Consider the following 44,639-nt stretch of genomic DNA (forward strand, 5'->3'; position numbering starts at 1 on the left):
ACTGACCCACCCTCGCTACACCGGCACCGGCACCGCAACAACTGTTTGCAAAGTGCCCCCGCACCCACGCGCCGGAGGTCGGCCCGCCCGACTTCCCAGGTCACCGCACCGACCCACCCTCGCTACACCGGCACCGGCACCGCAACAACTGTTTGCAAAGTGCCCCCGCACCCACGCGCCGGAGGTCGGCCCGCCCGACTTCTCATGCAGCAGCCGGCCACCCACACCGAGCCAGCCCCGCGACAACTCTTTGCAAAGTGCCCCCGCACCCGCGCACCAGAAGTCCGCCCGCCCGGCCTCCCAGGTCACCGCACCGACCCACCCTCGCTACACCAGCGCACGCAACAACTGTTTGCAAAGTGTGGCTACGCCAGGCGACACCCGCGCACCAGAAGTCGGCCCGTCCGACTTCTCACGCGCCTCGAAGCCTCGTCCGAGGCTCGGGGTGCGCGGAAGGCTACCGGAGGACACCCCGCAGCCTCGGTCCCGGGCCCGGGCCATCGAGGGCACGCGGGCCAGCCGACAGGCCGGATGGGAGGGCCCGAAGAGGCCGGGAGCCGACCGCAGGCCGCCAAAGCGGCCGGGAGGCGGGAGGGGCGCCGCCGGCAGCAGCGAAACGGGAGCCCCGACCGTCAGACCGCCGGGGCCGTGGCGGCGAGGCTGTGGCCCTGCGGGTAGAGGAGCGCGGCCGGGGGCAGCGCGGCGGGGGCGCCGGCGTGGAGGACGGTCAGCGTGCCGTTGCCGGTGCGGGCCGGGTCGGCGATGCGGCGGAGTGCCTGGGCGGCGACGGCGTCGGCGGAGCCGTGCAGGATGAGGTCCGGCGCCGCGACGGGAGCGACCGCGGCGCGGATGCGGTCGGCCACCAGTTCGTAGTGGGTGCAGCCGAGCACGATGGCCGCCGTGCCCGCCGGCGTGCGGGCGGCCGCGTCGGCGATGGCCGCGTCGATGGCGGCGTCGTCGCCGTGTTCGACGGCGTCCGCCAGGCCGGGGCAGGCGACCTCGGTGACGGCGGCCGTCCCGGCGAAGTCACGGATGAGGCCGCGCTGGTAGGCACTGCCCGTGGTGGCCGGGGTGGCCCAGATGGCGACCGGGCCGCCGAGCGCGGCGGCCGGCTTGATGGCCGGGACGGTGCCGATGACGGGCAGCGCGGGCTCCAGTTCGGCGCGCAGGGTGGCGAGCGCGTGGACGGAGGCGGTGTTGCAGGCGATCACCAGGGCGTCCGGCCCGAGGGCGGCGGCCGCCCGCGCGCAGCCGAGGGCGAGCGCGGTGACCTCCTCGGGTGTCCGCGGGCCCCAGGGCATCGAGGCGGGGTTGGAGGAGAGCACCAGGTCGGCGTCGGGGCGGAGCCTCCGCAGGGCGGCAGCCGCGGCCAGCAGGCCGATTCCCGAGTCCATCAGTGCGATCTTCACAGGGCAAGACTTTAGTCGATGCCCCGCTGCGGGCCCCGGGTGCGGCAGACTGCCCGGGTGACCGTCCTGCTGTGGATCGCCGTGCTCTCCCTGCTGGTCTGGCTCTGGCTCGCGTGCTGCCACGGGTTGTTCTGGCGTACCGACGTGCGGCTTCCGCCGCGCCGTCCGCCCACCCGTTGGCCGCAGGTCGTGGTGGTGGTACCGGCCCGGGACGAGGCGGAGGTGCTGCCGCTCAGCCTGCCCGGCCTGCTGGCGCAGAAGTATCCGGGCCGGGCCCGGGTGGTGCTGGTGGACGACCACAGCTCGGACGGGACCGGAGCGCTGGCGCGTTCGCTCGCCACGCCCGGCGGGCTGGAGCTGACCGTGACCACCCCTCCCCCGCTGCCCGCCGGCTGGACGGGAAAGCTGTGGGCGCTGCGGCACGGGGTGGAGCTGGCCGGTCCGGACGCCGAGTACCTGCTGCTCACCGATGCGGACATCGCGCACGGACCGGACTCGCTGGCCGAGCTGGTGGCCGCCGCCGAGACCGGCCGGCTGGACCTGGTGTCGCAGATGGCCCGGCTCCGGGTGGAGACGGGGTGGGAGCGGTTGATCGTGCCCGCGTTCGTCTACTTCTTCGCCCAGCTGTACCCGTTCCGCCGCAGCAACCGGCCCGGGGCCCGGACGGCCGCGGCGGCGGGCGGCTGCTCGCTGGTGCGGCGGGAGGCCCTGGAGCGGGTGGGCGGGGTGGCGGCGATCCGGGGGGCGGTGATCGACGACGTGTCGCTGGCCCGCGCGGTGAAGGCGGCGGGCGGCCGGACCTGGCTGGGCCTGGCGGAGCAGGTGGACAGCGTCCGCCCGTACCCGCGGCTGGCCCAGCTCTGGCGGATGGTCTCGCGCAGCGCGTACGCGCAGCTGCGGCACTCCCCACTGCTGCTGGTCGGGACGGTGGCCGGCCTGGCGCTGGTGTACCTGGTGCCGCCGGTGGCGGCGGTCACGGGGGTGGTCACCGCGCACTGGGCGGTGGCGGCGACCGGCGGGGCGGCGTGGGCGCTGATGGCGGGGACGTTCGTGCCGATGCTGCGCTACTACCGCCGGCCGGCGCCGGCCGCGCTGCTGCTGCCCTTCACCGCGTTGCTCTACCTGCTGATGACGGTGGACTCGGCGGTACAGCACTGGCGCGGGCGCGGGGCCGCCTGGAAAGGCCGGACGTACTGAGCCCGAGTGGGCCACACTGTTCGAATGGACCGTCAGATGATCTCCCGCCTCGCCCACGCCCACCACCCGATCGCCGCGCCGATCACCGACGAGTCGGTGGCCCGGCTGCTGGCCAGGGCGACCGGGCGCACCGAGAGCGGCCGGGCCCTGGACCTCGGCTGCGGCGAGGGTGCCTGGCTGGTCCGCGCGTTGGCGGCGCGGCCGCACTGGCAGGCGGTCGGCGTCGACCTGGACGCGGCGGCGCTGACCCGGGCCCGGGAGACGGCCACGGCGCTCGGGGTGGAGCGGCGGATCGGCCTGCACCACCTGGACGCCCGCGAGTTCAAGGCCAAGGAGCCCTTCGACCTGGTGCTGAACGTCGGCGCGACGCACGCCTTCGGCGGCCTGCTGCCGACCCTGGCGGCCGCCCGCGAGTTGCTGGCCCCCGGCGGTCTGGTGCTGGTCGGCGAGGGTTTCTGGGAGCGCGAGCCCGCCCAGGCAGTGCTGGACGGCCTGGGCGCGACCCGGGACGACTTCGCCGATCTGGCGACCACCACCGACCGGGTGATGGCCGACGGCTGGACGCCGGTGTACGGGTACGTCAGCAGCCTGCAGGAGTGGGACGACTACGAGTTCTCCTGGACGGGGTCACTGTCGGCCTGGGCACTGGACCACCCGGACCACCCGGACGCGGCAGCCGCCCGCGAGGCCGCGGACCGGCACCGCACGGAGTGGCTGCACGGCTACCGGGGCACCCTGGGCTTCGTCACGTACCTGCTGCGCCGCGACTGAGCCGCGGTCGGGCCGAGGCACGCCGGCCCGGCCCCGCACACCCGCTCCCGCACACCCGCCCCCGCACACCCGGCCTCGGAAAGCCCAGCACCCCCACCCGACTCCCACCCCGCCCCTGACCGGCGGCCGGGGCGCGGGCCTACTTCTGCGTACGGGCGAGGAAGTCGTCGATCAGCGGGGCGATCTCCGGCAGCTTCTCCTCCAGCGCGAAGTGCCCGGTGTCGAACACGTGCAGCTCGGCGTCGGGCAGGTCGCGCAGGTAGGCCCGGGCGCCGGGCTCGGTGAAGAACGGGTCGCCCACGCCCCAGAGGATCAGCGTGGGCGGCCGGTTCGCGCGCAGCCACTCCTGCCAGACGGGGTAGAGCGCGACGTTGGAGTGGTAGTCGAGGGCGAGTTCGACCTGGATGTCCTTGCGGCCGGGCTGGTCGAGGAAGTGCTGGTCGAGGGTCCAGCCGTCGGGTGCGACGAGCTCCGGGTCGCCGGTGCCGCCCTCGTACTGGCTGCGGGTGACCTCCAGGGTGAGGATGGAGCGCGCCCGTTCGGCGGCGCCGTCGACACCGTGCTGATTGGCGATGAACTCCCGCGCCAGGTCGGAGAGTCCCTCCTCGTAGGCGTTGCCGTTCTGGACCACCAGGCCGGTGATCCACTCCGGGTGGCGGGTGGCCAGCCGCAGGCCGACGGGGGCACCGAAGTCGAAGACGTAGAGGGCGAACCGGTCCAGCCCGAGGGCCAGGCAGAAGCCCTCGACGACGTCGGCGAGGGTGTCGAAGCGGTAGGTGAAGTCACCGGGCGCGGGGCTGTCGCTGTGGCCGAAGCCCGGGTAGTCGGGGGCGATCAGGCGGTAGCGGGTGCCGAGCGCGTCGAGGAGCCGGCGGAACTGGTGGGAGGCGGAGGGGAATCCGTGCAGCAGCAGGAGGACGGGCGCGTCGCTCGGACCGGTCTCCCGATAGAAGACGCGCAGGCCGTCCACGTCGACGTGGCGGTGCCGGATGTGCGGGATCGTCAGCTCGCTCATGCTAACCATTAAACTCCCACGTACCGGTTAGATGCAATGCCCTCCGGCGATCACCGGCCCAGCAGCCGCAGCGCGGCCGGCTTGGTGAACTCGTACCGGGTCATCTGTTCGAGGTCCTTCAGCCAGCCCGTCACCCGGGCCGGGCGGGCCAGCACCCGGCCGTACAGCTCCTCGAAGGAGGAGGTGACGCTCTCCAGCGAGAACCGGCCGACGACCCACTCCCGCCCCCAGGAGCCCAGCCGGGCCCGGTGACCGGGGTCGTGCAGCAGTCCGCGGAGCTGGCCGGCCAACGCCTCCGGTGCACGCGAGCCGTCGCCGAAGCCGTACATGCAGCGCGAGGCGTGCGGCTCGACCAGCGGGCCCGGCTCGTGCACGGCCGTGTACCCGGCCGCGCCGTGGACCACCACCGGTTTGCCGAAGGCCAGGCCGCGCAGGGCTGAGCCCCCCATGCCGAGAACGACGTCGGCGGCCTGGTAGGCGGGCCTCGGATCGGCCAACTGGCCCGGTACCAGCACGGCTTGACGGCGCAGCTCGGCGTTGACGGCGGCCGCCGGGGTGCGAGTCCGCTCCAGGCTGGGCCCGGCACCGACGATCGCCAGCCGGACCTTCGGGTCGTCCAACCGCCGGACGGCGTCGACGGTCAGCTCCACACCGGCGTCCTTCTCCAGCGCGGGGACCAGCCGGGTGACGATGGCGAGCAGCAACTCGTCCTCGCCGATTCCGTGTTCACGGCGGAACGCAGTTCCGTCGACCTGGCCGGGCGCATCGCCGGCGGTGTTGACCGGCGGTTCGATCAGGCTGACGTCCCGGTGCCCGAAGGCCCGGCCGTCCCCCAGAGGGTGGTCGCCGGGGGTCCGTTCGGTGAAGGTGATCGAGTCGGGGTCAGTGCTGCTCGTGGCGCTGGTTGCGCTGCTGGTCCTGCTGGACCAGCCGGTCGAGGACGTCGGGCATCGCCTCGACGCCGCCGGCCTGGGTGGGCGAGGTGCGTTGCTCGCCCTGGACGACGACGGTGGGCAGCTCGTTGATCCCGTACCGGACGAACATCGCGGCGGCCTCGTCGACGGCCTGCTGCACGTCGGCGGAGCGGTAGGCGTCCCGGAACTGCTGCGGGTCGACGCCCTGGCGCAGCGCCCAGTCGGTGGCGGTGTCCTCGGTGGTGAGGTCCTGCTTGTCGGAGTGGATCGCACGGAAGGCGCTGGTCTGCAGGCGCTCGACCAGGTCGAGGCGCTCCAGCGTGTAGTAGAGGCGTGCGTGGCCGCGCTGCGCGGCCTCCTCGCGGCTGCGCGGCCAGATCGCGGGCACCCGGCGCAGGTCGGCGTCCTCGCGGTGCTTCTCGGTCCAGGCCTGGAGCGGCTTCTCCAGCTGCTGGGAGTGGCCGCAGTCGTACCAGAAGAACTCGACGGCCTCGGTGCGGGCGCTCGCGCGCGCCGCCTGGGACTGGTCGATCCGGGTGAACCGGGAACCCTCGGTGGCGGGTTGGCTCGTGGCTGCGCCGGCCTGGACGGGGGATGCGGCGATCCCGGCGGCGACGGCGAGCAGGACGGTGGACCTCAGCAGCGTCTTCACACCGGGCAGTCTGACGGTGACGGATCGTCATCGACGAGTCGGCCCGGGGAGGCCGGGCCGGGATTCGCCCGTTCGGCGCAGCCCGGCCCGGGACCGCCTGGTCCGTCACCGGTCCGTCACCGTCCTGTCGCCGCCCCGGGACCAGGCCCGATGACGGGACCAGGCCCGATGACGGGACCGCGGCCGGTAACGGGACCGGGCCCGGTGATGGCCCGATGCCGGGCCGGACGGACGCGCAGGCTCCTCACTCCGGGCGCGGGCTCCTCACTCCGGGCGCGGGGCGTGCTCCGGGCGCGGGGGTACCACGGCGGGCGCGGGCTCCGTCTTCGCGAGCGCGGGCGCTGCGGTCGCCGCGGACACTGCGGCCCCCACGGCTGCCGAGGGCGCGGGCGCCTCGGCGGCGGGCGCCGCCGCCTGCTGCGGGGCCGCGCCGGGCTTGGGAGTGGCGCCTTCGAAGAAGCGCAGCAGCTCGACCGGGAACGGCAGGACGAGGGTGGAGTTCTTCTCCGCCGCCACCTCGACCACGGTCTGGAGCAGGCGCAGCTGCAGCGCGGACGGCGTCCTGTCCATCATCTCCGCCGCCTGGGAGAGCTTCTCGGCCGCCTGGAACTCGCCGTCGGCCGTGATGATGCGGGCCCTGCGCTCGCGGTCGGCCTCGGCCTGGCGGGCCATCGAGCGCTTCATCGAGTCGGGCAGCGCGACGTCCTTGATCTCGACCCGGTCGATGTGGACGCCCCAGCCGACGGCCGGGCTCTCCAGCATCAGCTCCAGGCCGCGGTGCAGGTTCTCCCGGCCGGAGAGCAGGTCGTCCAGCTCGCTCTTGCCGATGATCGAGCGCAGCGAGGTCTGCGCGACCTGTGACATGGCGAAGGCGTAGTTCTGGACGTCGACGGTGGCCAGCACCGGGTCGACCACCCGGAAGTAGACCACCGCGTCGACCCGGACGGACACGTTGTCCCGGGTGATGCCCTCCTGCGCGGGCACCGGCATGGTGATCACCTGGACGTTCACCTTGCGCATCCGGTCGACGACCGGCACCAGCAGGGTCGGGCCGGGCTGGCGGACCCGTCCGCTCACCCGGCCCAGCCGGAACACCACTCCCCGCTCGTACTGCTGGACCACCCGCACTCCGGTGGCGAGCCAGAGGATTGCCAGGGCCGCGAGGCCCGCGAGTACCACCATGTCCGGTGACCTTTCCCCGTGCCGGCGCGTCCGGGCCGAGTCCCTGATGGCTCCGTCGTACGAGCGCGCCGCGGAGGCAGTATCCGCCCGCTCCGGCCGGTTGCCTACGGCGGGTGCGGGTCTTGGTGCACGGTCGGCACCGCGGTCGGCACCGTCACGCCCGTTCCCGGCCGGTGACCGCCGTGAACAGCGCCTGCCACCGGTCGGCGACCACGCCGAGCTCGGAGTGCGCCAGCGCGTGCTCGCGGGCGGCGGCGCCGAGTGCGGCGCGGTCGCCGGCCAGCACCTTGGCCAGGGCCTCGGCGAGCGCGAGCGGGTCGCCGGGGGCGGTCAGTGCGCCGGTGCGGCCGTCCTGGACCACCGAGCGGACCCAGCCGACGTCGGTGGCGACGGCGGGCAGGCCGGCCAGTGCGGCCTCGATCAGGACGCCGGGCACTCCCTCGCTGTCGCTGGTGAGCAGCAGTGCGTCGGCGGCGCGGTAGAGCGGTGCCGGGTCGGCGAGGGTCCCCAGGAAGTGGGCCCGGGCGGCGGCCGGGTGCTGTTCTAGGGCGGTGCGCAGCGGGCCGTCGCCGGCCACCGCGAGCCGGACGTCGGGGAGCCGGTCGAGGGCGTCGAGGGCGAGGTCGAGCCGCTTCTCGGGGGCGATCGCGCCGATCCAGGCGACCAGCAGGCCGTCGGCGGGCAGGCCGAGGGCGTGCCGGGCGGCCCGTCGGTCGGCGGGGCCGTCGGCGGGCGGGTAGCGGTCGGCGGCGCGGGCGTTGGGGATGGTGCGGACCTTCCCCGCGGGCAGCCGGAACCGGTCCTGGAGGACGGCGCGGGCCTCGTCGGCGAGCGCGGTGACGGCGGCGGCCCGGTGCAGCAGGACGCCGGTGCGCAGGCGGCGCAGCGGGCTCGCCGTCCAGTGCCGGGGGTCGCCGATGGAGACGTAGACGAACGGGGTGCGGGTGCCGGCCAGGGCGAGGGCGCAGGCCGGGAGGGTGGCGGAGCCGTGCGCGACGACGAGGTCGGCGGTGCGGGCGGCGGCGCGCAGGGCGCGCAGGGTGGCGGGGTGCAGCCGGCCGGGGCCGAGCACGGTGGTGGCCCGGGTGTCGGGTGCGTCCGGGTGGGCGTCGGGGTGCGGGGCGAGGGCGCGCAGTGCCGAGGCCTGGCCGCGGCGGCGCAGTTCCCTGTGGAGGTCCCGGGCGAGGCTCTGGGCGCCGCGGCGGCGCGGGTCTGTGATCAGGTGGAGGATGCGGGGGCGGGTTCCGGCCGTCTTCGCCGGCGTCGCGTCGGGCATGGGATCGACCTTGGCACAGGGCCCGGCGCGGTACAGCCCCTTCGCGCAACCCGGTGGTGGCCTGCGCGCCCGCGTGGGTACTCCCGGTGGGCGCCGTTCGATGCCGTCGCACGCTGATCGCGCCGGCTGTGCGCCCTGCCGCACGCCCTCGGCCGCCCCCGGCCGCCCCCGGGGCCGGGGACCGTCCTGGCCGATTCCCTGGCGGGCCGCGGTCGCCACCTGCGATGCTGATCCGCAATCAGGGCGCCGGCCGGCATGGGAGACCGGGCGCGCCCACGAGGGCGGGGGTTGGCCTGTGCATGTGCTCTATGTGATCGACAGCGTGAGCAGGGTCGGCGGGGCCGAGCAGGGTCTGGTGGCGATGGCCCCCCAACTGGTGCGGGCCGGCGTGAAGCTGGACGTGGCGTACCTCAAGGACTCGCCCGGCGGTTTCCAGCCGGAGCTGACCGCGGCCGGCGCCGACGTTTTCGGGGTGGGCCGGCCCACCCGGGGTCGGACGGCCGCCGCGTTGCACCGGCTGGTCCGGGAGCGTCGGCCGGACCTCGTCCACACCACGCTCTACGAGTCGGACGTGCTCGGCCGGGCCGCCGCGCTGTCGGCCCGCACCCCGGTGGTCTCCAGCCTGGTGAACTCGGCGTACGGCCCGGAGCACCTCGGCGCGCGCGGGCTCAGCCCGTGGAAGGTGCGGGCGGCGCAGGCGGTCGACGCCGCGACCGCCCAGGGCACCCGGCGCTTCCACGCGCTGACCCGGTACGTGGCCGGGACGATGGCGCAGCGGCTGCGGGTGTCGCGGGAGCGGATCGACGTCGTCCCGCGCGGGCGCGACCCGGAGCTGCTGGGTACCGTCACCCCGGAGCGGCGAGCCGCCGTACGGTCCGCGCTGGACCTGCCGCAGGACGTCCCGGTGGTGCTCGCGGCGGCGCGCCAGCAGTATCCAGAAGGGCCTGGACGTGCTGTTGGAGGCCTGGCCCGCGGTGCTGCGGGCCGAGCCGGACGCGGTGCTGCTGCTGGCCGGCAGCGAGGGCACCGAGACGGCGCGGCTGACGGCGCTCGCCGAGACGGCCGGCAGCGTGCGCCTCCTCGGGCCGCGCGACGACGTCTTCGACCTGATGGCCGCCGCCGACGCGTTCGCCGTGCCCTCCCGGTGGGAGGGGCTGGGCAGTGCGGCCATGGAGGCGATGGGCGTCGGCGTGCCGCTGGTCTGTGCGGACGTGCCCGCGCTGCGCGAGACGGTCGGTTCGGAGGACTACGCCCGGCTGGTGGCACCGGAGCGGCCGGCCGAACTGGCGGCGGCGCTCACCGACACGCTGGAGGACCGGGCGTCGGCCCGGGTGCGGGCGAAGGCGGCCCGGGCGCGGTTCCTGACCGCGTTCACACTGCACCACGTGTCGGCCCAGATGGTCGGGTTCTACGAGCGCTCGTTGCGGCTGCGCCAGGTCTGACGGGATCCGGCCACCGCGGTCCCGTCCGCCCCCGGTTCGCCGGGCCCCCAGTATCGCCAAAGCGGTTGCGCCGCACGTCGCGGCTCGGCAAGCATCGCCGGAAGGGGGCCGGGCGGGGGCGGCGGGCCGGGGGCAGGCGCGCCCCGCTCCGCCACGGGGGGCGCATCGTCACGGGGGGCGCATCGTCACGGGGCGGGTTGCGACATCAGCCGCGGGATTCCACCGCGCCGTACTCCCTGCACAGTTGGCAGCACCCGGACCGCCTCGCTCCCGAACGGGCCGCCCCCGGGCGGGAGTTCCACAGCACCACCGCACCACGAACGCGAGGGGATCCAACCGGCGGAACCGGCAGACCACTTCACCGTCCTGCGGCGGTACTGGCGGCTTCTCGTCGGCTGCACGCTCGCCGCACTCGTCGTCGGCTGGCTCCTGACCCCGGCCGGTGGCACCGTGGACAACGCCAAGTGGAAGTGCAAGGTCGCCATCACGCCGGCGCGGGGGCCGGTGGCACCGTGCGGGCCGACCAGGTGCTCTCGTACGCGCAGGGCTCGGACGTCGCGACGGCGGCGGCCAAGCAGCTCGGCACCGACGCCGCCGCGGTGATCGCCCGCCGCACGGTCACGGCCGACAGCGCGCAGATGCTGTCGATAGCGACCACCGGGCCGACCCAGCAGTCCTGTTCCGACCTGGCGGCCGCGTACTCGGCCGCGATCATCAAGGGCTTCAGCGACGAGTCCGCGAAGAGCGCCGCCGAGACCGTCAAGAAGCTCCAGGCCCAGGCCGACGCGCAGCAGCAGGCGCTGGACGACATCCAGCAGCAGTTCAACCGCTCGTCGGCCGGCGACCAGCCCAAGCTGACCGCCGCGCCCACCTCGCTGACCGCGACGCTCACCGCGATCAGCAAGCTGCAGAACGGCGCCCAGACCGACGCCATCCAGCAGTGGGGCAGCATCGACGCCCGCCAGGGCAGCACCAACCTGCTCTCCTCCCCCACCCGCAGCGTCCGGCTGGGCCTGGCGGTGGCCCTCGGGCTCGCCCTCGGTGTGGTCGCGGCGCTGATGCTCAGCCGGATGGACACCCGGCTGCGCACCCGCAACGCGGTCGAGGAGGCGTTCAACCTGCCGGTGATCGGCGAGGTGCCCCGACTCTCGCGCCGTCTGCGGCGGTTGCGCGAGCCGCTGGCGCGCGCCCGACCGTCCGACCCGGCCGCGGAGGCCTACCGGCCGCTGCGCTCGACCCTGCTGCTCACCGGCCCGAACGCGCTGGCGCTGCCGGTCCACGGGCAGGGTGAGCGGGAGCCCGCCGGGGCCGTCGCGCGCCGGCTCACCCGGCCCGCGCCGGTGGTGCTGGTCGCCTCCGGCAGCAGCGGCGACGGGCGGAGCACCACGGTCGCCAACCTGGCCGCCGCGCTCGCCGAGACCGGGCGCGAGGCCCTCGTCCTGGACTGCGACTTCCGCCACCCTCAGCTGCACGCCCACCTCGGTGTGGGGGGGGCGGCCCCGGCATGGCCGAGCTGCTCAGCGGCGAACAGCTGGGCGAGCTGGACGAGTTGATCCGGCCGACCAATGTCGAGGGGGTCTCGCTGATCACCGGCGGCAACACCACCGCCTATCCGGCCGCGCTGGTGCTGCGGGCCACCGAGGCGCTGCGCCGGGCACGCCGGTACGCGGACGTCATCCTGGTCGACACCTCGCCGCTGCTGCACGCCAACGACGCGTACGACCTGGTGCAGCATGCGGACGCGGTGCTGGTGACCGTGCGGAGCGGCAATGCGACGCCGGAACAGGCCGACCGGGTGTCGGAGTTGTGCTCCCGGACCGGGGTGCCGGTGGCCGGTGTGGTTCTGCTCGGCACGTACGGCCCGACCGGGCGGCGGCGCAGCACGGCGGGTGGCGGCGGTGCGACGGCGCTCGGCGGCCGCTCGGCGCAGACCGTCCTTCCGCGTCCGGGGGCGCCCGCGCTGGAGCACGGAGGCCAACGGGCGGCGGAGCGGGGGTCCGGCCGGCCGAACGACCGGCGGAGCGGACGGCGCCCAGCTGGGCACGGCGCGGCGCCACCGACGGCGGCACAGGCGGCGGCACCGACGGCCGCAGCGCGAACGGCACGCACGGCACGTACGGCACCAACGGCACGCACGGCACCCGCGGCACCAACGGCCACGGCATCCAGGCCTCCGGGGGCGACGGCGATCACGGCGAGCCCGCCCTGCTGCGCGAGGGGGAGGAGCGGTGAGCGGGCCGACCAAGGTCGCGGTGGCCGGCGAGGGCGGCCTGGTCGCCACCCGGGACGCCGACCTCGCCCGCCGGCTGCGCACCGCGCGCGACTACGGGAACCCGGGCGACTACGACACGCTCTTCCCCGGCCTGAACGCCCGGATGAGCGAGCTGCACGCCGCCGTCGGCCTCAACTGGCTGGCCGGGCTGCCCGAAAGGGTGGTCCACCGGGGCACACTCGTGGCCGAGTTCGCCGCGGGGACGGTCGGCCTGCCCGGACTGCGGCTCGCCCTGCCGGAGGAGGGCGACGTCTCCACCTTCAAGGACCTCACCCTCGTCCTGGACGCCGGCGCGTTCGGGCTCACCGCGCGCCAACTCGCCCACGCACTAGGGGCGGAGGGCATCGACTCGCGCCGCTAGTTCCACCCGCCGGTGCAGCGCCAGCGCGCCTACGCCCACCTCGGGCAGGCCGACAGCTGCCGCTGACCGACCGGCTGGCCGACTCGGTCCTCACCGTGCCGCTCTGGTCGCACATGGACGCACCCGTCGTCCGCCGGATCGCCGCGGCGGTGGGCCGGATCCAGCCGTACGCGGAACGCCTGCGCGCAGCCTGACCCGCGCCCCGCCGCGTTACGCGGTTCGGGTGAACGCGGTTGGACCGCGGGCACCCCCGGTCGGCAGGATGTCCGGCCGGGGCCCGCGGTCCCGTCCCACCCTCCCCCCGTACGGATTTGGAGTCACCCGGTGCTCAAGGGATTCCGCAGTTTCCTGCTGCGCGGAAACGTCGTCGACCTCGCGGTCGGCATCGTCATCGGCGCGGCCTTCACCGCCGTCGTCACCGGGTTCGTCACGGCCTTCCTCACCCCGCTGATCGGCGTCGCGACCGGCGCCGTCGGCGACTTCACCCAGAAGACCTTCGCGGTCGCGGGCACCAGCTTCCCGTACGGCGTGTTCGTGAACGCGCTGATCAGCTTCGTGCTGGTGGCCGCGGTGATCTACTTCATCGTGGTGGTGCCGGTCGGCAGGCTCCAGGCGAAGCTGGAGGGCGCCAAGCCGGCACCGGTGGCCAAGGCCGACTGCCCGGAGTGCCTGAGCACGATCCCGGCCGCGGCGGTGCGCTGCTCGTTCTGCACCTCCGAGGTGGCGGGCCGCCCGGGCTTCCCCGCCCAGGCCTCCCCCCGGCCGGCGCCGGTCCGCTGACCCGAAGGCCCGCAGGCCCGAAGGCCCGCCGACCCGCTGACCTCGGGCTTCGCGGCCCCGAAGACTCTCACGGGGACTTTATTCCCGAAACATTCACGAGCCCTCGCCGGTCCGCCGACGGGGGCTCGAATGCGCCAGCGCACGCCCTGCCCGCAAAAGTTTCTTCGTCGGTCCCCGAACCGTCCACCGCCCCGACACCGCAACGGCCTTCGCGGGCCCCGTCCGAGCCCCGTTCGAGACCGCACCCCGGCCCGAAGCTGGCCTGAACTCGACGCCGGAATGTCCGTTCTTACTACTTTCGAAACCTTTGTGCGAGCGAAGACTGTGTAAACACTCGAACTGCTCGGCCTCCCACTCTCCTCAGCAGGCGCATTGTGGGCTTACCGTATGCCCCATGACCTCGCCCCGCTCCTACGACGGAGTCGGCTACCCCTCTCCGTCCTTCTCCTCCGGCACGCCCATCTACGACTCCCTCGTCGCAGAACGCGGTGTCCCGCAGATCGCGCCCATCAACGTGCCGGCCGCCCTGCCGCCGGCACTGTCCTCCGGTTACGGATCCGGCCTCGGCCCGTCCTACGAGAACCGGTACGGCAGTGGGTACGACACCCCCGGCAGCAACCTCCCCGCGCTGCCCCCCGCCCGCCTCGCCCTGGGCCCCGGCCCGAGCAGCGGCCCCTCCGCCGGCCCCGCCACGACGTACATCCCGGCGCAGCCCGCGCCGGCGTACGCCTCCGCGCCCCAGCCGCCCGTCCCCGGTTACGGCGGCCCCCAGGCGTACCTGTCCGGCCAGCGCCCGCAGGCCCCCGCCCCCGGGTTCTCGCAGGCCACCGGCGGCGGCGCCTACCAGCCGTCCGGCGGCCAGAGCTTCGGCGGACAGAACACCTTCGTGGGTGCCGGCCAGGGCGGCCCGCAGTCCTTCGGCGCGCAGCCGCTGGGCGGCCCGGGCTCCTTCGGCGGCCCGCAGCAGTCCGCCGGCCAGCAGCCCGGCGGGCCGCAGAGTTTCGGCGGCCCGCAGTCGTTCGGCGGCCAGCAGCCCTTCGGCGGGTCCGGTCCGGCCGGCCCCGGCTTCCAGGGCCAGGGCGGCGACCAGTCCTTCGGCGGCGCCCAGCTGCGCCCGGCCTCCCCGGTCGCGCCGGTCCGCCCGATGCAGCCGCAGCGCCCGGGCCAGTACGCCGAGCCCGGCCAGTTCCAGCAGGGCTACCAGCCGCAGGGCCAGGGCTACTAGGTCGAGCCCGCCACCCCGGGCCGGCCCCACCCGGCCCGAACCCGCACCACCTGAGCACCACCCGGAGCCACCGCGCTCCGGGCGTACGGAGAAACGGGTCATCCACGGACCGTCCGGACCGCCACCTCACCTGGCGTCCGGGCGGTCCGTGCGCGTACGGGGCCCGGCAGCGCCCCGGGAACCGGATGCCGACGGCGTGACGGCTCCTGGCAGGATGGGGGAATGCTGCTCACCGGACTTCACGTCTACCCCGTCAAGTCGATGTACCGCCTGAGCCCCGAGAGCGCCCGGGTCGAACCCTGGGGCCTGCTCGGCGACCGCCGCTGGATGCTGGCCGACCCCACCGGACGCTTCGTCAGCCAGCGCGAGAACACCGCCCTCGGCCAGATCCGCACCGCGCTCGCCGACGACGGCACGCTCACCCTCACCGCTCCCGGCGGCTCCCGGATCGAGGTCCCGGCACCGGCCGTCGCGGCGGGCGACCCGCTCGCCGAGGTCGAGGTCTGGGGCGACCGCTTCAGCGCCGCCGAGGCCGCCAAGGAGGCCCACCTCTGGATCGCCGAGCACCTCGGCGACTACCGCCTGGTGCACCTGGACGACCCGCGCTCCCGCCCGGCCGACCCGGACTTCTCCTCGCCCGGCGACACCGTCTCGATGGCCGACGGGTTCCCGCTGCTGCTCGCCAGCACGGCTTCGCTCGACGAGCTCAACGCGCTGATCGCCGAGGACCACCCCGAGGATCACGAGGTGCTGCCGATGGAGCGGTTCCGGCCGAACGTGGTGGTCGACGGCGCCGAGCCGTGGGCCGAGGACGGCTGGCGCCGGATCCGGATCGGCGCGCTCACCTTCAAGGTGGTCAAGCCCTGCGGCCGGTGCGTGATCACCACCACCGACCAGGAGAGCGGTGAGAAGCGCGGCCCCGAGCCGTTGCGCACCCTGGCGCGGCACCACAAGCTGCTGAAGAAGGCCGCGTTCGGCCAGAACCTGATCCCGGAGCGCCCGGCCGGCACCGAGGGCGACGTGCTCGGCACGCTGCGGATCGGCGACGAGGTCGAGGTGCTGGAGGACGGCGCGCACTGGCCGGCCGGCGAACCGGTCTGAGCCACGGGCTCAAGCCGCCCGCCCCCGCCCGCCGGCGTGACGTCCGGAACCCGAACTGTGCGCGCTCGTTGAAGCATGTGGTGAAGACGAAACGGCCCCCGGCACCTCTCCGCGCCGCGCGGGCGGACCACGCGCGCGGGCGCGCTACGGTGGGCGGACGGCCCGCGCGCCCCCGCGCGTACGGCCCGTTGATCGCCGGCTCGACGAAGGTGGGGACGACAGACCGTCATGGCTGAGCACAGGGTCCGGGTCACCCAGGACAGCGCATCCCGCTGGCGGCGCCGCGCCGGCGAGTACGACACGCTCGCGGAGGCCCTCGCGGCCGCCGAACCGGGCGACACGGTGACCGTCCGGCCGGGCACCTTCCGGGAGAACCTGGTGCTGGACAAGGCGGTCACCGTCGTCCCGGCACAGGGCCCCGGCACCGTCCGGATCGATCCGCCGAGCGGTGTCCCGCTGACCGTCACGGCCGCCGCCACCGTCCGCGACCTGGTGATCGAGGGCAGTGACAGTTCCCTCCCGGCCGTGCTGGTCACCGGCCCGGAGGCCACGCCGGCGCTCAGCGGCTGCCGGGTGGAGACCCGCTCGGCCAGCGGTGTGGAGGTCACCGACGGCGCCCGGCCCACCCTGCGCGGCTGCGTGGTCACCAACCCGGCCGGTCTCGGCCTGCGGCTGCGCGGCGGGGGAACCGCCGCCGCCTTCGACGACTGCGAGGTCGCCGCCGCCGGGCAGGCCGGGATCGCCGTGCTCGGCGGCGCCACCGCCGCGCTCCAGCGCTGCCGCATCCACCACGCGACCGGCGCCGGCGTGCTGCTCACCGACCCGGGCAGCGCCGCCGAGCTGACCGGCTGCGAGATCTACGAGATCCGCGGCAGCGGTGTGCAGGCCGAGGCCCAGGCCGGCGGGCGGCTGGTCGACTGCGACATCCACCGGGTCACCGGCAACGGCCTGACCCTGGACGGCGAGGCCGAGCTGGTGCTGACCGGCTGCCGGGTGCACGACCTGCCGGAGAACGGCGCCGACCTGCGCGGCCGGGCCCGGCTCGGCCTGGTCAACAGCACCGTGCGGGACTTCGGGCGCGGCGCGCTCTCGGTGTGGGACCAGGGCACCGAGGCCACCGCCGAGTCCTGCGAGATCCACGGCTCGTCCGGCGAGTACCCGGCGCTCTGGGTCAGCGACGGCGCCCGGCTCACCCTCACCGACTGCTCGCTGCACGACCTGCCGGACGCGCTCTTCGTCCTGGACCGCGACTCCGCCGCCACCGCCGAGGGCTGCTCGTTCAGCCGGATCCGCAGCTCCGCCGTGTCCGTCAGCGGCGGCGCCGGGGTGACGCTCTCCCGCTGCCGCGTCCAGGAGGCCGGCACCGGGCTCTGGTTCCGCGACCACGGCAGCGGCGGGCTGCTCACCGACTGCGAGATCTCCGACGTGGCCACCGGCGTGATCGTCACCAAGGGCGCCGACCCGGTGGTGCGCGACTGCACCGTCCGGGCCAGCTCGGACGCCGGCGTGTACGTCTCGGCGCAGGGCCGCGGCACCTTCGAGGACTGCCGGGTCTCGCACGGCAAGGGCTTCGGCTTCCACATCATCGACGGCTGCCGCACCGTGTTGACCCGCTGCCGGGCCGAGCAGAACGAGCGGGCCGGCTTCGAGTTCTCCGAGCCCGGTCCCGTGGTGGAGGCCTGCACCTCGGACGATGTCGGCCCGGCCGCACCCGCGCCCGAACTTCCCGCCCCGAGGGCGGCCCAACTCGCCCCTGCCGCACCGCCGTTGGCCGCCCCGCTGGCCGCCCCGGCCCCGGCCCCGGCCCCCGGGCAGGCATCGGCGGCGATCGGGCCGATCCCCGACTGCCGGCCCGCCGACGAGGCACTGGCCGAACTCGACGCGCTGGTGGGCCTGGCCACCGTCAAGCAGGAGGTCCGGACGCTGATCGACCTGATCTCGGTCGGCCGGCGCCGCCGCCAGGCCGGGCTCAAGGCCCCCTCGCTCCGGCGGCACCTGGTCTTCACCGGCGCCCCCGGCACCGGCAAGACCACGGTGGCCCGGCTCTACGGCGAAATCCTGGCCTCGCTCGGGGTGTTGCAGCGCGGCCACCTCGTCGAGGTGGCCCGCGTGGACCTGGTCGGCGAACACATCGGCTCCACCGCGATCCGCACCGCCGCCGCCTTCGACCGGGCCCGCGGCGGGGTGCTCTTCATCGACGAGGCGTACGCACTGGCACCCGAGGACGGCGCCCGCGACTTCGGCCGGGAGGCGATCGACACCCTGGTCAAGCTGATGGAGGACCACCGGGACGAGGTGGTCGTCATCGTGGCCGGCTACACCGCCGAGATGGAACGCTTCCTCTCCGCCAACCCCGGTGTCTCGTCCCGCTTCTCACGGACCATCACCTTCTCCGACTACAGCGCGGACGAGTTGCTGGAGATCGCCCGCGCCCAGTGCGCCGAACACGAGTACGCGCTGGCCGAGGCCACCGAGGGCGCACTGCTCGACCACTTCGCCACCCTGGAGCGCGGCCCCAACTTCGGCAACGGGCGCACGGCCCGGCAGGTCTTCGAGACGATGGTCGAGCGGCACGCGATGCGCGTCGCCCACCTGGAGGACCCGTCCACCGAGGAGCTCCAGCTGCTCGTCCCCGCCGACCTCCCGACCGCCCGGCTGCCCTGACCGCCCGACCTCCGCCCTGGCCCGACCTGCGCCCGACCTGCGCCCGACCGGCCCCGACCGGCCCCGACCGGCGGGGCGGGGCTGCGCCGGGAACTCACCCCTGCCGGAAGGGCGTTGGGCTGACATGGACGTGCTTCTCACCGGCGCGGCCGGCGGGCTGCTGCTGCCCGCCGCCCTGGTCGTCGTGTTCTTCCTCGGCGCGGTCGCCCGCCGGCTGCTCGCGCACCCGCAGGCGGGTGGCGTGCGCCCGGGCTCACACATGGGCCCGCGGGCCGGCGGGGGCCGCGCGGGGGCCACCGCCACCGAGGAACTGCACGCGCTGCTCTACCCGGGCAAGCGTGCCCAGCTGGAACAGCGCCGGATCGAGCTGGTGCTGCGGGACGACGAACACGACGGCGCACCGAAGCGGACCGGCATCGACCTCGCGGGCGGCACGGCGCTCCTCCGCCTGGCGTCCGAGCAGCCCAAGTAGCGCGAGTAGCCCGGGCAGCGTGGGCGCTCCCGGCGTCAGCCCGACCAGGCGCCGCCGGCCAGGAAGGACTCCAGGCGGGCCCGGTACGGCGCGATGTCGATCCGCTCGCCGGCCAGCCAGTCGTCCGAGTAGTACTTGTCGAGGTAGCGGTCGCCCGGGTCGCAGATCAGGGTGACCACGCTGCCGCGCTCCCCCGCCTCCCGCATCTGCGCGACGATCTTCAGGGCGCTCCACAGGCCCGTCCCGGTGGAGGCGCCGGCCTTCTTGCCGAGCACGTCCTCCAGCACCCTCACGGCGGCGATCGAGGCGGCGTCCGGGACCTTCATCATCCGGTCGATCGCCCCGGGCACGAAGCTCGGCTCCATCCGGGGCCGGCCGATCCCCTCGATCCGCGAGCCGCTGTCGCAGACCGCCTCCGGGTCGTGCCGGACCCAGCCGTCGAAGAAGCAGGAGTTCTCCGGGTCGGCGACGCAGATCCGGGTGTCGTACTGCATGTAGTGGACGTACCGGGCGATGGTCGCCGAGGTGCCGCCCGTACCGGCGGTGGCGACGATCCAGGCCGGTTCGGGGTGCGGTTCCAGGCGCAGCTGGGCGAAAACCGACTCGGCGATGTTGTTGTTGCCGCGCCAGTCGGTGGCCCGCTCGGCGTAGGTGAACTGGTCCATGTAGTGCCCGCCGGTCTCCGCGGCGAGGCGGGCGGAGGCCTCGTACACCTCGTCCGAGCGGTCGACCAGGTGGCACTCGCCGCCGTGGAACTGGATCAGGTCGATCTTGGCCTGGCTGGTGGACTTGGCCATCACGGCGATGAACGGGACGCCGACGAGCTGCGCGAAGTACGCCTCGGAGACGGCCGTGGAGCCGCTGGACGCCTCGATCACCGGCTTGCCGGGACGGATCCAGCCGTTGCAGAGCCCGTACAGGAAGAGCGAGCGGGCCAGCCGGTGCTTCAGCGAGCCGGTGGGGTGGGTGGACTCGTCCTTGAGGTAGAGGTCGATGCCCCAGTCCGCGGGGAGCGGGAAGCGGAGCAGGTGGGTGTCGGCGGAGCGGTTGGCGTCCGCCTGGACCTTGCGGACCGCCTCCTTGAGCCAGCTGCGGTAGGCCGCGTCGGTGCGGTCCACGTCGTCGGTCCGCCCGGCGCCCGCGCGCTCGGCACTCAGCTGGGTGCCCATCGGTCACTCTCCTCGCTCGAACCCCCCGGTTTGCTCACTACGAGTGTACGAGAGTCACGATAAGTGACCGTTTACGGTGCCCCAGCTTCCGCTTATCGCGCCCGCCGGGCCGTCCGGCCACACCCGGCCTGCCCCCACCATCCCGGCCGCCTCAACGCACCGCCCCCTCAGCCCGCCGCCGCCTCAGCCCGCCGCCGCCTCAGCCCGCCGCCGCCTCAGCCCGCCGCCGCCTCAACGCACCGCCCCCTCAGCCCGCCGCCGCCTCAGCCCGCCGCCGCCTCAACGCACCGCCGCCTCAACCCACCGCCACCACCGACTGCGGGTCCGCCAGGTACGGCCGCCAGGCCAGCTCCGCCGCGCCGGCCAGCGCGCCGTGCGCCAGCTCCGCGCCGACGATCGGCACCCGCCCGCTGCGCCCCCACAGGCAGCGCTCGGCGACCACCGCGCGCAGCCGCTCGGGCGCGGCCTCCAGCAGGTCGAGGTGGAGCCCGCTGAGCACCACCCGGTCCGGGTTGAGGATGTTGGCGACACCGGCCAGGCCGAGGCCGAGCCGGTCGATGACGTGCTCGACCGCGGCCCGCGCGCGCTCGTCGGTGGCGGCGGCCCGGCAGAGCTCGCGGGCCTGGTCGAGCAGGGGACGGTCCGGGTCGGGGGTGAGTCCGGCCGCGGCGAAGAGGGCGTCCGGGTCGGTCTCCGAGTTGAGGCAGCCGCGGTTGCCGCACTGGCAGGGGCGGCCCTGCGGGTCGACGGTGAGGTGCCCGACCTCCAGGGCGAGTCCGGCGCTGCCGGTGTGCAGCCGGCCGTCGATGACCAGCGCGCCGCCGACGCCGCGGTGGCCGGAGGTGACCAGCAGCAGGTGGCGGGCGCCGCGGCCGGCGCCGTGCCGGTACTCGGCGAGGGCGCCCAGGTTGGCGTCGTTGGCGATGGCGGTGGGCAGCGGGTCGAGCGCGCGCGGTCCGTTGTCGGCGCGGCCGACCTCGACGTCGTACAGGTCGGCGACCGGTGTGCCGCTGGGCCAGGCGAAGTGCAGGGCGGCCAGCGCGGTGCCGTCCGGTTCGGTGACCGGGTTGGGCAGGGCGAGTGCGGCGCCGAGGCAGCGGCGGTTGCTGTTGCGGGCGAGTTCGGCGCCCGCCTCGGCGACGGCGCGCAGCATCCGGACCGGGTCGGTGGCGGCGGGCAGTGGCCGGTGGACGGGCGGTTCGAGCAGTCCGCCGAGTCCGGCGAGGGTGACGCTCAGCCCGTCGGCGTGGATCTGTCCCGCGATGACGACCGGGCCCTCCGGGTCGATGGCCAGCCGGTGCGAGGGCCGGCCGCGGCCGCCGCCGGCCGGGCGGGAGTCGACGGTGATGAGGCCGAGCGCCTCCAGCTCCGCGGTGACCGCGCCGGCGGTGGCCCGGGTGACGTCCAGCGCGCGGGTGAGCGCCGAGCGGGTCGGGGTCTGTCCGGTGTGGATGAGCGAGAGCGCGGGGCCGAGCAGCGTCCGGCCGCGGTCGGGGGCCGCACGACGGTGGGCGTCGCGCTGCGCGTCGCGGTCGGCCTCGGTGCCGGGGGTCGAGCCGGAGGGCCTCGGACTTGAAGGAGTGAGCTGCACGCCCCTATTGTGACTTTGTGCCGCTCCGAAACAAAATCCGTGACCATGTCCGCACCGACCGGCCGTCCCCCCAGTCTCGCAGCACACCCGCCGCCTCCGACACCCTCCGCCGTCCCAACGACCCCCAGCGGGGCCCGGCCGGCGCCTCCTGGGGTGCCGCGCGCCTCGCGCTGACCGCCTTCTTCGCCGTCGACGGCTTCCTCTTCGCCGCCTGGGTCGTCCGCATCCCGGACATCCGCAGCCAGGTCAGCGCCTCCCACAGCGCACTCGGGCTCGCCCTGCTCTGCGTCTCGGCCGGCGCCGTCGCCACCATGCCGGTGGTCGGCCGGCTCTGCCTCCGGTACGGCTCGCGGCCGGTCACCGTCGGCTCGCTCGCCCTGCTCAGCCTCGCCGTCCCGCTGCCCGCGCACGCCCACTCGGTGGCGGCGCTCGGCGGTGTCCTGCTGCTCTTCGGCGCGGGCTACGGCGGTGCCAACGTCGCCATGAACAGCGCCGCCGTCGACCTGGTGGCGCAGCTGCGGCGCCCGGTGATGCCGAGCTTCCACGCCGGGTACAGCCTCGGCGGCCTGCTCGGCGCGGGCGTCGGCGGGCTGCTCGCGACCGCCCTCACCACCGCCTGGGCGCTCGCCCTCGGCGGGCTGCTCGGGCTCGCCGTGACAGTGGCCGCGGGCGTCGTCCTGCTCCGCGGTCCCGCCGCACCGGTGGTCGCGCCGGAGCGGGCCGCCGTCTCCTCGTCCTCGGGGGGCGCGCCGGAGCGGGCCGCCACCTCGTCCCCGGGGGCGGCCCGGCTGCCGCAGGCCCGGCTGCTCGTCCTGCTGCTCGGCCTCACCGCCTGCTGCACCGCGTACGGCGAGGGCGCGGTCGCCGACTGGACGACCCTGCACCTCACCGACGACGTCCACGCCACGGCCGGCGCGGCCGCCGCCGGGTACGCCGCGTACGCCTTCGCGATGACCAGCGGCCGGATCGCCGGCACCTGGCTCTCCATCCGGTTCGGGCAGACCCGGCTGATGCTCCTCGGCGGCCTCACCGCCGCGGCCGGCATGCTGCTCGCCGCGCTCGCCCCCTCGGTGCCGCTCGCCGTCACCGGCTTCGTGCTGGTCGGCCTCGGCCTGGCCAACCTGTTCCCGCTCGCCATCGCCCGGGCCGGCGCCGCCGGCGGTCCGCAGGGCGTCGCCCTCGCCTCCACCCTCGGCTACGGCGGCATGCTGATCGGCCCGCCGGTGATCGGGTTCCTCGCCGACGCCGTCGGCCTCCCACTCGCCCTCACCACCGTCGCCCTGACCGCCACGCTGGCGGCCCTCCTCCCCCTCACCGTCCGCGCCCGCCACTGACGCCCCCTCAGCGACGGTTGTCAGGCCCCACCCGTACGCTGGCGCGGTGGACCGAGCCCTGTACCGCCTGACCGGCGAAGAAGACGAGGACCTCTGGGCATACGCCCGGGACGCCACCGGCCTGTTCCGTCCGCTTCCCGGCGGCCGGCGCCGGGTCCGGCTGCTCGGCTGCGCGCCGCAGGGCGGCCTGGAACGCGCCCTGCGGCACCTCGGCGGCAGGCGCGCCAACGCCGGCAACGCCCACCTCGACCTGCTGGACCACTCCGGCACGGAGCTGGGCACGTACTTCGTCAACTGGGTCACCGCCCGGGAGGTCCGTCCGTCCGCCCTCGGCCCGGAGCTGGTCGACCTGACGCTCGACCTGTGGTGCAACGACCTGCTGCCGCACTCCGCGTGGCCCTGGGAGCTCCGACGCACCGGCCGGCTGGACCGTCCCGGCCTCTGGCGCTCACTCGGCCCGGCCGGGCGCCACGCCTGGCTCTCCGTGGCCATGTGGTACCACGGCCGCCGCGGGCTGACCGACGCCCCGCCCGGCGCGGTGTACGAGATCGACGGCCGGCAGCTCGTCGACAAGGACAGCTTCTACTGCGCCGTCGGCGAGGCCGTGAACGGCCCCGGCGGGTACTTCGGCTGGAACCTCGACGCGTTGGACGACTGCCTGGGGGGCCGCTGGGGCGCCACCACCCCGTTCACGCTCCGCTGGCACCACTCCGACGTCGCCCGTGCCCGCCTCGCCCGGTTCCCCACCGTGCTGGAGATCCTCCGCCGGCACGGGGTCGAGGTCGTCCTGCTCTGACGGCGCCCCCGGCCCCGTGGAAGGATGCCGTCATGACGACCAGCGGGCGGATCCAGGTACTGCGGGCGGCCGAGCGCCCGGCGACGGCGTGGCTCAACGGGGGCGGGGTGACCAGGGAGGTGGCGGGCTTCCCTGCCGGGGCCGGGCTCGACGCCTTCGACTGGCGGGTCAGCCTCGCGGACGTGGCCTCCGAGGGGCCGTTCTCGGTGTTCGCCGGGATCGACCGGGTGATCACCCTGGTGGAGGGCGACGGCATGGCGCTGACCGTCGACGGGGCCGAGCACCGTGTCGACGAGCCCTTCCGCCCGTTCGCGTTCTCCGGTGACGCGTCCACCGGCTGCCGGCTGCTCGGCGGCCCGGTGGTCGACTTCAACGTCATGACGCGGCGCGGCCGCACCACCGCGGGCCTCGACCTCGCCACCGCGCCCCGGACCGTGGACGTCCCGGCCGGCGCCACCGTCCTCCTGCTCTGCCTCGCCGGCACCGCCGCGCTCGGCACGGACACCACCCTCGACCGCTTCGACGCCGCCCTGCTGGACGGTCCCGGCGGCCCGCACGAGCTGCGGCCCGACGGCGTGACCGCGGTCGTCACCTTCCGCACCGGTCACTGAGCCCGGCCGGACGCCACCGCGCGCCACCGTTCTCCACTGGCCACCGCGGCATGCCACCGCCCTCCACCGCATGCCGCTGCACAGGAGGTCGGCCGATCCGACTTCCTGTGCAGCGTTCATGCGTGGGCGGGGACGGTCAGCCGCAGTAGGCCGGCGTCGCGTGCGCCGGGTCGAGCGCGTTGGTGACCAGGTGCAGGGCGGTCGGCGAGAACGCGATCGCGACGTGCTCGGCGAGTGAGACCGGGCAGCGGTCCTGGAGGACGACGTTGTCCACGGCGGGGCCGCTGAGGAACTGCGTCCGGTACGGCGTGACCACCTCGTCGTACACGGTCGAGATCACCGTGTAGCGGACGCCCGGCACGGTGTCCGGCAGCGTGGCCATCTTCCGGTTGAACGCGGAGCCCACCGCCTGGTCCCGGCAGGCGTTGCAGGCGGTGTAGATCAGGTCGGCGACCCCGGGGAAGTACGGCGCCAGGTTGGTGATGCCGTCGAGCGTGGTGCCGTGGTTGGACGGAGCCAGGCCGACGACCTTGTCGACCTTGGCCGCGCCCCCGAGGAACTTCAGGTAGTAGTTCGGCAGCATGCCGCCCTGCGAGTGGCCGACGATGTCGACCTTGGCCGCACCGGTCGCCGCGCGCACCAGGTCCACGAACCGGCCCAGTTGGGCGGCCGACTCGTCGATCGGGCCGAGCCCGCCGACCGGCAGCAGCAGGCCGCTGCCGGAGGAGGTGATGCCGGGCACCATGCCGTAGTCCAGGGCGAAGACGCAGTAGCCCTTGCTCTTGAGCAGCGGCGAGAGGGCGAGCCAGTTCTCGTACCGGTTGGCGAAGGTGCCGTGCACCAGGACCACCGGGTCGGGGTGCGCGGCCGTCGGCCGGCAGCTCCAGTCGTTGGCGCCCGGCGGCGAGGCCACCGAGTCACCGTCCGGCGGGAGTTGGGCTCCCGCGAGCTGATCCGGCGAGGCCGCCGGGGCGGACGCGGTGGGGGTCGCGTCCGCCCCGGCGGCCGCATACGCGGCACCGGCCGGGCCGCCGACGAGCAGCGCACCGGCCAGCAGGGCCGAGCCGAGGGTGCCGAGCAGCCTGCGGCGCACCGGTCTTGCGGGGAAGCGGGAAAGTGGGGTTCCCAACTGTTGCCTCCACAGCGGAAGTTTGTTACCAACAGGTAACCCGAGTGCCTCCATCATGCGGTCGCCCCTCCGGCCCGGCCCTTGGGTGTCCCCCAGACCTGGACGGTGTTTTCTGTGACCGGTCACAATTCACCCGCTTGCGCCCCCGGTTGGCGGATCCCGGTGATCGGCGGAGTGCCCGCCGACCAGCAGCTGCTCGGCTCCGTACCGGAGTTGGTCGAGACCGTCATCGCCACCCTGGTGGAACGCGTACCGACCTACCGTCGCCTGCCGCGCGAACAGGTCGCCGGCGAACTCGCCCAGGTCACCGAACGGCGGATCCGCGCCCTCGCCCAGGCCGTCCGCACCGGACTGCCCGCCCCCGCGGCCGAGTTCGCCGCCGTCCGGGAGGCCGCCGCCCGCCGGGCCGAGGAGGGGCTGCCGCTCGACGCCGTCCTGCTCGCCCACCACCTCGGCATGGAGGTCTGCTGGGAACTGGTCACCCGGCAGGCCCGCGACGGCGACGCCGCCGACCTGCTCGTCCTCAACCGGCTCCTGCTCGACCAGCTCCGCCGGGCCACCTCCGCCGCCGGCGCCGGCTACGTCGAGGACCGCCGCGACCTCGCCGACGAACGGCACGCCGCCCGGCACGCCCTGCTCACGGCACTGCTCGAGGGCGCCCCCGCCGACGAGGCCGCCGAACGCGCCGGCCTCCGGCTCCCACCCGCGTACGCCGTGCTCTGCCTCGCCGTCGCCGACCACCCCGACGAACAGGCGCCCGGCGTCGACCGGACGGTGGCCGCCCGGCGCAAGCTGCGCCGGCTCCGGGCCGAACTCGACCACCGCACACGGCAGTCGGCGCTCACCTCGCTCACCGCCACCGGCGGCGTGGCACTCGTCCCGCTGGACCGCGGACCGGACGCCGTCCCCGCCGCCACCTGGCTGATGCTCGCCGACACCGTCCACCGGACGGCCCGCGCCACGGGCGCGGCCGTCCAGGCCGGCGCGGCGGCGGCCACCCCCGCCGGGGTGCCGGGCGCGGCCGCGCTCGCCCACGAGGTGCTGGAGGTCGCACGGGCCTTCGGCCGCCCGCCCGGCCTGCACCGGCTCGACGACGTGCTGCTGGAGTACCAGCTCAGCCGGCCCAGCCACGCGCGCTCCCGGCTCGCCTCCCTGATCGAGCCGCTGGCGGACTCCGGCGACCTGCTCGCGACCCTCCGCACCCACCTGGCCGGCGGCCTCAACCGCCGTCACACCGCCCGCACCCTTCACCTGCACCCGAACACCGTCGACTACCGGCTGCGTCGCGTCGCTGTCCTCACCGGCCTCGACCCCACCCGGCCCGCCGACCTCCTCCGCATCGCCGCCGCCATCGCCGCCCACGACGCCGAACGCACCCAGGAGCCGGCCTGACACCGGCCACCGCGCGCCTGCCGCCCCGACCTCGCGCCCCCGGGGCGCCCCGCCAGAGCCGCAGACCCTCCGGCCCGCCCACCGTCAGGGCCACACCGCCCGGCCCGCCGCCGCGCGCCCCCTCACGCCCCCGACTCGCCGGGCAGCCGCAAGTCCCAGCCCGCCAGGGCCCGCAACTGCTCCGCCGTGATGTCACCCGGGAGCGGGCTGGGCGGGTCGTTACGGAAGGGGGGCTGCCAGCCCTCCTCCTCGGTCCAGCGGCGGACGATCTTCGCGGGCGCGCCCGCGACGACACTGTGGTCGGGCACCTCGCCGCGGACCACCGAGCCGGCCGCGACCACCACGTTGCGGCCGAGCCGGGCGCCGGGCAGGATCACCGCGCCGGTCCCGATCCAGCTGCCGGAGCCGATCTCGACGGGCTCGTTGCGCGGCCACTGCTTGCCGATCGGCAGGTCGGTGGCCCGGTACTCGTGAGCCTGGTCCGATATGTAGACGCCGGGGCCGGTCCAGACGTCGTCGCCGAGGACGATCGACTGGTGGCCGACGATGTGGCTGTCGCGGCCGATCACACAGCCGCCGCCGATCCGGACGATCGGCTCGGGCCCGAGGTCGAGCCCGGGCAGGAAGCCGGCGCTGATCGTGACGCGCTCGCCGATGATCGAGAACGGGCCGATGGTGATCCACTGCTCGTTGAAGACCGCACCCAGCGGGAAGCTCAGCTTCGTCCCGGCCCCCAGTTCACCGAACCGGTACGGGCCGGGGCTCTCACTGGACACCGCACCGGCCCGCTGCACCCACTGCCAGCCCCGGTGGACGAGCCGCCCGACGGCGCGGCGACCGCCGGACCGGGCGGCGGAGAACAGGGAACGGGTGATCGACATGCGGCCACGTTACCGGCCCGTACGGCGCCGTCACCGGACAGGCGGCCAACATCACATCCGGCCCTCCCGCTGGACGTAACCACGTCCGAAATCCGCCGGAGACTGCCAGACTCGTACGCCATGGAGATCACCGAGCACATCGACGCGCTGCGCCGCGAGGGCACCCTGCTCGCCGACGCCGCCGCCCGGACCGACCTCAACGCGCCCGTTCCCACCTGCCCGGACTGGCGCCTGCGCGATCTGGTGCTGCACACCGGGCGGGTCCACCGCTGGGCCGCCGCCTACGTGCGGGACGGCCACCGGGAGCTGCTGGACGCCGACGGCGAGCGCGCGGTCATGGGTCCGGATCCGTCGGACGCCGGCCTGGTGGACTGGTTCCGCGGGGGCCACGCCGCCCTGGTCGAGGCGCTCGCCGGGGCACCGGCCGGACTGGACTGCTGGAGCTTCCTCCCCGCCCCGAGCCCGCTGGCGTTCTGGGCCCGCCGCCAGGCGCACGAGACGGCCGTGCACCGCTTCGACGCCGACGCGGCGGCCGGGGCCGAGGGTCCACGGGTGGCCGCCGGCCTGGCACTGGACGGGATCGACGAGCTGCTCCGCGGGTTCATGGCCCGCAGCCGGGCCCGGGTGCGCAGCGAGCAGCCGCGCACCCTCCTGGTGCAGCCCACCGACGGACCGGGTTCCTGGCTGCTGACCATCAGCCAGGAACCCCTCGTCGTCACCGTGCCGGGCGGCACCGCCGCCGACCGGGGGACGGGTGGGGAATCCGGCCCGGACCTCATGCTCACCGGCGCGGACCTCACGCTCACCGGCCCGGCCCGCGAGCTCTACCTGCTGCTCTGGAACCGGCTGCCGGCCGAGCGGGTGCGGCTCACCGGCGACCGGTCCCTGCTGGGCCTCTGGCGCGAGACGGCCGCCGTCAACTGGAGCTGAGCGCGCCGCGCCGCGGCCTCAGCGGGCCCAGGGCGCCGGGCGCTTCTCCAGGAAGGCCCGCATGCCCTGCTGCGCCTCGTCGGAGCCGAACAGCCGGGCCGACAGCTCGACCAGCTCGTCGGCGTCCCGCTCGAAGGAGCGCACCACCTCGGCGTTGGCCAGCCGCTTGGACTGCGCGAGCCCCTGCGGCGAGCCGAGCCGCAGCGCGTCCAGCAGGCCCTTGAGCGCGGTGCCGGTGGACTCCGCGGAGTCCGTGGCCTCGGTGATCAGGCCGATCCGGGCGGCCTCGGCGGCGTCGAAGACCTCGCCGGTCAGGTAGTACCGGGAGGCGGCGCGCGGGTCCAGCTTGGGGCGCAGCGGCAGCGAGATGACGGCCGGCGCGAGGCCGAGGCGGACCTCGGTGAACGCGAAGGTGGCGGCCGGTCCGGCCAGCGCCAGGTCGGCGGCGCCGACCAGGCCGAGGCCGCCGGCCCGGACGTGCCCCTCGATCACGGCGATCACCGGCTTCGCGCAGTCGACGATGGCCCGCTGGAGGTCGACGAGGCCGCGCGGGCCGACCGTCGGGTCCGCGCCGGTCGCCTCGGAGAGGTCCGCGCCCGCGCAGAACACCTTGCCGGTGTGGGTGAGCACCACGGCGCGGACCTCCGGGTCGGCCGCGGCGGCGGCCAGGCCGGCGGTGAGTTCGGCCATCAGCCGGGTGGAGAGCGCGTTGCGGTTGTGCGGCGAGTCGAGGGTCAGGGTGGTGACGGCGTCGGCGGTGGTGACGCGGACGAAGGGTACTTCGCGGGTCATCGGTGCGGGCCTGCTTTCCGGCTGAGGGTGGGTCGGATTGCCGTGGCGCCGGTCCTCCCGGGACGGCGCCCGGACGACTCTGACATGCCCACCCGCCGCTCGGCCAGAGCCACCCGCCGCGAGACCCGTCACCCCTTCGTGCCGAAAACCGGTGGTCGGCCCGCGGCCGGACACGGCAGCATCGGTGCCCATGACCTCCGACGCCGTCCTGCTGCTCGCTCCCCGGATCAACGACACCGGGCTCCAACTGCGCACCGCCGCCGGCCGCCGCGGCCTGCGCGCGCACACCGCGACGGCCTGGCGCGCCCCGGCGGAGCTGCTCGGCGCGCCCGTGCACGTCTACGGCGGCCCGCTGTTCGGCGACGCGGTCGGCGGCGCGTTCGGCCTGGCACTCCTCCAGCCGCCGGACGACTGGCCGGCCCGTCTGCCGCAGGAGCTGACCGGGCGGTCGATGTCGCTCACCACGCTGGCCGAGGCCCGCCGGCTGCGCCGCCCGATGTTCCTCAAGCCGCCGGGCGACAAGCTCTTCCCGGCCAAGGTCTACCCGGACGGGTCCGGTCTGCCCGGCCCGGACGCGCTGGACGACGACACCCTGGTGCTGGCCAGCGAGGTGGTGCGGTTCCACCGCGAGTACCGGCTGTTCGTGCTGGACGGCGAGGTGCGCACCGCCTCGCGCTACGCGGTGGACGGCGACCTGAGCATCGCGCCGATCGACGAGGACCCGTACCGGGCAGAGGTGGCCGCCTTCGCCGCGGACGTGCTGGCCGCCTCGGCCGGGATGCTGCCGAGCGCCGTCGTGGTCGACGTCGGCCCGTTGGACGGCGGCCGCTGGGCCGTGGTGGAGGCCAACACGGCCTGGGCGAGCGGTGGTTACGCCTGCGCGCCGGACGCCGTGCTGGACGTGGTGCTGCGGGCGGGCGGCCCGGCCGCCGTTCTCCCGGCCGCCGACCGCCCGTACTGCCGGGAGCTGCCCGAGGTGGTCCACTGACCGCGGCGGGCGGCGAAAAGGCGCTGGTGCGGTGATCGTCCGTCGGCCACCATGGTCGCCATGACCTCGCACTCCCAGCACCTGACCCACATCGCCGAGCCGCCCGGGGTCGCTCCCGGCACCGGCTACACCCAGGTCGTCACCGGCACCGGCCGCCTGGTGGCCGTCTCCGGCCAGGTCGCGTTCGACGAGCAGCGGCAACTGGTCGGGGCCGGCGACCCGAAGGCGCAGGCGCGTCAGGTCTTCGAGAACCTGAGCCGCTGCCTGGCCGCCGCCGGGGCCGGCTTCGGCGACGTCGTCAAGCTGACCTACTTCGTCACCGACATCGGGTTCATGCCCGCCATCCGCGAGGCGCGGGACGAGTACTTCGGCTCCACGCCGCTCCCGGCCAGCTCGGCGATGCAGGTCGCCGCGCTGTTCCTGCCGGAGGTGCTGATCGAGATCGAGGCCCTCGCCCTGGTTCCCGGGGAGGGCTAGGACGCCTCGACCGCGCCCCTCCGCCCGGCCCACTGGACGGCGGGGCGCACGGCCAGGCCGGCGGCGGCGAGCAGGGCTCCGAGGGCGGCCCAGCCGATCAGGCCGTACCCGATCACGGCGGTGGTGACCACCGCCGGACCGATCATCAGCGCGGCGGCCGAGCCGGCGTTGTAGACGCCCTGGTAGGCACCGTGGTCGCGTTCGCCGGCCAGGTCGTAGCTGAGCGCCCACCCGCCGGCCTGGCCGAGCACCTCGCCGAGCGCCTGCAGGGCGACGCCCGCGAGCACCACCACGGCGGCGACCGTGGCGGGCAGACCGTGGGCCAGGGCGATCACCAGGCAGGACGCCGCCAGGATCACCCCGGCCCGGCCGCAGGCCCGGGCGGCGCCGGCCCGTTCCTCGGTGCCCCGGGTGGCCCGGACCTGCAGGGCGATCACCAGCACGGTGTTGACGATCATGGTGGCGGCCACGGTGATCCGGGGCGCGTCGGTGTGCTGGACGACCCAGAGCGGCACGCCGACCTCCAGCATCGCGAACTGCAGGCCGAGCAGCGCGTTCAGCACCGTCACCACCAGGAACGGCCCGTCCCGCAGTGCGGGGTTGCGCTTGCGCCCGCCCCCGGCCTGCTGCCCGTCCGCCGCGGCCTTCCGCGCCGCCGCCGGGACGGCCAGGCGGTAGAAGAGCACGGCGACGACGGCGTACGAGACGGCGTCGGCCAGGATCGCCGTCAGGTACGCCTGCCGGGTGTCCACCTGGAGCGCGATCGCGCCGATCGAGGTGCCGAGGCAGATCCCGATGTTGGTCACCACCCGCAGGTAGGCCCGGCCCGCCACCCGGCGGTCGGCGGGCAGCACCTCCGCGTAGAGGGCGTTGCGCGTGGCGGCCGCGCCGCGGTCGACGGCGGACACCACGCAGGCCAGCGCCAGGAAGGCCGGGTAGCTGTGCACCAGGGCGTAGCCGGCGGTGGCGACCGCGTTCAGGGCGACCAGCGTCACCAGGACCGGCCGCGCACCCCACCGGTCGGCGGCCCGTCCGGCCGGCACGCTGGCGGCGACCCCGCAGAGGCCCGCGACGGTGAGGCCGAGGCCGAGCTGGGCGGCGCTCAGCCCGAGGACGCGGGTGAAGAAGAGCACGCCGACGGCCATCGAGAGCCCGCTGCCGACCGTGTTGACGAGCGTGATCCCGGCGAGCCGGCGCACCATCGGGTCGGGGTGCAGCAGCCGGGCGGCGCGGCCCGGCCCGGTGCCGGCGTCGCCGGACGGCCCGGCGTCGGAGGATCCATCGCCGGCGGAGGGCCCCCGGCCGGCGGAGCCGGGTTCGGTCGGGCCCGGGTCGGGCGATTCGTCGGCGGACAGGCCGGAGGAAGGTGCGGAGGACTCCGCCGATGAGGTGGTCATGCCCACGATCCCACCCCCTCCCCCCGCCTCCGCAGTATTGATTTAGGCTCTGGCTGAAAGCAGCGGTCACCGGGGGCGGAGCACGTGCACAGATTCAGGCTCGGCCTTGCCGACCTCGCCAGCACCTCCTTCGCCTGCTCGCCGATCCAGGAGGCCGCGCTCAGTCTGCGGATGTGGACCCACCCGGGCTACTACGTCCTGCAGTCCCCCGCCTTCGAACGACTGCGCCCGGCGTTCGAGCGGCTGGACTCCACCCTGCTGCTCTCGCTGGTCGCCGACAACCGCTGGGTGCCGGACTTCCTGACGCCCCGGCCCGCCTCCCCCGCGCCCGACTTCCGCACCGAGCTGGCCGTGGTCCGCGCCCTGCCGCCCGAGGAGCTCCGCCCCGAGCTGGAGCAGACCTTCCTGCCGAACGGCCGGCCGCTGCCGGCCCCGCTGGCGGCCGGACTGGCCGATCCTGCCCGGCTGCTGGCCCGGATCGCGGACGCGCTGGAGGAGTACTGGGAGCTCTGCCTCGCCCCCACCTGGTGGCCGCAGGCCCGCGCGGTGCTGGAGGCGGACCTCGTGTACCGCGCGCGGGTGCTCGCCCAGCAGGGCGCGGCGGCGCTCTTCGCCAACCTGGACCACCGGTTGCACTGGGAGGACGGGGTGCTCTCGATCAACCGGCGCTGGACGCCGAAGGACGGCGAGATCACCGTGGACGGGCGCGGACTGGTACTGGTGCCGACCTTCTTCGCCCGCGGCGCCATCACGATGATCAGCAACGACCGTGCACCGCAGATCAGTTACCCGGCCCGCGGCCAGGGCGGCATGGCCGGACCGCCGCTACCGGTCGCCCCGCGGGCCCTGGAGCAGCTGCTCGGCGCCCCGAAGGCGCGGCTGCTCGCGGTCCTGGTCGAACCCGCCTCGACCACCGACCTGGCCTACCGGCTGGGCGTCACCCCGGGCGCGGTCAGCCAGCACCTGGCAGTGCTGCACCAGACCGGTCTGGTGACCCGGGCCCGGCACGGCCGCTCGGTGCTCTACAGCCGCAGCCCGCTCGGCGACGAGCTCACCGGCGACCCCCGCCGCTCCTGACCGGGGACCGGACCACAGACCGGGCCGGGAGCCGGACCGACGCAGGACGGGGAGCCGGGCCGACGAAGGACCGGCGCAGGACCGAGGCAGGACCAGAACCGCCCCCGGGAGCCCGGCCCCACACCCCCAATTCCCAAGTGGTACAGACCTGTTGACGCATTGGTCCAGTCCTCCTACAGTTCCCATGCCCCGTCCCCCCACGGCGCGGGCACCGGTCGGCCACGCACCACCGGCCGGACGTCGTCACCACCGGCCGGCGCACCGCGGGCCGGGCACCACTCGTACGGTTCTGCGCCACCCTGTCCAACCCCACAGTCACAGGGAGAACCATGTCCGACCGATCCAGGGCCGCCGACTCCCGGGCCCGCCGCCCGCGAGCGCGCAGCAGACTGCTGACGCTGCTCTGCGCCCTGCTCCTCCCGCTGGCCGCGCTCACCGCGCTGGCCGCCCCGGCGAACGCGGCCGGAAAGCTCACCGCCGCCTTCACCACCGCCGACAACGGCTCGTGGTGGAAGGGCACCTACATCGTCCACAACGACAACGCCGCCGCGGTCTCCGGCTGGACGCTGGAGTTCGACCTGCCGGCCGGCGTGACGATCCAGAGCAGCTACAACGGCACCGCCACCGTCAACGGCCGCCACGTCACCGCCACCAACGCGTTCTACAACGCGAACGTCCCCGCCCACGGCACCACCGAGCCGTACAGCTTCTGGTTCGTGGCCAACGGCCCGATCGGCACGCCGGCCGGCTGCCGGATCAACGGCGACAAGTGCGACGGGAGTTCGGACGTCCTGCCGTCCGCGCCCGGCACCCCGACGGTCACCGGGTCGACCGCGCACAGCCTCGCGCTGAAGTGGCCGGCCGCCACCGGCGGGGACTTCCCGGTGGCCTCCTACGAGGTGCTGAACGGCGGCGCCGTGGTGGGCACCAGCGCCGGCACCGACACCGTGGTCACCGGCCTCACCCCGGCCACCTCGTACACGCTGGCGGTCCGTGCCAAGGACACCCGGGGCAACGCCGGCCCGCCGAGCGCGCCGGTCACGGCCTCGACCTTCGACCCGGCCACCGACCCGGTGCCGCCCACCGCCCCCACCGACCTCCGGGCCACGGCGGTCACGTCCACGGACGTCACGCTCGCCTGGAACGCCGCCACCGACAACCAGCGGGTGGCCGCGTACGACGTCTACCAGGGCACCACCCTGGTGCGGTCCGTCACCGGCTCCACCCTGACCGCGACCGTCGACGGCCTCTCCCCCTCGACCGGTTACACCTTCACCGTCAGGGCCCGCGACGGCGCCGACAACGCCTCGCCCTCCTCGGCCCCGCTCGCCGTCACCACCGGCGACCTGGTCGGGGCCGGCAAGTACGCCCGGGTCGGCTACTTCACCCAGTGGGGCATCTACGGCCGCCAGTACTTCGTGAAGAACCTCGACACCTCGGGCAGCGCGGCCAAGCTCGACGTCATCAACTACGCCTTCGAGAACATCGATCCGGTCAACCTGACCTGCCTGGCCGGCGTGACCAAGGGCACCACCGCCAACCCGCAGGACCCGGACCAGGGGACGGGCGCGGGCGACGCCGACGCCGACTACGCCCGCCCGATGAGCGCCGCCCAGTCGGTGGACGGCGTCGCCGACGACGGCTGGGGCAAACTGCGCGGCAACTTCAACCAGTTGAAGAAGCTCAAGGCCAAGTACCCGAACCTGAAGGTGGTCGTGTCGCTCGGCGGCTGGACGTACTCCAAGTACTTCTCCGACGCGGCCGCCACCGACGCCTCCCGCCAGAAGTTCGTCAGGTCCTGCCTCGACGTCTGGATCAAGGGCAACCTGCCGCTCTACAACGGCGCCGGCGGCGACGGCGTGGCGGCCGGCATCTTCGACGGCATCGACCTCGACTGGGAGTGGCCCGGTTCCGGCGACGGCCACGCCGGCAACCACTACAGCGCCGACGACAAGGGGAACCTGACCCTGCTGCTGGCCGAGTTCCGCAAGCAGCTGGACGCCCTGGGCGGCCCGCACAAGCTGCTGACCGCCTTCACCCCGGCCGACCCGGCCAAGGTCGGCCAGGGCTGGGACCTCTCGAAGATCTTCGACTACCTGGACATCGCCAACGTCCAGGGTTACGACTTCCACGGCGCCGGCAGCGACAACTCGTGGGAGCCCGACCGGACCGGTCACCAGGCCAACCTCTACGCCGACACCCAGGACCCGTACAACGTCCGCTTCAGCGTGGACGCGGCCGTCCGGACCTACCTCGACGCCGGGGTCAACCCGCGCAAGCTGACCATCGGCTTCCCGTTCTACGGGCGCGGCTGGCAGGGCGTGGCGGACGGCGGCGCGGCGGGCGAGTGGCAGAGCGCGACCGGCGCGGCCCCGGGCCAGTTCGCCGAGGAGGCCGGAACCCGCGGGTACAACAACCTCATCACCACCTTCCCCAACCTCACCGTCTACCACGACCAGCAGTCCGTCTCCACGTACGGCTACACCGGCGCGGGCGGGCAGTGGTGGACCTTCGACGACGCCTGGTCGATCAGCCGGAAGACGGCCTACCTGAAGTCGAGGAACCTGCTCGGCGCGATGATCTGGGAGATGACCGGCGACACCCCGGGCGGCACCCTCATCACGGCCCTCGACACCGGACTCAAGTGACCGCCGGGCCCAAGTGAGCACCGGGCCCAAGCGAGCACCGGGCCCAAGTGAGCACCGGGCTCAAGTGAGCACCGCACTCACGTGACCGCCGGGCCCGGGCGAGCACCGGGCCGGCCCGGACGGACGGGGGGCTCCCGGGGCGGGTACCAGCCACCCCGGGAGCCCCCCGTGCACCACCGCCACCGCTACCGCGAGGCCAGCGACGTCAGCTTCCGCGCCGCCCGGTACTGCCGCAGCACCTGGGCGAAGGTGGTGTGCCCCTGGGTCGTCCGGGCGAACGCCCGCCAGGCCGGGGCGACCAGGCAGACCGCCGCGTGGAACAGGTACGGCCGACGCTCGAAGGCGGTCAGCATCAGCTTGCCGGCCCGCATCTCCACGCCCAGCCCGGCCTTGATCGCGAACGCGTAGTTCAGCGCCTCGCGCCGCACCCCGGCCGCGTTGCCCGCCTCGGCCACCTTCACCGCCCACTCGCCGGCCAGTCGGCCCGAGCGCAGCGCGTAGGAGATGCCCTCGCGGGTCCACGGTTCCAGCAGGCCGGCCGCGTCGCCGGCCACCAGCACGCGGCCCCGGGAGAGCGGCGAGTCCTCGGCCCGGCAGCGGGTCAGGTGCCCCGACTCCACGCTCGGTGGGAAGCCCGCCAGGCCGAGGCGTCGGATGTAGTCGGCCAGGTACTGCTTGGTCCGCTCGCCGTCGCCGCGGGCCGAGATCACCCCGACGGTGAGGCTGCCGGACTCGGTCTTCGGGAAGACCCAGCCGTAACTGCCGGGCAGCGGGCCCCAGTCCAGGTGGATCCGGCCGACCCAGTCGGCCGCGACCGAGGCCGGGACGGGGATCTCCGCCTCCAGGCCGAGGTCGATCTGGTCGAAGGACACGCCGACGTGCCGCCCGATCCGGCTGGCGCTGCCGTCGGCGCCCACCACCGCGCGCGCCTCGAAGCTGCGCCCGTCGGAGGCGGTGACGACGGCCGTCCGGTGCTCGCCGCCGCGCTGCTCCACCCCGGTGACGGTCACTCCGGTGACCAGCACCGCGCCCGCCTGCTTGGCCGCCTGCACCAGGCGCAGGTCGAACTCGTCCCGGTTGACCAGCCCGAACAGCATCCGCTTCGACCGCCGCGTCCGGGTGAACCGGCCGCCGTACGCGAACGTGACGGCGTGCACCCGGTCCTGCAGCGGCAGCCGGAAGTCCGGCGGCAGGCTGTCCCGGGACGGGCCGATGATGCCGCCGCCGCAGGTCTTGTAGCGGGGGTGCTCGGCCTTGTCGAGCAGCAGGACGCGGCGGCCCTGCGAAGCGGCGGCGTGCGCGGCCGAGGCCCCGGCCGGTCCGGCGCCGACCACGACGACGTCCCAGACGCCGTCGAGGCCGTCGGGTCCGGGCGCCGCCCGGTCAGGCTGCGGCTCGGACGGCTGTCCGGACGCCGCGGCGTCGAGCGGGCTACGGGGATCGGAGCTTCCGGAGTCAGTCACGTCGAGCAATCCTATGCGGCCGGGTGAGCCATCGTCCGCTGCGGCACCCCGAACGTCCGCACGAGCCCCGCGGGTGCCCGTTCGACTCCGCCTATGATCGGCGGTACCCCCCGTCAGCAACCATCCGCCCGGAGCACCCCCCCGGACGGACCAGCCCTCCCGGAGCACCCGCATGCCACAGCAGCCCCTGGCCGACGCCGTCCGGTCCCTGATGGACCGTGCCCGCACCGACCTCGCCGAACTGGTCGCCTTCCCGTCGGTCGCCGACCCGCGCCAGTTCCCGGTCGAGGAGTGCGAGAAGGCCGCCCGCTGGGTCGCCGACGCCTTCGCCGCCGAGGGCCTGACGAACGTGCAGCTGCTGGACACCCCCGACGGCACCCAGTCGGTCTACGCCGAACTGCCCGGCCCGGCCGGCGCGCCCACCGTGCTGCTCTACTCCCACTACGACGTCCAGCCCCCGCTGGACGAGTCCGGCTGGCTGAGCCCCGCCTTCGAGCTGACCGAGCGCGACGGCCGCTGGTACGGGCGCGGCGCCGCCGACTGCAAGGGCAACATCCTCATGCACCTGACGGCCCTTCGGGCGCTGCGCCAGGTCCACGGGGACGCCTACCCGGTCGGGCTGAAGATCATCGTCGAGGGCTCGGAGGAGCAGGGCACCGGCGGCCTGGAGCGGTACGCGGAGGCGCACCCCGAGCTGCTGGCCGCCGACGCCATCGTGATCGGCGACACCGGCAACTTCGCGGCCGGCCTGCCCACCGTCACCGCCTCGCTGCGCGGCATGACGGTGGTCGAGGTGGCGATCACCACGCTGGCCGGCAACCTGCACTCCGGTGCCTTCGGCGGCGCCGCCCCGGACGCCCTCCAGGCCCTGGTGAAGGTGCTGGCCTCGCTGCACGACGAGCACGGCGACGTCGCGGTGGCCGGGCTGACCAGTGACCAGACCTGGTCCGGGGTTCAGTACGCCGACGAACAGTTCCGGGCCGACGCCAAGGTGCTGGACGGCGTCACGCTGACCGGCACCGGCACCGTCGCCGACCGGCTCTGGGCCCGCCCGGCGGTCACCGTCCTCGGCATCGACGCCCCGCCGGTGATCGGCGCGACCTCCTCCGTCCAGGCCTCGGCCAAGGCCCTGGTCAGCCTGCGGGTGCCGCCGGGCACCGACACCGCCGCCGCCCAGGACGCGCTGGTCGCCCACCTGGAGGCCCAGGTGCCGTTCGGCGCGCAGCTCCGGATCGAGCGGCACGGCAACGGCGCGCCGTTCAGCGCGGACACCTCCGGCCCGGCCTACGAGGCGATGGGCGAGGCGATGGCGGAGGCCTTCGGCACCCCGATGGTGGCCTCCGGCGAGGGCGGCTCGATCCCGCTCTGCAACACGCTGCGCACGCTCTACCCGGAGGCCGAGATCGTGCTGATCGGCGTCGAGGAGCCGACCACCCAGATCCACGCGGTCAACGAGAGCGTCGACCCGCTGGAGCTGGAGCGGATGGCGCTGACCGAGGCGCTCTTCCTGCGCCGCTACGCCGAGCTGCGCAAGGCCTGAGGCCGCCGGGCGGCCGCCGGTCGCGGACCCGCCGCCCCGTCACGCCGCCCCCGTCACACCGGCACCCGCTCGGCCGGCCGCTCCCGGCCCCCCGGGCGGGTGCCGCCGCGCCTCCCCGGGCGTGCCACCGCCGCGTGCAGCAGCGCGTACCCGACGGCGCCGACCGCGAGGCCGGCGCCCGCCCCGAAGCAGAACTCGGGGATCAGGTTCCGCCGCAGCGGCGTCAGCCGGTGCACCACCCCGGCCGCCGTCGCCGCGCCCAGCACCGCGACGGCGGCCCGCCGCACCCCGGCCGGCAGCGCCACCGCCGGCCGGACCGGCTCCACCGCCCGGACCGCCCTCACCAGGTACCCGGCCAGTGCGGCCAGCGCCAGCGCCGAGCTGCCGTACTGCAGCACGGTGTACAGCGGGAGCCCGGCGACCGTGCGGTCCAGCACCGGCAGCAGGGTGACGCCCAGACGGCCCCCGTGGGTGAAGGCGTCCCAGCCGACGTGGGTGGCCGCGCCGAGCGCCGCCGAACCCGCGAACCAGGCCACGTCCACCGCCCCGCGCGCCGCCGCCGTTCCACGCCGCCGGGCGGTCAGCGCCTCGGCCGCGGGCGCCAGGCGGTCGGGCAGCAGCCCCACCAGGGGCCCGCGCAGCAGCGTGTGCCACCCGGCCACCAGGACGCCCGCGATCGCCACGTCCACCGTCGGCACCCCCCACCAACTGTGGGTCGGCCCGCCCAGACCGTACGCCCCCGGCAGCAGCGACTCGGCGAAGAACGGCACGTCGGGCGCCATCGACCCGGCGACGAGCGCGGAGGCGACCAGCGGCCCGCGCGCCCCCGCCGCACGTAGCAGGGGCAGGACGGCGGCCGGATGGCTGAGTGTGAACGGCATGCCCCCATCCTGCCGTCCCCGGCCGGCCGCCGCCCCCGCCCCGGGCCGATGCCGACGGGTCGGCCCGGGGCCGGGCTCCTACTGCCGGCGCACCCGGCCGGCCGCCGCACCCCGCGGGCGTCCCCGCCCGGTCCGCTGCCTTGCCCCGTCCGCAGCCCAATCCTGGCCGCTACCCCACGTCGGCCGCACCCCGCCCGGTCCTTACCCCGCCCCGTCCGCTACGCCGCGTCGGCCGCCCGGGCCAGGCCGAGCGCCGCCCGCCGGCCGGCCTCCAGGTACCGCAGCTCGCCGCTGCGGCGGGCGTCCAACGCGGCGGCGAGCCGGCGGTAGCGGCCCGGCGGCAGCAGGCCGGACGCCTCCTCCAGGCTGACGAAGCGCCAGCCCCGCAGCTCCTCCTGCGGGAGCAGCAGTCGCTGGCGGGCGGCGGCGTCCAGCAGGCCGCCGTCGTAGACCAGCCGCAGGCCGCCGCGGCGCGGGCCGGTGCGCGGCTCCCAGTCGACCGCGAGCAGGCGCAGCGCGGCCGGGTCGAGGCGCAGCCCCAGTTCCTCCGCGGTCTCCCGCAGGGCGGCGTCGGTGGGGGCCTCCCCGCACTCGACGACGCCTCCGGGGAACTCCCAGTCCGGCTTGTAGACCGGGTCGACCAGCAGCACCCGGTCCTGCTCGTCGAAGAACAGGACGGCGGAGGCCACGGTGTCGCCGCTCGTGTCGGGGGTCTGGACGATCGGGCAGCGGGCGGAGCCGTCCCGGACGAGCCGGGCGAGCCGGGCCGCGGTCTCGCGCGGGGTCAGGGTGCTGTTGTCGACCAGTCTGGCGTCGCGGCCGAGCCAGCGGCGGGCGGCCAGGTAGCGGGGCACGTGCTCCAGGCACCACTGCCGGATCCGCGCGCTGCGTTCGGGGTCGTCGGGGACCTCCTCGCGTTGGGCGATGCGCGCACGCAGGATCGTTTCTTCAGGATCCAGCACGAGGTGGTGCACGGTGATCCCGTTCGAGGCGAGCGCACCGAAGATCTCGTCCCGGTAGTCCTCCCGGAGCAGCGTCATCGGGACGACCAGCGGGCCCGGCACCTCGCCGAGCAGCGCGGCCGCCGTCTCGGGGACGAGCCGGCGCCAGGCCGGCAGGTCCTGGAAGTCCGACACCGTCGCCAGCCGGTCGGCCGGGAGCATCCCGCGTAGCCCGAACCCGATCAGCTCCGGGTCGAAGAGCATGCTGCCGGGCAGCAGCTCCACCAACTCACGGCAGGCACTCGTCTTGCCCGCGCCGAACGTGCCATTGACCCAGACGATCACAACGTCCCCTGCCCCTCGACTTCCCCCGGTGCCGTTCGCACCGGGCGGCGCCCCCGTCAGTCGAACCAGCGCCACCCGAGGTGGTACCCCTGCCGCGCCGGTCCCCATGCCTCCGGACCGGGCCCTCCCAGCGAAGCGTGACCCGCCCCGTGACAGGGGCATGTGCCCAGGCCAGGCGGCCTACCCTACCCGCCGCACGCCCGCGCGACCGCCGGTGCGCACGCCCTCGATCGCCCTGTCCGTCCGCTCCGTACGCGCCCCCTCCACGCCCCACGCGCCCCCTCCGTACCCGACCCCTCCGCACAGGAGGTCGGCCCGCCCGACTTCTCGTGCGGCCGCAGGCCCCGCGAACCCCGACGCGCCGGACGCCCCCGCACACCCCGCACGCCCGACGCCCGGACCGTCCGGGAGACGGTGTGTCTCCCGGACGGCCCGGGCGTCGTTGCACCCGTGCCCCTAGGGCTCAGGGCCGGCCCATGAAGGCGGGGTAGTAGCCGCTGCTCATGCCGGAGATGCGGATGGTGGTACCCGGCCGGGCGGCCTCCACGTACTGGTTGTTGCCCAGGTAGATCGCCACGTGCTGGATGCCCCGGGCCGTACCGTCGGGCGCCCAGAAGAGCAGGTCGCCACGGCGCAGCTGGCCGGCACGGACCGGAGTGGTCGCCGCGTACTGGTCGTTGGCCACCCGCGGCAGGTCGATCCCGCCGCGCCGGAAGGCCTGCTGGACCAGGCCGGAGCAGTCGTATCCGTTCGGCCCGTTGCCGGCCGTGACGAACGGCTTGCCGAGCTGGGCCAGCGCGAACTGCACGGCCGTCTCGACGTCCCCGTCCTCCGCGGGCTCCGCGGAGTCGGCGGACGCCCCGGACGAGGAGCCGGACGAGCCCGAGGAGGACCCGCCGGTCCGGTCCAGGTAGATGTCGTAGTGCGAGGTCCAGCGCCACTCGCCCTGGCTGTTCCTGAACCAGTAGCGCGAGCCGTCCCATCCCTGCTTGATCCCGCCGGAGGACGAGGACGACGACTTGGCCGCCGAGGTCGAGGATCCCCCGGTCCGGGCCTTGTAGATGTCGTAGTGCGAGGTCCAGCGCCACTGGCCCTGGCTGTTCTTGAACCAGTAGCGCGAGCCGTCCCAGCCGGCGTGGGCCGGCGCGGGCTCGGCGGCCGCGCTGCCCACGCTGGTGCCGAGGCCGATCACGCCCGATCCGGCCGCGATCACGGCCACCATCGCTATCCCCCGACGGACCCGCGCCGCCCGGGAGGGACGGGCGGCACGGGTCCGTCCGTCGGAGGTGGTGGTGTGCTGCCCGGTCTCGTCGTCGGCGGCACCCGGTGCGCCGGTGTTGACGGTCGTCATCCTGCTGTCTTCCTTTGCTGAGCGGGAACTGCGGAACCGTCCTCCGGCCGACCTGCCGCGACTTCCGGTCCTGCGACCGGAAGCCGCGGCATGTGGTCCAGCGATTCGGTTCTGCCTGCCAGTCACGGTAGGCACGCGTCCGCTCACGGCGCGCAGTGGAGTGCGCCAAAGGAAGGGTTCACGGTCGGTGAGCGACAAGACGGTCGATCAGGTGAGCACCCGTCACCGGCCTGCCGCCCGGGCGACCGCCCGGATGACTTTCCGTCACCCGTGTGCCGACTCCGCCAGCAGCTGCTTCTTGAGCACCTTTCCCATGGCGTTCCTGGGAAGTTCGGGCACCAGCACCACCTTGCGGGGCCGCTTGTGCACCGAGAGCCGTTCCGCCACGAAGGCCGTCAGCTGTTCCCCCGTCACGGCGCCGTCCGCGATGACGTAGGCGACGACCGCCTGGCCGAGGTCCTCGTCGGGCGCGCCCACCACGGCCGCGTCGGCGACCGCGGGGTGGTCGCGCAGGGCCGCCTCCACCTCGCCGGCACCGATCCGGTAGCCGCCGCTCTTGATCAGGTCGACGGAGGCGCGGCCGACGATCCGGTGGAAGCCGTCCTCACCGATCACCGCGACGTCCCCGGTGCGGAACCAGCCGTCCGCCGTCCAGGACTCGGCGTTGGCGTCGGGCCGGTTGAGGTAGCCGGTGAACAGGGTCGGCCCGGCGACCTGGAGTTCCCCGACGCTCTCGCCGTCGGACGGGACGGGCCCGCCGTCCTCGCCGACCAGCCGGGTCCGCACCCCGGTCACGGGCAGGCCGACGCTGCCGGGGCGGCGCTCGCCGTCCGCCCTGGTGGAGACGGTGATCAGCGACTCCGTCATGCCGTACCGCTCGATCGGGGCGTGGCCGGTCAGGGCGGCCAGCCGCTCGAACACCGGCACCGGCAGCGGGGCGCTGCCGGAGACCAGCAGGCGGGCGGAGGCCAGCTGCCCGGCGGCCTCCGGGTCGGCGGCCAGCCGGGACCAGACGGTCGGCACGCCGAAGTACAGGCTGCCGCCGGCGGCCGCGTACCCCGCCGGGGTGGGCCGTCCGGTGTGCACCAGCCGGCTGCCGGTGCGCAGGGCGCCGAGCACGCCGAGCACCAGGCCGTGCACGTGGAAGAGCGGCAGGCCGTGGACCAGGGTGTCGTCGGCGGTCCACGCCCAGGCCCCGGCGAGCGCGTCCAGGTCGGCGGCGACGGCCGAACGGCGGATCATCGCCCCCTTGGGCGCGCCGGTGGTGCCCGAGGTGTAGAGCACGAACGCGGTGGCGTCCGGGTCGGGCTCGGCGTGGGTGGTGGCGGAACGCTCCGTCAGATCGACCGGCAGCCCGGCCACCCCGGCATCCTGCGGCGCCGCGTCGGCGGCCGCGTGGGCGAGCAGGGCCGCGCCCGAGTCCCGGAGGATGTGCGCGCGCTCCTTGGGACCGGAGTCGGGCGGCAGCGGCACCACGGGCACGCCGGCCATCAGGCCGCCGACGACCGCGGCGACGGTCTCGGCGGTGGGCCGGGCCAGCACCGCCAGGGCGGGGGCGCCGGCCACCCGGTCGGCCACCGCGGCCGCCGCGCCGAGCAGCTGCTCGCGGGAGAGCGTGTGGCCGTCGATCCGCAGCGCGTCGCCGGAATCGCCGAAGTCGCCCTGAAGTGCCGTCAGGAGTGTCATGCCTCTGCCCTCGCCCTTGCTCGCGGTGCACGGCCGTGCCACCGCCGGCCGAACCCTCGCCGGCGTGTCACCGCCGGTCCTGTCCCTACCGGTCGTGGGGCCGACTCTACGGGCCGGACGGCGGGCCCCGGAAAGGCCGCAGGGCGCGCCCGGGAGGTCCCGGGGCGCGCCCTGCGGCTTCGACGTGCGCGGCGGATCAGCCCTTGCGGGCCTTCACCTCGCCGGTGAGCTGCGGCAGCACCTCGAAGAGGTCGCCCACGACGCCGTAGTCGGCCAGCTCGAAGATCGGGGCCTCGGCGTCCTTGTTGACGGCCACGATGGTCTTCGAGGTCTGCATGCCGGCCCGGTGCTGGATGGCGCCGGAGATGCCCGCCGCGATGTAGAGCTGCGGGGAGACCTGCTTGCCGGTCTGGCCGACCTGGTTGCTGTGCGGGTACCAGCCGGCGTCGACGGCGGCGCGCGAGGCACCGACGGCCGCGCCGAGCGC

The 44,639-nt window shown here is 75.0% G+C and carries 38 protein-coding genes and 1 pseudogene; 21 read left to right on the forward strand and 18 right to left on the reverse strand.

Going from position 1 to position 44,639, the window contains the following annotated elements:
- Positions 1-632: 632 nt before the first annotated feature.
- On the reverse strand, positions 633-1,409 hold the full coding sequence (locus ACFC1F_RS24450; protein ID WP_376161267.1) for a glutamate racemase: 777 nt from the start codon (positions 1,407-1,409) through the stop codon (positions 633-635).
- Positions 1,410-1,427: 18 nt separating this feature from the next.
- Here ACFC1F_RS24450 and ACFC1F_RS24455 point away from each other — a divergent pair, with 18 nt between their 5' ends.
- Both ACFC1F_RS24455 and ACFC1F_RS24460 read left to right on the forward strand, forming a co-directional pair.
- On the forward strand, positions 1,428-2,606 hold the full coding sequence (locus ACFC1F_RS24455; protein ID WP_376161269.1) for a glycosyltransferase: 1,179 nt from the start codon (positions 1,428-1,430) through the stop codon (positions 2,604-2,606).
- Between the two features lie 24 nt (positions 2,607-2,630).
- Positions 2,631-3,377 (forward strand): SAM-dependent methyltransferase, encoded by a 747-nt coding sequence (locus tag ACFC1F_RS24460; RefSeq protein ID WP_376161271.1) that lies wholly within the window; start codon positions 2,631-2,633, stop codon positions 3,375-3,377.
- Between the two features lie 139 nt (positions 3,378-3,516).
- Here ACFC1F_RS24460 and ACFC1F_RS24465 read toward each other — a convergent pair whose 3' ends face one another.
- From ACFC1F_RS24465 to ACFC1F_RS24485, 5 genes are all read right to left on the reverse strand, one after another.
- Positions 3,517-4,392 (reverse strand): alpha/beta fold hydrolase, encoded by an 876-nt coding sequence (locus tag ACFC1F_RS24465; RefSeq protein WP_376161273.1) that lies wholly within the window; start codon positions 4,390-4,392, stop codon positions 3,517-3,519.
- A 50-nt stretch (positions 4,393-4,442) separates the two neighbouring features.
- Positions 4,443-5,264 carry a glycosyltransferase family 4 protein gene (locus tag ACFC1F_RS24470; RefSeq protein WP_376161329.1) on the reverse strand — a complete coding sequence of 274 codons (822 nt, stop codon included), beginning with the start codon at positions 5,262-5,264 and terminating at the stop codon, positions 4,443-4,445.
- 10 nt (positions 5,265-5,274) lie between these two features.
- Positions 5,275-5,958: a thiol:disulfide interchange protein DsbA/DsbL gene (locus ACFC1F_RS24475; protein WP_376161275.1), complete on the reverse strand. Its 684-nt coding sequence runs from the start codon at positions 5,956-5,958 to the stop codon at positions 5,275-5,277.
- 264 nt (positions 5,959-6,222) lie between these two features.
- Positions 6,223-7,140 (reverse strand): slipin family protein, encoded by a 918-nt coding sequence (locus tag ACFC1F_RS24480; RefSeq protein ID WP_376161277.1) that lies wholly within the window; start codon positions 7,138-7,140, stop codon positions 6,223-6,225.
- A 154-nt stretch (positions 7,141-7,294) separates the two neighbouring features.
- Complete coding sequence (locus ACFC1F_RS24485) at positions 7,295-8,416, reverse strand: glycosyltransferase family 4 protein (protein ID WP_376161279.1); 1,122 nt, start codon at positions 8,414-8,416, stop codon at positions 7,295-7,297.
- 361 nt (positions 8,417-8,777) lie between these two features.
- Between ACFC1F_RS24485 and ACFC1F_RS24490 the strand changes: the two are divergent.
- The 9 genes and pseudogenes from ACFC1F_RS24490 to ACFC1F_RS24530 all read left to right on the forward strand — a co-directional run.
- Positions 8,778-9,188, forward strand: a pseudogene (locus ACFC1F_RS24490) (glycosyltransferase); the annotation flags it as partial.
- A gap of 178 nt (positions 9,189-9,366) precedes the next feature.
- The gene (locus tag ACFC1F_RS24495) at positions 9,367-9,858 is read left to right on the forward strand and encodes a glycosyltransferase family 4 protein (RefSeq protein WP_376161281.1); all 492 of its coding nucleotides are present in this window, start codon (positions 9,367-9,369) and stop codon (positions 9,856-9,858) included.
- Positions 9,859-10,322: 464 nt separating this feature from the next.
- A complete protein-coding gene (locus ACFC1F_RS24500; RefSeq protein ID WP_376161331.1) occupies positions 10,323-11,411 on the forward strand; it encodes a tyrosine-protein kinase family protein in 1,089 nt (362 codons plus the stop codon).
- Between the two features lie 675 nt (positions 11,412-12,086).
- On the forward strand, positions 12,087-12,491 hold the full coding sequence (locus ACFC1F_RS24505; RefSeq protein ID WP_376161283.1) for a DegT/DnrJ/EryC1/StrS family aminotransferase: 405 nt from the start codon (positions 12,087-12,089) through the stop codon (positions 12,489-12,491).
- A 324-nt stretch (positions 12,492-12,815) separates the two neighbouring features.
- Positions 12,816-13,271 (forward strand): large conductance mechanosensitive channel protein MscL, encoded by a 456-nt coding sequence (gene mscL, locus ACFC1F_RS24510; RefSeq protein WP_209416178.1) that lies wholly within the window; start codon positions 12,816-12,818, stop codon positions 13,269-13,271.
- A gap of 394 nt (positions 13,272-13,665) precedes the next feature.
- Positions 13,666-14,496: a DUF6643 family protein gene (locus tag ACFC1F_RS24515; protein ID WP_376161285.1), complete on the forward strand. Its 831-nt coding sequence runs from the start codon at positions 13,666-13,668 to the stop codon at positions 14,494-14,496.
- 222 nt (positions 14,497-14,718) lie between these two features.
- Positions 14,719-15,597 (forward strand): MOSC domain-containing protein, encoded by an 879-nt coding sequence (locus ACFC1F_RS24520; RefSeq protein WP_376161287.1) that lies wholly within the window; start codon positions 14,719-14,721, stop codon positions 15,595-15,597.
- Positions 15,598-15,825: 228 nt separating this feature from the next.
- Positions 15,826-18,261, forward strand: coding sequence for a right-handed parallel beta-helix repeat-containing protein (locus ACFC1F_RS24525; protein WP_376161289.1), 2,436 nt, complete (start codon positions 15,826-15,828; stop codon positions 18,259-18,261).
- Between the two features lie 124 nt (positions 18,262-18,385).
- Entirely contained in the window at positions 18,386-18,733 is a 348-nt protein-coding gene (locus tag ACFC1F_RS24530) for a DUF6191 domain-containing protein (protein WP_376161291.1), read from the forward strand.
- A 35-nt stretch (positions 18,734-18,768) separates the two neighbouring features.
- On the opposite strand, the gene ACFC1F_RS24535 is transcribed toward ACFC1F_RS24530, so the two are convergent.
- Complete coding sequence (locus tag ACFC1F_RS24535; RefSeq protein WP_376161293.1) at positions 18,769-19,902, reverse strand: PLP-dependent cysteine synthase family protein; 1,134 nt, start codon at positions 19,900-19,902, stop codon at positions 18,769-18,771.
- 295 nt (positions 19,903-20,197) lie between these two features.
- On the reverse strand, positions 20,198-21,493 hold the full coding sequence (locus ACFC1F_RS24540) for an ROK family protein (protein ID WP_376161294.1): 1,296 nt from the start codon (positions 21,491-21,493) through the stop codon (positions 20,198-20,200).
- Between the two features lie 17 nt (positions 21,494-21,510).
- Here ACFC1F_RS24540 and ACFC1F_RS24545 point away from each other — a divergent pair, with 17 nt between their 5' ends.
- From ACFC1F_RS24545 to ACFC1F_RS24555, 3 genes are read left to right on the forward strand one after another with little or no spacing between them, the layout of a single operon-like run.
- Positions 21,511-22,827: an MFS transporter gene (locus ACFC1F_RS24545; RefSeq protein WP_376161296.1), complete on the forward strand. Its 1,317-nt coding sequence runs from the start codon at positions 21,511-21,513 to the stop codon at positions 22,825-22,827.
- Positions 22,828-22,873: 46 nt separating this feature from the next.
- Complete coding sequence (locus ACFC1F_RS24550) at positions 22,874-23,623, forward strand: barstar family protein (RefSeq protein WP_376161298.1); 750 nt, start codon at positions 22,874-22,876, stop codon at positions 23,621-23,623.
- Positions 23,624-23,655: 32 nt separating this feature from the next.
- Positions 23,656-24,234, forward strand: coding sequence for a HutD family protein (locus tag ACFC1F_RS24555; protein ID WP_376161300.1), 579 nt, complete (start codon positions 23,656-23,658; stop codon positions 24,232-24,234).
- Positions 24,235-24,370: 136 nt separating this feature from the next.
- Here the strand turns inward: ACFC1F_RS24555 and ACFC1F_RS24560 are convergent, their stop codons facing one another.
- Positions 24,371-25,363: an esterase/lipase family protein gene (locus tag ACFC1F_RS24560; protein ID WP_376161302.1), complete on the reverse strand. Its 993-nt coding sequence runs from the start codon at positions 25,361-25,363 to the stop codon at positions 24,371-24,373.
- Between the two features lie 114 nt (positions 25,364-25,477).
- Between ACFC1F_RS24560 and ACFC1F_RS24565 the strand changes: the two genes are divergently transcribed.
- Positions 25,478-26,755: a PucR family transcriptional regulator gene (locus tag ACFC1F_RS24565; RefSeq protein ID WP_376161304.1), complete on the forward strand. Its 1,278-nt coding sequence runs from the start codon at positions 25,478-25,480 to the stop codon at positions 26,753-26,755.
- Between the two features lie 122 nt (positions 26,756-26,877).
- On the opposite strand, the gene ACFC1F_RS24570 is transcribed toward ACFC1F_RS24565, so the two are convergent.
- Positions 26,878-27,636 carry a DapH/DapD/GlmU-related protein gene (locus tag ACFC1F_RS24570; protein ID WP_209416168.1) on the reverse strand — a complete coding sequence of 253 codons (759 nt, stop codon included), beginning with the start codon at positions 27,634-27,636 and terminating at the stop codon, positions 26,878-26,880.
- Between the two features lie 120 nt (positions 27,637-27,756).
- Between ACFC1F_RS24570 and ACFC1F_RS24575 the strand changes: the two genes are divergently transcribed.
- A complete protein-coding gene (locus ACFC1F_RS24575; protein WP_376161306.1) occupies positions 27,757-28,566 on the forward strand; it encodes a maleylpyruvate isomerase family mycothiol-dependent enzyme in 810 nt (269 codons plus the stop codon).
- A gap of 18 nt (positions 28,567-28,584) precedes the next feature.
- Here the strand turns inward: ACFC1F_RS24575 and ACFC1F_RS24580 are convergent, their stop codons facing one another.
- Positions 28,585-29,358 carry an enoyl-CoA hydratase family protein gene (locus ACFC1F_RS24580; protein ID WP_376161308.1) on the reverse strand — a complete coding sequence of 258 codons (774 nt, stop codon included), beginning with the start codon at positions 29,356-29,358 and terminating at the stop codon, positions 28,585-28,587.
- 190 nt (positions 29,359-29,548) lie between these two features.
- On the opposite strand from ACFC1F_RS24580, the gene ACFC1F_RS24585 reads away from it, so the two are divergent.
- Positions 29,549-30,346, forward strand: coding sequence for an ATP-grasp domain-containing protein (locus tag ACFC1F_RS24585; RefSeq protein ID WP_376161310.1), 798 nt, complete (start codon positions 29,549-29,551; stop codon positions 30,344-30,346).
- A gap of 60 nt (positions 30,347-30,406) precedes the next feature.
- Positions 30,407-30,823 carry a RidA family protein gene (locus ACFC1F_RS24590; RefSeq protein WP_376161312.1) on the forward strand — a complete coding sequence of 139 codons (417 nt, stop codon included), beginning with the start codon at positions 30,407-30,409 and terminating at the stop codon, positions 30,821-30,823.
- Here the strand turns inward: ACFC1F_RS24590 and ACFC1F_RS24595 are convergent.
- On the reverse strand, positions 30,820-32,220 hold the full coding sequence (locus ACFC1F_RS24595; RefSeq protein WP_376161314.1) for an MFS transporter: 1,401 nt from the start codon (positions 32,218-32,220) through the stop codon (positions 30,820-30,822). The genes ACFC1F_RS24590 and ACFC1F_RS24595 overlap by 4 nt on opposite strands.
- 84 nt (positions 32,221-32,304) lie before the next feature.
- Between ACFC1F_RS24595 and ACFC1F_RS24600 the strand changes: the two genes are divergently transcribed.
- Complete coding sequence (locus ACFC1F_RS24600; protein WP_376161316.1) at positions 32,305-33,297, forward strand: ArsR/SmtB family transcription factor; 993 nt, start codon at positions 32,305-32,307, stop codon at positions 33,295-33,297.
- Between the two features lie 329 nt (positions 33,298-33,626).
- On the forward strand, positions 33,627-35,945 hold the full coding sequence (locus ACFC1F_RS24605) for a glycosyl hydrolase family 18 protein (protein ID WP_376161318.1): 2,319 nt from the start codon (positions 33,627-33,629) through the stop codon (positions 35,943-35,945).
- A 185-nt stretch (positions 35,946-36,130) separates the two neighbouring features.
- Here ACFC1F_RS24605 and ACFC1F_RS24610 read toward each other — a convergent pair whose 3' ends face one another.
- Complete coding sequence (locus ACFC1F_RS24610; protein WP_209416160.1) at positions 36,131-37,408, reverse strand: geranylgeranyl reductase family protein; 1,278 nt, start codon at positions 37,406-37,408, stop codon at positions 36,131-36,133.
- A gap of 172 nt (positions 37,409-37,580) precedes the next feature.
- On the opposite strand from ACFC1F_RS24610, the gene ACFC1F_RS24615 reads away from it, so the two are divergent.
- Positions 37,581-38,948, forward strand: coding sequence for a dipeptidase (locus tag ACFC1F_RS24615; RefSeq protein ID WP_209416159.1), 1,368 nt, complete (start codon positions 37,581-37,583; stop codon positions 38,946-38,948).
- Between the two features lie 53 nt (positions 38,949-39,001).
- Here ACFC1F_RS24615 and ACFC1F_RS24620 read toward each other — a convergent pair whose 3' ends face one another.
- The 5 genes from ACFC1F_RS24620 to ACFC1F_RS24640 form a co-directional block, all read right to left on the reverse strand.
- Positions 39,002-39,829 (reverse strand): DUF4184 family protein, encoded by an 828-nt coding sequence (locus ACFC1F_RS24620; protein ID WP_376161320.1) that lies wholly within the window; start codon positions 39,827-39,829, stop codon positions 39,002-39,004.
- Between the two features lie 218 nt (positions 39,830-40,047).
- Positions 40,048-41,115 carry an NUDIX domain-containing protein gene (locus tag ACFC1F_RS24625; protein ID WP_376161322.1) on the reverse strand — a complete coding sequence of 356 codons (1,068 nt, stop codon included), beginning with the start codon at positions 41,113-41,115 and terminating at the stop codon, positions 40,048-40,050.
- A gap of 463 nt (positions 41,116-41,578) precedes the next feature.
- On the reverse strand, positions 41,579-42,466 hold the full coding sequence (locus tag ACFC1F_RS24630) for a C40 family peptidase (protein ID WP_376161324.1): 888 nt from the start codon (positions 42,464-42,466) through the stop codon (positions 41,579-41,581).
- Between the two features lie 264 nt (positions 42,467-42,730).
- A complete protein-coding gene (locus tag ACFC1F_RS24635; protein WP_376161326.1) occupies positions 42,731-44,152 on the reverse strand; it encodes an acyl-CoA synthetase in 1,422 nt (473 codons plus the stop codon).
- Positions 44,153-44,348: 196 nt separating this feature from the next.
- Positions 44,349-44,639 (reverse strand): electron transfer flavoprotein subunit alpha/FixB family protein (locus ACFC1F_RS24640; RefSeq protein WP_376161328.1); only part of this gene is annotated, 291 nt, incomplete at its 5' end.

The organism is Kitasatospora sp. NPDC056181 (genome assembly GCF_042266225.1).
GTDB lineage: Bacteria > Actinomycetota > Actinomycetes > Streptomycetales > Streptomycetaceae > Kitasatospora.

Bases quoted from the DNA above. Each gene is read 5' to 3' on its own strand.
- ACFC1F_RS24455 (WP_376161269.1), top strand. From the start codon at position 1,428: ATGCCCCGCTGCGGGCCCCGGGTGCGGCAGACTGCCCGGGTGACCGTC.
- ACFC1F_RS24460 (WP_376161271.1), top strand. From the start codon at position 2,631: ATGGACCGTCAGATGATCTCCCGCCTCGCCCACGCCCACCACCCGATC.
- ACFC1F_RS24465 (WP_376161273.1), bottom strand. From the start codon at position 4,392: ATGAGCGAGCTGACGATCCCGCACATCCGGCACCGCCACGTCGACGTG.
- ACFC1F_RS24480 (WP_376161277.1), bottom strand. From the start codon at position 7,140: ATGGTGGTACTCGCGGGCCTCGCGGCCCTGGCAATCCTCTGGCTCGCC.
- ACFC1F_RS24485 (WP_376161279.1), bottom strand. From the start codon at position 8,416: ATGCCCGACGCGACGCCGGCGAAGACGGCCGGAACCCGCCCCCGCATC.
- ACFC1F_RS24515 (WP_376161285.1), top strand. From the start codon at position 13,666: ATGACCTCGCCCCGCTCCTACGACGGAGTCGGCTACCCCTCTCCGTCC.
- ACFC1F_RS24520 (WP_376161287.1), top strand. From the start codon at position 14,719: ATGCTGCTCACCGGACTTCACGTCTACCCCGTCAAGTCGATGTACCGC.
- ACFC1F_RS24525 (WP_376161289.1), top strand. From the start codon at position 15,826: ATGGCTGAGCACAGGGTCCGGGTCACCCAGGACAGCGCATCCCGCTGG.
- ACFC1F_RS24530 (WP_376161291.1), top strand. From the start codon at position 18,386: ATGGACGTGCTTCTCACCGGCGCGGCCGGCGGGCTGCTGCTGCCCGCC.
- ACFC1F_RS24535 (WP_376161293.1), bottom strand. From the start codon at position 19,902: ATGGGCACCCAGCTGAGTGCCGAGCGCGCGGGCGCCGGGCGGACCGAC.
- ACFC1F_RS24555 (WP_376161300.1), top strand. From the start codon at position 23,656: ATGACGACCAGCGGGCGGATCCAGGTACTGCGGGCGGCCGAGCGCCCG.
- ACFC1F_RS24570 (WP_209416168.1), bottom strand. From the start codon at position 27,636: ATGTCGATCACCCGTTCCCTGTTCTCCGCCGCCCGGTCCGGCGGTCGC.
- ACFC1F_RS24575 (WP_376161306.1), top strand. From the start codon at position 27,757: ATGGAGATCACCGAGCACATCGACGCGCTGCGCCGCGAGGGCACCCTG.
- ACFC1F_RS24580 (WP_376161308.1), bottom strand. From the start codon at position 29,358: ATGACCCGCGAAGTACCCTTCGTCCGCGTCACCACCGCCGACGCCGTC.
- ACFC1F_RS24585 (WP_376161310.1), top strand. From the start codon at position 29,549: ATGACCTCCGACGCCGTCCTGCTGCTCGCTCCCCGGATCAACGACACC.
- ACFC1F_RS24590 (WP_376161312.1), top strand. From the start codon at position 30,407: ATGACCTCGCACTCCCAGCACCTGACCCACATCGCCGAGCCGCCCGGG.
- ACFC1F_RS24595 (WP_376161314.1), bottom strand. From the start codon at position 32,220: ATGACCACCTCATCGGCGGAGTCCTCCGCACCTTCCTCCGGCCTGTCC.
- ACFC1F_RS24605 (WP_376161318.1), top strand. From the start codon at position 33,627: ATGTCCGACCGATCCAGGGCCGCCGACTCCCGGGCCCGCCGCCCGCGA.
- ACFC1F_RS24615 (WP_209416159.1), top strand. From the start codon at position 37,581: ATGCCACAGCAGCCCCTGGCCGACGCCGTCCGGTCCCTGATGGACCGT.
- ACFC1F_RS24620 (WP_376161320.1), bottom strand. From the start codon at position 39,829: ATGCCGTTCACACTCAGCCATCCGGCCGCCGTCCTGCCCCTGCTACGT.
- ACFC1F_RS24630 (WP_376161324.1), bottom strand. From the start codon at position 42,466: ATGACGACCGTCAACACCGGCGCACCGGGTGCCGCCGACGACGAGACC.
- ACFC1F_RS24635 (WP_376161326.1), bottom strand. From the start codon at position 44,152: ATGACACTCCTGACGGCACTTCAGGGCGACTTCGGCGATTCCGGCGAC.